At 63.2% G+C, this 55,478-nt stretch carries 56 protein-coding genes and 2 tRNA genes (1 of these 58 running past the window's edge); 34 read left to right on the top strand and 24 right to left on the bottom strand.

Annotation, left to right across the window (positions count from 1 at the left end):
• Window positions 1-96 precede the first annotated feature (96 nt).
• From ASD31_RS09890 to ASD31_RS09900, 3 genes are all read right to left on the bottom strand, one after another.
• Window positions 97-1,005, bottom strand: coding sequence for a c-type cytochrome (locus tag ASD31_RS09890; RefSeq protein WP_056332337.1), 909 nt, complete (start codon window positions 1,003-1,005; stop codon window positions 97-99).
• Between the two features lie 113 nt (window positions 1,006-1,118).
• Window positions 1,119-1,562 carry a c-type cytochrome gene (locus tag ASD31_RS09895; protein ID WP_056332339.1) on the bottom strand — a complete coding sequence of 148 codons (444 nt, stop codon included), beginning with the start codon at window positions 1,560-1,562 and terminating at the stop codon, window positions 1,119-1,121.
• A gap of 128 nt (window positions 1,563-1,690) precedes the next feature.
• The gene (locus ASD31_RS09900; protein ID WP_056332341.1) at window positions 1,691-2,329 is read right to left on the bottom strand and encodes a LysE family translocator; all 639 of its coding nucleotides are present in this window, start codon (window positions 2,327-2,329) and stop codon (window positions 1,691-1,693) included.
• A 149-nt stretch (window positions 2,330-2,478) separates the two neighbouring features.
• Here ASD31_RS09900 and ASD31_RS09905 point away from each other — a divergent pair, with 149 nt between their 5' ends.
• Window positions 2,479-3,177: a helix-turn-helix transcriptional regulator gene (locus ASD31_RS09905; RefSeq protein WP_056332343.1), complete on the top strand. Its 699-nt coding sequence runs from the start codon at window positions 2,479-2,481 to the stop codon at window positions 3,175-3,177.
• Window positions 3,178-3,516: 339 nt separating this feature from the next.
• On the opposite strand, the gene ASD31_RS09910 is transcribed toward ASD31_RS09905, so the two are convergent.
• Window positions 3,517-4,116 carry a superoxide dismutase gene (locus tag ASD31_RS09910; RefSeq protein ID WP_056332345.1) on the bottom strand — a complete coding sequence of 200 codons (600 nt, stop codon included), beginning with the start codon at window positions 4,114-4,116 and terminating at the stop codon, window positions 3,517-3,519.
• A gap of 249 nt (window positions 4,117-4,365) precedes the next feature.
• Between ASD31_RS09910 and ASD31_RS09915 the strand changes: the two genes are divergently transcribed.
• The gene (locus ASD31_RS09915) at window positions 4,366-4,692 is read left to right on the top strand and encodes a hypothetical protein (RefSeq protein WP_056332347.1); all 327 of its coding nucleotides are present in this window, start codon (window positions 4,366-4,368) and stop codon (window positions 4,690-4,692) included.
• Between the two features lie 45 nt (window positions 4,693-4,737).
• On the opposite strand, the gene ASD31_RS09920 is transcribed toward ASD31_RS09915, so the two are convergent.
• On the bottom strand, window positions 4,738-5,625 hold the full coding sequence (locus ASD31_RS09920) for a branched-chain amino acid aminotransferase (RefSeq protein ID WP_056332349.1): 888 nt from the start codon (window positions 5,623-5,625) through the stop codon (window positions 4,738-4,740).
• 298 nt (window positions 5,626-5,923) lie between these two features.
• On the opposite strand from ASD31_RS09920, the gene ASD31_RS09925 reads away from it, so the two are divergent.
• Both ASD31_RS09925 and ASD31_RS09930 read left to right on the top strand, forming a co-directional pair.
• Window positions 5,924-6,964, top strand: a complete 1,041-nt coding sequence (locus ASD31_RS09925) for a zinc-dependent alcohol dehydrogenase family protein (RefSeq protein ID WP_056332352.1) — start codon at window positions 5,924-5,926, stop codon at window positions 6,962-6,964.
• A 172-nt stretch (window positions 6,965-7,136) separates the two neighbouring features.
• A complete protein-coding gene (locus ASD31_RS09930) occupies window positions 7,137-7,787 on the top strand; it encodes a haloacid dehalogenase type II (protein ID WP_056332354.1) in 651 nt (216 codons plus the stop codon).
• A gap of 27 nt (window positions 7,788-7,814) precedes the next feature.
• Here the strand turns inward: ASD31_RS09930 and ASD31_RS09935 are convergent, their stop codons facing one another.
• Window positions 7,815-8,537 carry a gamma-glutamylcyclotransferase gene (locus tag ASD31_RS09935; protein WP_244483803.1) on the bottom strand — a complete coding sequence of 241 codons (723 nt, stop codon included), beginning with the start codon at window positions 8,535-8,537 and terminating at the stop codon, window positions 7,815-7,817.
• A gap of 199 nt (window positions 8,538-8,736) precedes the next feature.
• On the opposite strand from ASD31_RS09935, the gene ASD31_RS09940 reads away from it, so the two are divergent.
• A complete protein-coding gene (locus tag ASD31_RS09940; RefSeq protein WP_056333184.1) occupies window positions 8,737-9,228 on the top strand; it encodes a hypothetical protein in 492 nt (163 codons plus the stop codon).
• Window positions 9,229-9,616: 388 nt separating this feature from the next.
• On the opposite strand, the gene ASD31_RS09945 is transcribed toward ASD31_RS09940, so the two are convergent.
• Entirely contained in the window at window positions 9,617-10,012 is a 396-nt protein-coding gene (locus ASD31_RS09945) for a DUF2780 domain-containing protein (protein ID WP_056332356.1), read from the bottom strand.
• A gap of 283 nt (window positions 10,013-10,295) precedes the next feature.
• On the opposite strand from ASD31_RS09945, the gene ASD31_RS09950 reads away from it, so the two are divergent.
• Both ASD31_RS09950 and ASD31_RS09955 read left to right on the top strand, forming a co-directional pair.
• Window positions 10,296-11,843, top strand: a complete 1,548-nt coding sequence (locus ASD31_RS09950; protein WP_056332357.1) for a helicase HerA-like C-terminal domain-containing protein — start codon at window positions 10,296-10,298, stop codon at window positions 11,841-11,843.
• A gap of 224 nt (window positions 11,844-12,067) precedes the next feature.
• On the top strand, window positions 12,068-12,448 hold the full coding sequence (locus tag ASD31_RS09955) for a YciI family protein (RefSeq protein WP_056332359.1): 381 nt from the start codon (window positions 12,068-12,070) through the stop codon (window positions 12,446-12,448).
• Between the two features lie 132 nt (window positions 12,449-12,580).
• On the opposite strand, the gene ASD31_RS09960 is transcribed toward ASD31_RS09955, so the two are convergent.
• Complete coding sequence (locus ASD31_RS09960) at window positions 12,581-13,105, bottom strand: dihydrofolate reductase family protein (protein ID WP_056333187.1); 525 nt, start codon at window positions 13,103-13,105, stop codon at window positions 12,581-12,583.
• A gap of 47 nt (window positions 13,106-13,152) precedes the next feature.
• On the opposite strand from ASD31_RS09960, the gene ASD31_RS09965 reads away from it, so the two are divergent.
• The 3 genes from ASD31_RS09965 (at window position 13,153) to ASD31_RS09975 (ending at window position 14,817) form a co-directional block, all read left to right on the top strand.
• Window positions 13,153-13,719 carry a TetR/AcrR family transcriptional regulator gene (locus ASD31_RS09965; RefSeq protein ID WP_056332361.1) on the top strand — a complete coding sequence of 189 codons (567 nt, stop codon included), beginning with the start codon at window positions 13,153-13,155 and terminating at the stop codon, window positions 13,717-13,719.
• Between the two features lie 263 nt (window positions 13,720-13,982).
• On the top strand, window positions 13,983-14,339 hold the full coding sequence (locus ASD31_RS09970; protein ID WP_056333189.1) for an ArsR/SmtB family transcription factor: 357 nt from the start codon (window positions 13,983-13,985) through the stop codon (window positions 14,337-14,339).
• Window positions 14,314-14,817: an SRPBCC family protein gene (locus tag ASD31_RS09975; RefSeq protein ID WP_200952172.1), complete on the top strand. Its 504-nt coding sequence runs from the start codon at window positions 14,314-14,316 to the stop codon at window positions 14,815-14,817. The genes ASD31_RS09970 and ASD31_RS09975 overlap by 26 nt, the downstream gene beginning before the upstream one ends.
• Window positions 14,818-15,090: 273 nt before the next feature.
• Here ASD31_RS09975 and ASD31_RS09980 read toward each other — a convergent pair whose 3' ends face one another.
• From ASD31_RS09980 to ASD31_RS09990, 3 genes are all read right to left on the bottom strand, one after another.
• Window positions 15,091-15,312, bottom strand: a complete 222-nt coding sequence (locus ASD31_RS09980) for a DUF4287 domain-containing protein (RefSeq protein WP_056332364.1) — start codon at window positions 15,310-15,312, stop codon at window positions 15,091-15,093.
• Window positions 15,309-15,794, bottom strand: coding sequence for a VOC family protein (locus ASD31_RS09985; protein ID WP_056332366.1), 486 nt, complete (start codon window positions 15,792-15,794; stop codon window positions 15,309-15,311). Before ASD31_RS09985 ends, ASD31_RS09980 begins: the two co-directional genes overlap by 4 nt.
• A 199-nt stretch (window positions 15,795-15,993) precedes the next feature.
• The gene (locus ASD31_RS09990) at window positions 15,994-16,416 is read right to left on the bottom strand and encodes an organic hydroperoxide resistance protein (RefSeq protein WP_056332368.1); all 423 of its coding nucleotides are present in this window, start codon (window positions 16,414-16,416) and stop codon (window positions 15,994-15,996) included.
• Window positions 16,417-16,558: 142 nt separating this feature from the next.
• Here ASD31_RS09990 and ASD31_RS09995 point away from each other — a divergent pair, with 142 nt between their 5' ends.
• The 3 genes from ASD31_RS09995 (at window position 16,559) to ASD31_RS10005 (ending at window position 19,486) form a co-directional block, all read left to right on the top strand.
• A complete protein-coding gene (locus ASD31_RS09995; RefSeq protein ID WP_056333192.1) occupies window positions 16,559-17,077 on the top strand; it encodes a MarR family winged helix-turn-helix transcriptional regulator in 519 nt (172 codons plus the stop codon).
• 85 nt (window positions 17,078-17,162) lie between these two features.
• Window positions 17,163-19,088, top strand: coding sequence for a sensor histidine kinase (locus tag ASD31_RS10000; protein ID WP_156392578.1), 1,926 nt, complete (start codon window positions 17,163-17,165; stop codon window positions 19,086-19,088).
• 2 nt (window positions 19,089-19,090) lie between these two features.
• Entirely contained in the window at window positions 19,091-19,486 is a 396-nt protein-coding gene (locus ASD31_RS10005) for a response regulator (protein ID WP_056332373.1), read from the top strand.
• A 57-nt stretch (window positions 19,487-19,543) separates the two neighbouring features.
• Here ASD31_RS10005 and ASD31_RS10010 read toward each other — a convergent pair whose 3' ends face one another.
• Both ASD31_RS10010 and ASD31_RS10015 read right to left on the bottom strand, forming a co-directional pair.
• Entirely contained in the window at window positions 19,544-20,332 is a 789-nt protein-coding gene (locus ASD31_RS10010; RefSeq protein ID WP_056332375.1) for a L,D-transpeptidase family protein, read from the bottom strand.
• A 203-nt stretch (window positions 20,333-20,535) separates the two neighbouring features.
• On the bottom strand, window positions 20,536-22,827 hold the full coding sequence (locus ASD31_RS10015; protein WP_056332377.1) for an EAL domain-containing protein: 2,292 nt from the start codon (window positions 22,825-22,827) through the stop codon (window positions 20,536-20,538).
• Between the two features lie 241 nt (window positions 22,828-23,068).
• Here ASD31_RS10015 and ASD31_RS10020 point away from each other — a divergent pair, with 241 nt between their 5' ends.
• Both ASD31_RS10020 and ASD31_RS10025 read left to right on the top strand, forming a co-directional pair.
• Window positions 23,069-24,436: a TIGR03808 family TAT-translocated repetitive protein gene (locus ASD31_RS10020; RefSeq protein WP_056332378.1), complete on the top strand. Its 1,368-nt coding sequence runs from the start codon at window positions 23,069-23,071 to the stop codon at window positions 24,434-24,436.
• A gap of 107 nt (window positions 24,437-24,543) precedes the next feature.
• Window positions 24,544-25,209, top strand: a complete 666-nt coding sequence (locus tag ASD31_RS10025) for a glutathione S-transferase family protein (protein ID WP_056332381.1) — start codon at window positions 24,544-24,546, stop codon at window positions 25,207-25,209.
• 29 nt (window positions 25,210-25,238) lie between these two features.
• Here ASD31_RS10025 and ASD31_RS10030 read toward each other — a convergent pair whose 3' ends face one another.
• On the bottom strand, window positions 25,239-26,141 hold the full coding sequence (locus ASD31_RS10030) for a LysR substrate-binding domain-containing protein (protein ID WP_056332382.1): 903 nt from the start codon (window positions 26,139-26,141) through the stop codon (window positions 25,239-25,241).
• Window positions 26,142-26,200: 59 nt separating this feature from the next.
• Between ASD31_RS10030 and ASD31_RS10035 the strand changes: the two genes are divergently transcribed.
• Window positions 26,201-26,434: a hypothetical protein gene (locus tag ASD31_RS10035; RefSeq protein ID WP_244483804.1), complete on the top strand. Its 234-nt coding sequence runs from the start codon at window positions 26,201-26,203 to the stop codon at window positions 26,432-26,434.
• Here the strand turns inward: ASD31_RS10035 and ASD31_RS10040 are convergent, their stop codons facing one another.
• From ASD31_RS10040 to ASD31_RS10055, 4 genes are all read right to left on the bottom strand, one after another.
• On the bottom strand, window positions 26,435-27,055 hold the full coding sequence (locus tag ASD31_RS10040) for a glutathione S-transferase family protein (RefSeq protein WP_056332385.1): 621 nt from the start codon (window positions 27,053-27,055) through the stop codon (window positions 26,435-26,437).
• Window positions 27,056-27,260: 205 nt separating this feature from the next.
• Window positions 27,261-28,268 (bottom strand): asparaginase, encoded by a 1,008-nt coding sequence (locus ASD31_RS10045; RefSeq protein WP_056332386.1) that lies wholly within the window; start codon window positions 28,266-28,268, stop codon window positions 27,261-27,263.
• A 405-nt stretch (window positions 28,269-28,673) separates the two neighbouring features.
• Window positions 28,674-29,672, bottom strand: a complete 999-nt coding sequence (locus ASD31_RS10050) for an NAD(P)H-quinone oxidoreductase (RefSeq protein ID WP_056332388.1) — start codon at window positions 29,670-29,672, stop codon at window positions 28,674-28,676.
• A 105-nt stretch (window positions 29,673-29,777) separates the two neighbouring features.
• Window positions 29,778-31,574: a bifunctional diguanylate cyclase/phosphodiesterase gene (locus ASD31_RS10055; protein WP_056332390.1), complete on the bottom strand. Its 1,797-nt coding sequence runs from the start codon at window positions 31,572-31,574 to the stop codon at window positions 29,778-29,780.
• A gap of 205 nt (window positions 31,575-31,779) precedes the next feature.
• Between ASD31_RS10055 and betI the strand changes: the two genes are divergently transcribed.
• The 8 genes from betI to ASD31_RS10095 all read left to right on the top strand — a co-directional run bounded on the left by betI (window position 31,780) and on the right by ASD31_RS10095 (window position 41,688).
• On the top strand, window positions 31,780-32,382 hold the full coding sequence (gene betI / locus ASD31_RS10060) for a transcriptional regulator BetI (RefSeq protein WP_056332392.1): 603 nt from the start codon (window positions 31,780-31,782) through the stop codon (window positions 32,380-32,382).
• Entirely contained in the window at window positions 32,379-33,902 is a 1,524-nt protein-coding gene (betC, locus tag ASD31_RS10065; RefSeq protein WP_082520499.1) for a choline-sulfatase, read from the top strand. Before betI ends, betC begins: the two co-directional genes overlap by 4 nt.
• Window position 33,903: 1 nt before the next feature.
• Window positions 33,904-35,367, top strand: a complete 1,464-nt coding sequence (betB, locus tag ASD31_RS10070) for a betaine-aldehyde dehydrogenase (RefSeq protein ID WP_056332394.1) — start codon at window positions 33,904-33,906, stop codon at window positions 35,365-35,367.
• A gap of 187 nt (window positions 35,368-35,554) precedes the next feature.
• Window positions 35,555-37,207 carry a choline dehydrogenase gene (gene betA, locus ASD31_RS10075; RefSeq protein ID WP_056332396.1) on the top strand — a complete coding sequence of 551 codons (1,653 nt, stop codon included), beginning with the start codon at window positions 35,555-35,557 and terminating at the stop codon, window positions 37,205-37,207.
• A 181-nt stretch (window positions 37,208-37,388) separates the two neighbouring features.
• A complete protein-coding gene (locus ASD31_RS10080; RefSeq protein ID WP_056332398.1) occupies window positions 37,389-38,162 on the top strand; it encodes a phosphoadenylyl-sulfate reductase in 774 nt (257 codons plus the stop codon).
• A 45-nt stretch (window positions 38,163-38,207) separates the two neighbouring features.
• The gene (cysD, locus tag ASD31_RS10085) at window positions 38,208-39,161 is read left to right on the top strand and encodes a sulfate adenylyltransferase subunit CysD (protein WP_056332400.1); all 954 of its coding nucleotides are present in this window, start codon (window positions 38,208-38,210) and stop codon (window positions 39,159-39,161) included.
• Window positions 39,161-40,669: a sulfate adenylyltransferase subunit CysN gene (cysN, locus tag ASD31_RS10090; protein WP_056332402.1), complete on the top strand. Its 1,509-nt coding sequence runs from the start codon at window positions 39,161-39,163 to the stop codon at window positions 40,667-40,669. Before cysD ends, cysN begins: the two co-directional genes overlap by 1 nt.
• A 308-nt stretch (window positions 40,670-40,977) precedes the next feature.
• Window positions 40,978-41,688, top strand: a complete 711-nt coding sequence (locus tag ASD31_RS10095; protein ID WP_162251149.1) for an acyltransferase — start codon at window positions 40,978-40,980, stop codon at window positions 41,686-41,688.
• 159 nt (window positions 41,689-41,847) lie between these two features.
• Here ASD31_RS10095 and ASD31_RS10100 read toward each other — a convergent pair.
• A tRNA-Pro gene (locus ASD31_RS10100) sits at window positions 41,848-41,924 on the bottom strand.
• A gap of 322 nt (window positions 41,925-42,246) precedes the next feature.
• On the opposite strand from ASD31_RS10100, the gene ASD31_RS10105 reads away from it, so the two are divergent.
• The 3 genes from ASD31_RS10105 (at window position 42,247) to ASD31_RS25400 (ending at window position 43,518) form a co-directional block, all read left to right on the top strand.
• Entirely contained in the window at window positions 42,247-42,654 is a 408-nt protein-coding gene (locus ASD31_RS10105) for a hypothetical protein (RefSeq protein ID WP_056332406.1), read from the top strand.
• Between the two features lie 393 nt (window positions 42,655-43,047).
• A complete protein-coding gene (locus tag ASD31_RS10110) occupies window positions 43,048-43,332 on the top strand; it encodes a hypothetical protein (protein ID WP_056332408.1) in 285 nt (94 codons plus the stop codon).
• A 9-nt stretch (window positions 43,333-43,341) separates the two neighbouring features.
• The gene (locus ASD31_RS25400; protein ID WP_082520500.1) at window positions 43,342-43,518 is read left to right on the top strand and encodes a YegP family protein; all 177 of its coding nucleotides are present in this window, start codon (window positions 43,342-43,344) and stop codon (window positions 43,516-43,518) included.
• Window positions 43,519-43,855: 337 nt separating this feature from the next.
• On the opposite strand, the gene ASD31_RS10115 is transcribed toward ASD31_RS25400, so the two are convergent.
• Window positions 43,856-43,929, bottom strand: a tRNA-Gln gene (locus ASD31_RS10115).
• A 228-nt stretch (window positions 43,930-44,157) separates the two neighbouring features.
• Between ASD31_RS10115 and ASD31_RS10120 the strand changes: the two genes are divergently transcribed.
• Together ASD31_RS10120 and ASD31_RS10125 are read left to right on the top strand one after the other, a co-directional pair.
• Window positions 44,158-44,454, top strand: coding sequence for a cupin domain-containing protein (locus ASD31_RS10120; protein WP_056332410.1), 297 nt, complete (start codon window positions 44,158-44,160; stop codon window positions 44,452-44,454).
• 11 nt (window positions 44,455-44,465) lie between these two features.
• Complete coding sequence (locus ASD31_RS10125; protein ID WP_056332412.1) at window positions 44,466-45,401, top strand: MBL fold metallo-hydrolase; 936 nt, start codon at window positions 44,466-44,468, stop codon at window positions 45,399-45,401.
• A gap of 16 nt (window positions 45,402-45,417) precedes the next feature.
• Here ASD31_RS10125 and ASD31_RS10130 read toward each other — a convergent pair whose 3' ends face one another.
• Window positions 45,418-46,326 (bottom strand): DUF1499 domain-containing protein, encoded by a 909-nt coding sequence (locus tag ASD31_RS10130; RefSeq protein WP_056332414.1) that lies wholly within the window; start codon window positions 46,324-46,326, stop codon window positions 45,418-45,420.
• A 293-nt stretch (window positions 46,327-46,619) separates the two neighbouring features.
• Between ASD31_RS10130 and ASD31_RS10135 the strand changes: the two genes are divergently transcribed.
• From ASD31_RS10135 to ASD31_RS10150, 5 genes are all read left to right on the top strand, one after another.
• Window positions 46,620-46,997: a hypothetical protein gene (locus tag ASD31_RS10135; protein ID WP_056332417.1), complete on the top strand. Its 378-nt coding sequence runs from the start codon at window positions 46,620-46,622 to the stop codon at window positions 46,995-46,997.
• A gap of 37 nt (window positions 46,998-47,034) precedes the next feature.
• Window positions 47,035-47,280: a hypothetical protein gene (locus ASD31_RS10140; RefSeq protein WP_056332419.1), complete on the top strand. Its 246-nt coding sequence runs from the start codon at window positions 47,035-47,037 to the stop codon at window positions 47,278-47,280.
• Between the two features lie 95 nt (window positions 47,281-47,375).
• On the top strand, window positions 47,376-47,510 hold the full coding sequence (locus ASD31_RS26910) for a hypothetical protein (protein ID WP_274534258.1): 135 nt from the start codon (window positions 47,376-47,378) through the stop codon (window positions 47,508-47,510).
• A gap of 4 nt (window positions 47,511-47,514) precedes the next feature.
• Window positions 47,515-47,766 (top strand): type II toxin-antitoxin system Phd/YefM family antitoxin, encoded by a 252-nt coding sequence (locus tag ASD31_RS10145; RefSeq protein WP_056332421.1) that lies wholly within the window; start codon window positions 47,515-47,517, stop codon window positions 47,764-47,766.
• The gene (locus ASD31_RS10150) at window positions 47,763-48,179 is read left to right on the top strand and encodes a type II toxin-antitoxin system VapC family toxin (RefSeq protein ID WP_056332423.1); all 417 of its coding nucleotides are present in this window, start codon (window positions 47,763-47,765) and stop codon (window positions 48,177-48,179) included. Before ASD31_RS10145 ends, ASD31_RS10150 begins: the two co-directional genes overlap by 4 nt.
• 9 nt (window positions 48,180-48,188) lie before the next feature.
• On the opposite strand, the gene ppdK is transcribed toward ASD31_RS10150, so the two are convergent.
• The 3 genes from ppdK to ASD31_RS10165 form a co-directional block, all read right to left on the bottom strand.
• A complete protein-coding gene (gene ppdK / locus ASD31_RS10155; RefSeq protein ID WP_056333198.1) occupies window positions 48,189-50,855 on the bottom strand; it encodes a pyruvate, phosphate dikinase in 2,667 nt (888 codons plus the stop codon).
• Between the two features lie 111 nt (window positions 50,856-50,966).
• Window positions 50,967-52,640, bottom strand: a complete 1,674-nt coding sequence (locus tag ASD31_RS10160; protein WP_244483805.1) for a diguanylate cyclase domain-containing protein — start codon at window positions 52,638-52,640, stop codon at window positions 50,967-50,969.
• Between the two features lie 99 nt (window positions 52,641-52,739).
• Window positions 52,740-55,478 carry the 3' portion of a chromosome segregation SMC family protein gene (locus ASD31_RS10165; protein WP_056332425.1) on the bottom strand. 726 nt of this gene lie beyond the right edge of the window, so the window shows 2,739 of its 3,465 coding nt (coding positions 727-3,465); the start codon falls outside the window, past its right edge; it ends in the stop codon at window positions 52,740-52,742.

Raw genomic sequence — 55,478 nt, forward strand, 5'->3', positions numbered from 1 at the left:
GAGAGTTTACCCCACTCTGTCACTTCGTGACATCTCCCCACAAGGGGGGAGATTGGCCATGCACTCCGTGTGTTCACGAAATGCTGCTCAACGGCCCTACTCCCTTGCCGGCACGGCCTTGAGATAGGCGGCGATGGCCTGGAGGTCGGCGGCGGGCAGTTTGGCGAGATTTTGCTGGACTTCGACCATAGAGCCGCCGACCGTGTCGAAATCCGGGGTGAAGCCGGTCTGGAGGTAGCCGACGATATCGCTCTCGCTCCAGCCGCTGATGCTTCTGGAGCCCGGGGTGATGTTAGGGATGCGGCCCTCGCCTTCCGGATTGGGCGCGCCGGCCAGCCAGAGGTTCGTTTCGAACCCACCGAGCGCATTGCGCGGGGTGTGGCACTCGCCGCAATGGCCGGGGCCTTCGACGAGATACTGGCCGCGGGCGATCTTCGGGTCGGACGTATCCACGGTGACGCGCGACTGGTCGGTGAGGAAGAGCAGCTTCCAGCCGCCGAGCAAGAGGCGAATATTGAAGGGGAACGGCAGCTCATGCGGCGGCGCGACATTGGCGCTTTTCGGCAGGGTCTGCATAAAACCCCAGAGATCGTTGATGTCCTTGCTCGTCAGCCGTGCATAGGAGCCGTAGGGAAAGGACGGATAGAGATGCTCGCCGTTCCTGCCGACGCCGCGGGTCATCGCATTGCCGAATTCGGCAAGCGACCACTCACCCAGCCCTGCCGTTTCGTCGGGCGAGATATTGGGGACGTGGAAGGTGCCGAAGGGGCTGTTGAGCGGCAATCCGCCCGACAGGACAAGCCTCGCCTCGCCTTCCGACTTCGCCGCTGCGTGACAGCTGGTGCAGCCGCCGGCCCAGAATATCTGTTCGCCATTGGCGAGATCGGGCGCGCCGAGCCCTTCCCAGTGGGATGCAGCAAAGGGCTCCGGCCGGGTGACAAACCACGCCGCCGCCGCTGCCGCGCCAAAAAACACCGCCGCCAGTGCCAGGTTTCTGATCCGCATATCCGCTTGCCCCGTTCGCTTGGCTCGCTCTCTTGACGTTGAACGCAAACAGTTTTGGCGCGCCGGGTCAACCCGACGCGCCAAGGTGATGTCTCAACGGGCGGTCCGCCGCCTCATTTCTTGATGCGGTAGTTCTCGTGACAGCTGGCGCAATCCTTGCCGATCACGCCAAGAGCGGCGCCGACCGCAGCCTGGTCGGCGGGCAGTTGTGCAAGCACCGCATCCACGTCCGTCGCAAGCTTGACGGACTTGGCCCTGAAGTCGTCCATGTTTTCCCAGATCTTCGGGCTGGCCTCGGTTTCCAGTCCGGTTTCGGAACCGGCGGGGAACTGGTCGGGGAAGGCCTTGGAATTCTCGCTGATGGTTTGCAGAGATGCGGTGACGACGGCGGCGTCATAGGGTTTCTCGCCCTTGGCGATGGCGGCAAGTGCCCCCGTCGATGCACCGATCTTCTTCATCAGTTCCTGGCGAACCGCCTGTGGCTCATCGGCGGCGGTGACCGCACCGGCGACCAGCCCGGCCAAGGCGATGGCGAGAAATACGGCTTTTGACTTCATCAAGTTCTCCCGATCTGCGGGGACGGCCAAAAGGCTGCGCCCCATTCAATTGCGCCCGCATGATTGCATTTTGCCGGACCGAGGAAAGTAACATTTATTTGACCCCAGCGGCGGGAACGGCCGCCGGTTCACGAGAGCGAGGTCCAGCCCTGCCAGGCGGTGAGCGCGGCAACGGCGATCAGCACCACGCCCACCGTCTTGCTGATGATCGCCGTTGCGCGCGGGCTGGAGACGATGAGGTCGCGGCTGCGCCCGGCAGCAAGGGCCAGGCCGCCATAAACCGCAAGCTGGGTGGCGGCAATCATCGTCGCCATGATCAGAACCTGGATCCAGAGCGCGCCGAAGCGGGGGTTCAGGAACTGCGGATAGACGGCCAGCATGAAGAGATAGGCCTTGGGATTGAGCAGGCTGGTGAGCGCGCCACGGCGAAAACTCGTCCACAGCGACAGGCGCGCGCCGGGTTCGACCGAGGCGATGGCGATGCTGCTGCGGGCGAGCGAAATGCCGATCCAGGCGATATAGCCGGCGCCGAGCAGAAGTAGAAGATTGAAGAGTTCGGGCACCATATGCAGGAGGAAGCCGACGCCGAGCGCCGCATAGAGCGTGTGGAACACGCCGCCCGCCATGATGCCGGCCGTTGCCGTCAGGCCCGAGGCGCGTCCGCCGGTCAGCGAATTGGCCATGACGAAGACCATGTCCATGCCCGGGACGATGATGATGCCGAAAAGCAGGGTGAAGAAGAGCCAGAGGTTTTCCGCATAGGTCATGTCAGTTGTCCATTCGTTGAATTGGGCCGCGCCCTTGAGGCAACGCTTGTTTTTCAAGCGCTTGGGAACATGCTATAGCGACTTCCAACTGACAGGGTTCTGTCAGGAGCCTTCATGGCGGTGACGATTTTTGATGACTGGAGGGCCCCATGCGCAAGGCGTCGCGACTGTTCGAGATCATCCAGATCCTGCGGCTGGCGACGCGGCCGGTGACCGCCGCCGTGATCGCCGAGCGGCTGGAGGTGACGGTGCGCTCGATCTACCGCGATATCGCCGCGCTGCAGGCCATGCGGGTGCCGATCGAGGGCGGGCGCGGCATCGGCTATATTTTGCGGCCGGGCTTCGACCTGCCGCCGCTGATGTTCTCGATCGAGGAGACGGAGGCGATCGTGCTGGCGCTGGCGCTTCTGGAGCGCACCGGCGACGAGGAATTGAAGGAAGCGGCAAGGAGCGTCAACCGCAAGATCGCCGGCGCGGTGCCGGCGCCGCTGCGCCAGTCGCTGCGCTCCAACGCGCTGCATGCCTGGGGCACGATCTCACCGCCGCCGACGGGCCTCGATCTCGCTCTGGTGCGCCGGGCGATCCGCGACGAGCGCAAATTGTCGATCACCTATCGCGATGGCGCCGGCCAGGAAACCGAGCGTAACATCCGCCCGATCGCGCTCATCTATTATTCGGCGACGGCGGTGATCGTCGGCTGGTGCGAGTTGCGGGCGGGACTGCGCAATTTCCGCACCGACCGCATCGAGGCGGGCGGCGCCATCGACGCCTATTTCACCGGAGAGGGGGACAGGCTCAGGGCCGCCTGGATCGCCGGATGGACGTCCAGCCAGGCGGCGGCCGGTTGACAGGGCCAACGGAGTTACGACTGGCCGCGTCGGGCTTCGCCACAAGGGAAACACCCGGAGAGAGGACTTGTCAGACGGCTGACAAACGCTCAAGCTCCTCGTTGGATGAGATCGAGCCTCCGGTTTCCGTCATCCTCGCCCTTGTGGCGGGGATCCGGCGACCCGACATCCGTCGGGTCCAAAGACCTTTCAACCCAAAGACTTGGGCTGGCTGGTTTCCTGTGACAAGCACAGGAATGACGGAGGAAACGGGTATGGCCTGCCAAGCCGCACGTTCTACGAATGAAAACACCCGGCGCAAACTGCACCGGGTGTCGACAAGACGGCAGACGCCAAAGCCTACTTGGCGGCTTCGTAGAGTTCCAGCACGTAATCCCAGTTGATCAGGCTGTCGACGAAGGCTTCGAGATATTTCGGGCGGGCATTGCGGTAGTCGATGTAATAGGAATGCTCCCAGACATCGACGCCGAGGATCGGGCTTGCGCCGTGCACCAGCGGATTTTCACCGTTCGGGGTCTTGGAGATTTCCAGCTTGCCGTTCTTGACCGAAAGCCAGGCCCAGCCGGAGCCGAACTGGCCGGCGCCGGCGGCGAGGAAATCGGCGCGGAACTTGTCATAGCCGCCGAGATCGGACTTGACCGCAGCATCGAGCGCGCCCGGCAGCTGCTTGCCGCCGCCGCCCTTCTTCATCCATTTCCAGAAATGAAGATGGTTGTAGTGCTGGCCGGCATTGTTGAACAGCGGCTGGTTGGTGCCGTAGGACTTCTTGACGATCTCCTCGAGCGACAGATCCGCAAGACCGGCTTCCTCGGCAAGCTTGTTGCCATTGGTGACATAGGCAAGATGATGCTTGTCATGGTGATATTCGAGCGTTTCGCGCGACATATAGGGGGCGAGCGCATCATAGTCGTAAGGCAGGTTCGGCAATTCGAAAGCCATGGTCGGTCTCCTTTTTGAGTGGGCGGGATCCATGAATACGGGTGGATTCATGACGGAAAACGGTGATCGGGAACATAGGCACCGGCAGGCTCGCAGGCAACCGCCACCCTACCAAATTTCGCCACAGGTCTGGAAAATAGTTTCAGTTCCCCTGATCCTCAAAGGACGACAAATGGCCATGATGTCCGGGCAGGCTCTGGCGCTGACGACGCCTGCCGCGGATCGTCGAACAGTGACAAGGAAAACCGGATGCCGTCTTTCAACCGAACCGCCCTCGCCGCCTTTGCAATGGCCAGCCTGATGCCGGTGCTGGCGCTTGCCTCTTCCGACGATGCCTGGGAGGAGATGCGCGCCGACATGACGAAGAAATGCCTGGCGGCGGCGGCCGACAGTATCGAGGCGCCGCGCGCGGTGGTCGATCCCTTCGGCGCGCAGACCTATGGCCTGGCGCTTATCATCGGTCAGCCGAAGGGCGCGGAGAGCACCGTCACCCATATCTGCGTCTACGACAAACGGGCAAAGACGGTGGAGCTTGGCGGCGAACTGACGGAAGAGATGATCAAGGGCGGCGAATGAGCGGTCGGCTCGATGCCCTTCCGCCACCCTCTCTTTCCGGAGAGACTACAGGTCCGAGCCCGAGGAGTGCGCCCAGTCCATGTAGAGGTCCTTGGCCTTGGCTGCGATCGGGCCGGGTTGCAGGTCGCGGTCCTCGAGCCTGGTGACCGGGACGACCTTGGAATAATTGCCCGAGGTGAAGATCTCGTCGGCGCCCTGGAAATCGGACAGTGTCAGGCTGGTCTCGACCACGTCGAAACCGGCGCTGCGCAGGAGCGCGATGACGCGACTGCGGGTGATGCCGGCAAGGAAGGTGCGGTTGGCCGCCGGGGTGAAGACGACGCCGTCCTTGACCATGAAGACATTGGAGGAGCCGGTTTCGGCGATATTGCCGAGCATGTCGCGCACCAGCGCATTGGAGAAGCCCCGCTTGCGCGCCTCGATCAGGATGCGGCCGTTGTTGGGATAGAGGCAGCCGGCCTTGGCGTCGGTCGGCATGCATTCGATCGTCGGGCGGCGGAAGGGGGAAACGGTAAGGGACTGGCCACCTGGCCCCTCGCCCATGGGGGCCTCGAACAGGCAGAGCGCGAACCGGGTCGAATCGGGATCGACGGCGACGACGCTGCCGGGCATGCCATGCTCGCCCCAGTACATCGGCTTGATATAGATCGCCGTCTTGCCATCGAACTTCTTGACGCCTTCCCAGGCAAGGCCGGCAATATCCTGCGCCGTCACCACCGGCTTCAGGCCGAGCGCCAGCGCCGAACGGTTGACGCGCTCGCAGTGCGGGTCGAGATCCGGGGCAATGCCATCGAACCAGCGGGCGCCGTCGAACACGGTGGAGCCGAGCCACATGGCATGCGATGTCGGGCCGATCAGCGGTGGATTGCCGGCAAGCCATTCGCCCTCGACATAGGTGAAGGTGGTGGTGCGCGGGGATGTATCGACGGCCATGACAGTCTCCTTTTCTTCGTCTCCTCCTGCATAGCCTGAAATTCGAAAACAGGGACAGATGGATGCATGAAAAAAAGTCATGGTGGGGGGGTCGAATTTGCGGAAACTTACCCCCCTCTGTCCCTCCGGGACATCTCCCCCACAAGGGGGAGATTGGCCGAGACTATTGTACTTCCCTGACGTGCGACAACGAGGGAAAAGAACGATCTCCCCCCTTGAGGGGGAGATGTCACGAAGTGACAGAGGGGGGTGAAGCCGCCTATGCTGCAGCCGCCTGACGCGAACAAAGGACCGCCCGATGAAAGCCATGTATTACGATGCCTTCGGCAAGACGCCGGAAATTCGCAGCCTGCCGGATCCGAGCCCGAGCGAGGACGGCGTCGTCATCAAGGTGGAGGCGAGCGGACTTTGCCGCAGCGACTGGCATGGCTGGATGGGCCATGATCCCGATATTGCGCTTCCCCATGTCCCCGGCCACGAACTGGCCGGCACGATCACTGCCACCGGCAAGGGGGTGATGCGCTACCGGGTCGGCGATCGGGTGACGGTGCCCTTCGTATCGGGCTGCGGGCGCTGCGGCGAATGCCATTCGGGCAACAGCCAGGTCTGCGCCAGCCAGTTCCAGCCGGGCTTTACCCATTGGGGCTCGTTCGCCGAATATGTCGCCATCGACTTTGCCGAGCAGAACCTCGTCCACCTGCCGGAAAATCTCGACTATGCCACGGCCGCCAGCCTCGGCTGCCGGTTCGCCACCTCGTTTCGCGCCGTGGTCGACCAGGGCCGGGTGCGCGGCGGCGAATGGGTGGCGGTGCATGGCTGCGGCGGCGTCGGTCTGTCGGCCATCATGATCGCAACCGCGCTCGGCGCCAATGTCGTCGCCATCGACATTTCGGAGACAAAACTGTCCTTCGCCCGCGAGATCGGCGCCGTCGCCACCATCGACGGCAGCGTCACTGGCGACGTGGCCGAGGCGGTGCGCGAGATCACCGGCGGCGGCGCGCATCTGTCGATCGATGCGCTCGGCTCGCCGGTCACCTGTTTCAACTCGATCAAAAACCTGCGCCGCCGCGGCCGGCATGTGCAGGTCGGGCTGATGCTGGGCGAACATGCGGCGCCGCAGATCCCGATGGCGCAGGTGATCGGCCACGAACTGGAAATCTACGGCAGCCACGGCATGCAGGCCTGGCGCTACGGCGCGATGATGGCCATGCTCGAAACCGGCAAGCTCGACCCGCAAAAACTGATCGGCCGCCATATCAGCCTGGAGGAGGCCGTGCCGGCGCTGACGACGATGGACACGGCGCAGGATCTGGGAATCAGCGTGATCACGCGGTTTTAGATGAGGGAACCGCGACGAAACCCCTCTCCAGAAGGGATGGGGTCTTTAGATCCAGGAATCATCAGGCGATCGCATAACAGAATGTTGCTGCGATGAAGTTTGCTGATAGGAAAGTGGAGAGCGTTTCGCCTGCGGACGAATGCTTTCGCTTTTAGCGTGACGGGAGGGTTTTATGTCTTATGCGGCCTATGTCTTCGATGCCTATGGCACGCTGTTCGACGTGCATGCGGCGGTGCGCCGGCATGCCGGGGCCATCGGTCCGGACGGGCAGGCCTTTTCCGATCACTGGCGCGCCAAGCAGCTCGAATATTCCTGGATCCGGACGCTGATGGGCGCCTACACGGATTTCTGGACCCTGACCGAGCAGGCGCTCGACCACGCCTTCGCCCGGTTTCCTTCCGCCGACCCCGCGGTCAAGGCCGACCTGCTTGAGGCCTATTGGCATCTCGACTGCTACCCGGAAGTGCCGGGCGTGCTGAAAAACCTGAAGGAGCGCGGCGCCCGCATCGCCATCCTGTCCAACGGCACGCCCGACATGCTGCAATCGGCCGTCAAGAAGGCAGGGCTCGATCTCGTCATCGACGATATATTCTCGGTCGATGCGGTTGGCGCCTTCAAGACGGCGCCTGCCGTCTATGACATGGTGACGACCCGCTACCGGCTCTATCCCGATGCCGTCTCCTTCCAGTCGTCCAACCGCTGGGACGTCGCCGGCGCCACCAAATTCGGTTTTCGCACCGTCTGGGTCAATCGCGGCAACATGCCCGACGAATACCGGGATTTCGGCCCGTCGCTGATCCTGCCCTCGCTCGAAAGCCTCTGACGCCGAACGAGCACTGGCGGGACGCGATCACGCAGATGGCAAGGCAGAGGGCGCATTCAGGCCATGGATCGTCCGGATCTCGGCGGCAACCAGGTGCTGGAGGCGCCAGAGATTGCGGTCGCGAATGCCGAATTCCTCCAGATGCGTGACGGTATTGTAGAGATATTCGGCGCAGGAGCCGAGATGGCCGCAGGCGCGCGCCAGGACCTGGGCGACATCCTCCAGCGGCCGGCGCGACAGGATGCGCTCCCCGGTTCCCCCTACCCAGAAGCCCAGCGCCTTTAGCGGACCGCCTTCGGTTTTCACCGGCAGCCAGCGGATCGAATCGACATTCTCGATAAAGCTTACCTCGCGCCGGAGCATGCGCTCGATCTGGGCGACACGATCGGCCGGCGGCAGGCGATAGACGACGCCGTCGCAGCGGCCGCCGCGCGCCAGCGCCATCATCAGCCCCGGCTGCTCGCGCGATGCGCGCCAGCGGTTGATGGAGAGGCAGAAGGACCGGTGCCAGCCGAATGCGGTCGCCCGCCGGTTGTCGATCGCCTGAAATTCCGGCTTCCAGATCAGCGAGCCATAGGCGAAGACCCAGAGCGGCGCGTCGGGATTTTCCCGGTCCAGCCGTTCGGCCAGCGCCCGGTAGCCATCATCACCGATCGGCGTCCAGCGGCTGTCCGGTCCGGGGTCGGCGATATCGCTGTGGCAGAGCGCCACGAGATCGGAGGTGAGCGACATGGTCTTCTGCTTGGACATTGCCGGCAAGGGTTCCCGCGGATTGCAAATCATTCGACGATCCTTGGCAAAGCGGGCCGGCCAGTCAAGAGACGGGCGTTGCAAATATCCCCCAAAATTGGACGCGCCGGCGGATCCGAATTTCAGCTATCTCTCATATCGTCCGTTCCCGTCGGCGCCGCGACGGGGCCATCCGCTCTCTCTGTCCAAGGGGATTTCCATGAAGACCATCTTCGCCGCCGCCCTCTTCGCCCTGTCGCTGCCGGCCATCTCGGATGCCGCGACGCTGGAGTTTCCGAGCGACGACCCGATCGCCTCGATCACCATTCCCGACGATTGGGAGCCGACGGAAACGGATGCCGGCGTCAATGCCAATTCCGCCGACGACGCCATCTATATTTCCATCGACGTCGCTGACGAGGAAACCTCCGACGACGTGGTGAGCGACGCGGTCACCTTCCTGCAGAAGAGCGGCGTCAAGGTCGATACCGCCACCCAGAAGGAATCGACCGAGACACTGAACGGCATGGAGATGACCAATCTCGACTGGTCGGGCACCGACGACGACGGCGATGTCAGCATCGGGCTTTCCTTCGTCTCGCCCAAGCCGGGCAAGCTGCTGGTCATCACCTATTGGGGCACCAAGGGCATGCAGGAACAGCACGGGCCCGAACTGCAGTCGATCATCACCTCGCTGAAGCCGGCCGAATAACACGGCGGCACACTCACCCGTCAGCGCGGTCTTGCGATGGGCCGCACGAACCGAGGTAAGGCTCCGGCCGCTTCGAGGTTATTGGCAAATGCTCGATGCCTTGTCGGACGAGAGCGAGCTTCTAATCTCCGTCATCCTCGCCCTTGAGGTGGGGATCCAGCGACCCGACGTCCGTGGGGTCAAAAGACTCCTTCGCCCAAAGACTTGGGCGGCTGGATTCCTGTGACAAGCACAGGAATGACGGAGAATTGGAGTGTCGCTTGCCAAGCCGCATGACCTTTGGACAAATGAAGCCTGGCCTTGTCAGCCCGAAACCGCCGAAGCGGGGCTCCTGCGGTTCGGGATGGCCTGCTAGCGCGCCAGCGCTGAGGTCACAGGGTTTCCCGGCTCAGATGAACTGGCTGAGGCCCGGGACCGAGGCGACGACTTCGTCGACCGTTTCCTCGCCGGCCTTTTCCTTGGCATAGCCGATGGTTTCCTTGGCAAGCGCGGTGATTTCGCCCATGCCGAGGCCCTGGCTCATCAGTTGCTGGCCAAGCGCCATGACGCCGCCGCCGGCGCCGACTGCGCTGAGCAGACCGCCGAGCAGGCCACCACCGCTTGCACCCTCGCCGTTGAACTTCGCCACCATTTCGGACGCGCCGGGAATGGCCTCGATCATCCGGGCGACCGGGCCTTCGGCGGCTTCGCGCTGCAGGAAGCCGAGCATCATGCCGATGGCCTTTTCAGCCGTGGCCGGATCGATGCCGACATTTTCGGCAACGCGGGTGACCAGTTCATTCATCACAAATTCTCCTCGTATTTTGACGTGAACGTCAAGGTAAAATATCCAGGATGGAAACTCAAGCGCGGCGGAACGGGATATCCACGGCGGCAGGCCTCCATCGTTTCACGGGCCGCCGCCAATTACAATGCGCGGGTGTCGCGGTTCCGGCTGTCCGTGCAGCGCAATCCCGCTGTTGCCGGTTGCATCCGCTCCTCCTATAACAGCCTTGTGAAACAATGCGATGAGGCAGAGGCGGGGCGCTGATCAAGGCGTCTCGTCGGTGAAACGGAGACAGGCCGACATGATCGAGGACGGGAAACTCTATATCGGCGCCAGCCGCAAGCCGGACGACACGATCAACGGCCCGGAATATCTGGAGCTGAAATTCGGCAACCGCCACGGGCTCGTCACCGGCGCCACCGGCACGGGCAAGACGATCACGCTGCAGATTCTCGCCGAGGGCTTTTCCAACGCCGGCGTGCCGGTGTTCTGTGCCGATGTGAAGGGCGATCTTTCCGGCATCGGCGCAATCGGCGAAGCCAAGGATTTTCTCCTCAAACGCGCCGAACTGATCGGTCTCGACCCCTATGAGTTCCAGGAGTTCCCGGTGATCTTCTGGGATCTCTACGGCGAAAAGGGCCACCGGGTGCGCACCACGCTGTCGGAAATGGGGCCGCTTCTGCTGTCGCGGCTGATGAACGCCACCGATGCGCAGGAAGGCGTCATCAACATCGCCTTCAAGATCGCCGACGAGGGCGGCCTGCCGCTGCTGGACCTCAAGGATTTCCAGGCGATGCTCACCTATATGGGCGAGAACGCCTCGGCACTTTCCAATACCTACGGTTTTATCTCGAAGGCCTCGGTCGGCTCGATCCAGCGCGAATTGCTGATCCTCGAACAGCAGGGCGCCGAAAATTTCTTCGGCGAGCCGGCGCTGAAGATCACCGACATCATGCGCACCACCCGCGACGGCCGCGGCGCCATTTCGGTGCTGGCCGCCGACAAGCTGATGATGAATCCGCGCCTTTATGCCACCTTCCTGCTGTGGCTTCTCTCGGAGCTGTTCGAGGAACTGCCCGAAGTCGGCGATCCTGATAAACCGAAGCTGGTGTTCTTCTTCGACGAGGCGCATCTGCTCTTCAACGATGCGCCGAAGGTGCTGGTCGAGCGCGTCGAGCAGGTGGTGCGGCTGATCCGCTCCAAGGGGGTCGGCGTCTATTTCGTCACCCAGAACCCGCTCGACGTGCCGGAAACGGTTCTCGCCCAGCTCGGCAACCGGGTGCAGCATGCGCTGCGCGCCTATACGCCGCGCGAACAGAAGGCCGTGAAGACCGCCGCCGACACCTTCCGCCCCAATCCGGATTTCGACTGCGCCACCGTGATCACCAATCTGGGCACCGGCGAGGCGCTGGTCTCGACGCTCGAAGGCAAGGGCGCGCCCTCCATGGTCGAGCGCACGCTGATCCGCCCGCCCTCCTCGCGGGTCGGCCCCCTGAGCGAGGCCGAACGCGCCGAAGTGATGAAGATCAGCCCGGTTGCCGGCCTCTACGACGAGGATTTCGACCGGGAATCGGCCTATGAGATTCTGGCCAAGCGCGCCGCAAAGGCAACCGAACAGGCCGAGGAAAGCCGGCAGGCCGAAGAGGAACCCTCCACCACCGGCAATAGCCGCTGGACCCTGCCCGGCTTCGGCGACGATGCGGAAACGAAGCCCGCCAAGCCCAAGGGCCGCTCCGGCTACCAGCGCGAGAGCATCGCCGAAGCCGCGATGAAATCCGTCGCCCGCACCGTCGCCTCCTCGCTCGGCCGGGCACTGGTGCGCGGAATTTTGGGAAGCCTGAAGCGGTAGGGACGCAAGGCCGCGAGCGGAAAGCGAGATCAGGCCCGGAAGAGTGCCGGTCCGGAAGCGGCCATTTGCGCCTTCTCTCTCAGGCGCTGAAAAAATTGCGCGCCAAAAAATGCGCACCAAAAAAATGTACGCCAAAAAATGCACGGCTGTGTCGGTTTCCACCAGTCTCGCCCGTCCTCAGGATGCCCGGCGATGAAGCCGGCCTTCAAACAGGGAGACGGACGATGCGTGTGATGGTTCTCGTGAAGGCAACGGAAGACAGCGAAAAGGGCTTTTTCCCGACGCCCGAGACGATGGAAATGATGGAGGCGATGGGAAGGTTCAACGACGAACTCCAGAAGGCCGGCATCCTGCTTGACGGTGATGGCCTCAAGCCCTCCTCGGCCGGCAAGCGCGTGGCCTTTGACGGCCTTGGCCGCACCGTCATCGACGGGCCCTTCACCGAAACCCGCGAACTGGTTGCCGGCTTCTGGCTCTGGCAGGTCAAGGACATGGATGAGGCGATCGCCTGGGTCAAACGCTGCCCCAACCCCATGCCCGGCCCCAGCGAAATCGAAATCCGGCCGCTTTATGAATTGGCGGATCTGGGGCTGGGGGACGGCTGAGGGTTTGGGGTGCAAAGCTCGCGGCGGTGGCTTGGAGCGATTTCTCGGATGATGGGCCGGCTGCGCCGAAGATGGTGAGTGCTTCCGCTTTGGGGCAATTGCGGTCATTGCGCTCTTATGGCATTGCCCGCATCACATTCGGTAATGGAGCCGCACGCAGCCCTTGTCGAGCGCCGTTGCGCTTATCAGCGTAGGGCTTGCGCGAAAGCCAGTAAGTGGAAAGAGCGGCAGCCCACTGCCGAGTATTTCCGGAATGACATAGATTTCGATTTCGTCAATTGCGCCGCGTTCCATGAACGCCATTTGCAGCTTCCCGCCTCCCAGCATCCAGACGTCTCCATCATCAAGGGCACGTAGTTCCGCAACCAGTGAATCCAGATCGCCGCAAACTTTGAGCGGCCCCTTCGGAGCGTCGATCGGACGGGAGGTGACGACAATGACCCGCTGATCGCCATAGGGCCACGGGGATTGCTCCTTAGCCATGAAGTCATAGGTGCCGCGGCCCATGACCACGGTGCGGATGTGCTTGAGAAAGTGCCGATAATCGTGTTCTCCCAGGTCCATGTCATCATAACCGTAGAGCCAGTCAAGAGAGCCTTCTCCCGAAACGATGAGTCCATCCAGGCTCGCTGCGATATATCCCAGAATTCTTGCCATCAAAGACACTCCTTGATTTATAAACGAATGAATGTTTATAAACATACATGCCAAGATACAAGACGATTTCCGATGAACGGGTACTCGACGATCTGTTCGCGCTGATTCTCCGGACCGGGCCTGACGGCCTTACCTTTTCGCTGTCCGCCAAGGCTTGCGGGCTTTCTCCGGCAACCCTGGTGCAGCGCTATGGCAACCGGCTACAACTCGTCGAGGCCGTCCTGCTCCGTGCCTGGGATCGCCTGCAGGCTGACACGGAAATTGCAGACTCAGAGGAGGCTCTGACGCCGGAGGGAGCTGTAAACCTGCTGATGCGCCTGATGCCTCCTCAAGATACAGAGAGCAACCTTTCCGATGGACTACTTCTGCTAAGGGAAGACATCCGCAACCCCAATCTTCGATCTCGCGGCTCAAAGTGGGGGCATACCCTTGCCCATGCCTTGGGTCGCCGTCTTTCCCGCCATCAACACCAGGCTGAACGGCTTGGATGGCAGATGGCCGCAGTCTGGCAGGGCGCTCATACATGGTGGGCCTTTACCCGACACGATGAGTCGGAGAAGGCTATCAGGCGGATGCTCGAAGAATGGCTAACTCTTGCGCAAATTGATTCTTGACGTCCGCAATGGGCCGAGAACAAAGCTCCGCAACTCCGCGCCAAGGCCGTATCCAACGATAGTTCGAGCAGCAGGCTCCACGCAGGGATGAAGAACCTTCATCCCTGACTGACGCGATCAAACTGCCAACGGACCTACTCGATTCCCTTCTGTCACTGACGCTCCCATATTTTCGGTTGCAGACCCTTCCATCGAAGCGAACGCTTACTAAGGCACATACCTTACTTATATTGACGCCTACCCCCGCCATGTTAGTTAGCCATATGCCTTACCATTCAGCTCCTCTCGATCTCGCCTTTCATGCTCTCAGCGACCCTACCCGCCGCGCGGTTGTCTCGCGGCTGAGCAGGGGCGAAGTGCCGGTCAGCGTCCTGGCGGAACCCTTCGACATGGCGCTTCCTTCCTTCGCCCAGCATCTCAGGGTGCTGGAGGATTGCGGGTTGATTGCCAGCGAGAAGCGCGGGCGCAGCCGCTGGTGCTGGCTCGTGCAGGCGCGGTTCGACGAGGCGGCGGACTGGATGGAAGCGGAGCGCCGACGCTGGACGGATCGTCTGGATCGTCTGGAAGTCTACCTGGACAAAGCAACAGAGGATGATGAAGAGAATGGCACATCTGTTTGAGACATGGTCGATCGACCGGGAAATCGTATTGACCAGACTGCTGAACCATCCGCGCGACAAGGTCTTTGCCGCCTGGATGGATCCCAGGGCGCTGGCCGAGTGGTATGGTCCGGCCGGACTGAGGATCGAGAGCCACGAGGCGGATATTCGCGAGGGCGGGCTCTGGCGGTTCGACATGGTCGGCGTCTTCGAGGGCCGCGAGCAGCGTTTTCCGAACCTCATGCGCTTCCTGGAGATCGTGCCCAACGAGCGGATCGTGATGGACTACGGCACGCCGGACCCCGATGATCCCGATCGCTTCCGCATGACGGTGACCTTCGATGAGCAGTCCGACGGAAAGACGGTGCTGACGCTTCGCCAGCTTCACCCCAGCAGAGAGCGACGCCAGGTGGTCATCAGCTTCGGTGCCGTGGAATACGGGCTGCAGACGCTGGACGGCCTCGCAACCTGGCTGGATGGAGCAATGGCTGGCCAGTAGCTGCCGCTGCCTGCCCGGCATCACGCGCTTCCGATCCATCCATGAAGGGCGGCGGAGGTGGCGGGTCGTCCGCTTTGTACAGGTGGGCGGCTTGGGCGGGCGGGGGCTTGGGCGGGCGGGGGCTTGGGCGGGCGACCCGGTTGCTGCCCGCGCCTCGTCCACGCCCTCTTCTGAAGCGCGTCGCGATCTTTCAGATTCGCTTCCCGCGCTTCAGGTTTTTGATTTGCGCATGTCGGCTTTACTAAACCGCTTCGCACTTTTGCGCGACATGCTTCAGGACCCTGCCTTCTTGTCTGCCGCAAGCGTGTGGGCCACGATGGCATTTGCGTGGCCGTGGCCCATTTTGTGTTCGCTTTTCAGCATGTTCACAAGCTCCATATGCCTGGCGGGAGAATGCTTTCGCACCAGGTCCTGCCATTCGCCAATGGGGCGCCCATAGGCTTTCTCGATCGATGGGAAATAGGAGGCGGGGCCCTTGATCTTCTCGCTCGTCATGGCGCGTCATTTCCTTTACGGGCCGCCTCGATCACGGCGACGTCGATCTTTCTCATCGTCATCATCGCGTCGAAGGCGCGCTTGGCCTGATCGCCACCCGCCGCAAGCGCGTCCATCAGAACGCGCGGCGTGATCTGCCAGGACAATCCCCACTTGTCCTTGCACCAGCCGCATTCGCTTTCCTGGCCGCCATTGCCGACGATGGCATTCCAATAGCGATCCGTTTCCTCCTGGTCCTCGGTGGCGATCTGGAAGGAGAAAGCTTCGCTGTGCTTGAACGTCGGGCCGCCATTCAATCCGACGCAGGCGACGCCCGCCACGGTGAACTCGACGACCAGCACGTCTCCGGCTTCTCCATCCGGATAATTGCCCGGCGCGCGGATGATGGCGCCGACCTTGCTCTCGGGAAAGGTTTGCGCATAGAAGCGGGCGGCCTCCTCCGCGTCCTTGTCGTACCACAGACAAATCGTGTTCTTGGACATTGCCTTCTCCTCCTGGTGCCTGTTTCGCAGATCGACAGCCGACCTGATGAGAGAATGACGCATGGGCCGCCGCCGATCCTACATCGGGGACAAAATTATTATTGCTTCCATCTCCCCAAAGCAAAAAGCCCGGGACGGCGCGGCCCGGGCTTTCGGCATGTTCACGGCGCCGCCATCAGGCGCGCGGTCAGGCGCCCGATCAGGCGACCGAGACGGGGACTTCGGTGGAGGTGCGCAGGGCGTGGCTGTAGGGGCAGACGATATGGGCGGCGGCGACCAGCTTTTCAGCCTGAGCCTTGTCCATGCCGGGAATATGGACCGAGAGCGACACATCGATGCCAAAGCCCTTGCCGTCCTCGCGCGGGCCGACGCCGACGGTGGCGGTGACCTTGGCATCTTCCGGGATCTTGACCTTTTCCTTGCCCGCCACATTTTTCAATGCACCGAGGAAGCAGGCGGAATAGCCGGCGGCAAAGAGCTGCTCGGGATTGGTGCCGGTGGCGCCGTCGCCGCCAAGTTCCTTGGGAACGGTGAGCGTTACGTCGAGAACGCCGTTTTCACTGACGGCGTGGCCGGCGCGGCCGCCGGTTGCGGATGCCTTGGTCGTGTAGAGAATGGGCATGCTGTGTCTCCTTCGGGTTTGGGAACTGCTTTCCGTGGTGTCCCAACCTCAGTATCGCATAATTTAATTGTGCGCAATACAATTTTGCAAATTGCAATATCGCGCCGAAACTGACAGACTTCCCGCCATGGACGATGACCAAATGAGCACTGGACAATCGAGCAATGGCCAATTGAGCATTGGGCCGGGCGACGGAACCGAAGACGGTGACGCGCTGGCGCTTGGCCGGCAATTGTGCTTTGCTGTTTACTCCGCCGCCCATGCGTTCAACCGGGTCTACAAGCCGCTGCTCGAGCGCTTCGGCCTCACCTATCCGCAATATCTGGTGCTGCTTTGCCTGTGGCAGCGCGACCGGCGCACGGTCAAGGGCATCGGCGAGGAGTTGCGGCTGGATTCGGGTACGCTGTCGCCGCTGTTGAAACGGCTGGAAGCGGCCGGTTTCGTCAGCCGCACGCGCGACGCCGGCGACGAGCGGCAGGTCATCATCACGCTGACGCCGAAGGGAACCGGGTTGAAACCGGAGGCCTTCGGCATCCTCACCGAAATCGGCAAAGCCTGCGGCTGCAGCCTGGAGGAGGCCGCCGTGCTGCGAACGGCGCTTGGCGAACTTCATCGCAACCTCGACGAAAACCTGCCGACGCGCAGCGGCGGCCAGAGATAATCTTTCGGTATTGCGTTCTTTCCATCTGCAACCGGCGCGCTAATCTTCTCATGTAGCAAAGCCGATCGCTGGGAGGCCGTACCCGTTGCGTCAGGACATTCTCGCCAGATATTGCGGCATGCTGGCCGGCGCCGCCAGCATCGCCATCGGTGCCGCCGTGATGATCCTCTGGCTCGCCCGGCCGATGGACCTGGCTGAGGCTGCGCCGACCCTGTTTGCCATGCAGTTCAATGCGGCGCTCTGCTTCGTTTTGGCCGGTGCCGCCATCTGCCTGCTGCTTAACGGGGCGCTGCCGCTTTCGGCCGGCCTGTCGGGGCTGGCAGGCCTGCTTGCGGCGGCGACATTGGCCGAGCATCTGCTGCATGTCGATCTCGGCATCGACCGGATGTTCGTTGCGCCCTTCGTCTCGCCTGGAACCGGGCCGGCCGGCCGGATGGCGCCCAATACCGCCCTCTGCTTCCTGCTCCTGTCCGCCTCCGTCGCGCTGACCGCCCTTCTCGGCCGGAGCAGCTCGCCGCTTCGCGTCGTGCTTGCGGGCCTGGTGTTCATGATCTCCACCACCGCGCTGATCGGTTATCTGCTCAGCGTTTCCACGGCGCGGGAATGGCTGCCTTTGGCACGCATGTCGCCGCAATCGGCCTTCTGCTTTGCGACGCTGTCGATCGGCCTCATCCTGGGCGGCATCGTCCGGCTCGGCTACGATCTTTCGACGGTGGCCGCAACGCTCGGGGCCGCCACCTATCTGCTTCTGGTGCTGATGACCTATGTGGAACTCATCCAGCGCGGCGAGGACGGCGGCCTGCCGGCGGAAGGAGCCGATGCGCGCTCGACGCTGCTTGCCATCCTGCTTCTCTCCGGGGCCGTCTATGCCTGCCTGATCGTTTATGCCTTCCGCAATTCGGAACGCTCCCGGCGGATGGCCCTGCAGCTGGCGGAAAGCCAGAAGCGGCTGGAGGCGATCATCCAGACGGCGGTCGACGGCTTCGTCACCATCGACGAGCGCGGCACGATCCTCTCCGCCAACCCCGCCTGCGAAAGGATATTCGGCTATCAGGTCGAGGAGATCATCGGCCGCAACGTCAAATTGCTGATGCCCGCCCCCTACCGGGACGAGCACGACCGGTATCTCGCCAATTACAGGCAAACCGGCGTCGCCAGGATCATCGGCGCCGGTCGCGAGGCGGAGGGACAGCGAAAGGACGGCTCGACCTTTCCGGTGGAGCTGTCGGTATCGAGGATAGACCTCGGCCACCAGGTTCTCTACGGCGGCATCCTGCGCGACATTTCCGAACGCAAGCGCCATGAGCGCGATATTCTCGATGCCAATGCGGAGCTGGAAGAATTTTCCTACCGGACCTCGCATGACCTGCGCTCGCCGATCGCCTCGTCGCTGGGGCTGGTCGCCATTGCCGAGGACATGGTGCGCCGGGAGGTGCCGGCGGCGGAGCTTCAAGGCGTGCTCGCCCGCATCGAGACCAGCTTCCGCAAGCTCGACCATCTGATCCAGAACATCATCTCACTGACGCGCACCAAGATGTTGGACGAGCCGGAAAGCGCGATCGCCGTCGCGGGCGCCGTGCGCGAGACTGTCGAGCGGCTGCGCCATATGGAAGGGGGTGCCGTCTCCACCGTCCATATCGACATTCCCGAGACGATGACCCTGCGCAAGAGGGCGAGCCGCTTCCAGATCATCCTCGACAATCTCCTCTCGAACGCCATCAAATATCACGATCCGGCCGAGGCCATGCCGGAGATTTCCGTTCGTGCCGCCTGCGACCGCGGGCGCTTCGTGCTTACCGTCGCCGACAATGGGCTCGGCATCGCCGCCGCCGACGAGCCGAAGCTTTTCCAGATGTTCAAGCGCTTCCACCCGCAGCGCGCAGAGGGTAGCGGGCTCGGCCTCTATATCCTGCGCAAGAGCGTCGAGCAGCTCGGCGGCACCGTCGCCTATCGGCGTCGGGAAAAGGGAAGCCTTTTCACCGTGACATTGCCGCAGGAGGACAGGAGATGAAGATGCGGTCCATATTGACGGTCGATGACGACGAGAACGACCTGTTCATCTGCACCTATACGATCCAGCGGTTCGATCCCGACATCCGCATCCTCAAGGCTCTGAACGGGCTGGAGGCGCTGAACCTTTTGAAGGAGACGACGCCCGACGCGATCATCCTCGACATCAACATGCCGGTCATGAACGGCTTCGAGTTCCTGGAACATTATACGCGGGAATTCGAGACGCACGCGCCTGTCGTGGCCATGCTGACCAGCTCGCACCATGCCGCCGACCGCGAGCGGGCGCTGCGCTACGATTTCGTCAAGAACTATTTCGAGAAGCCGCTGACACCGGAAAACCTGAAGGCGATGGCGACCTTCCTCGGAGACGAGCGCGACCGGCGGGCAGGCCTGTGAGGCCAACGACCGCTAAGCCTGCCGCGCATCCTGAGGCCGACCCGCGGCATGGCCGGCTCAGATCACCAGGATCGGCGCCTTGTCGCGCACGCGGCCATAGAGGTCGATGACGTCCTGGTTGATCAGGCGCACGCAGCCGGACGAGGTGGCCTTGCCGATCGATTTCCATTCCGGCGTTCCATGCAGGCGATAGAGCGTATCCTCACCATTCTTGAAGATATAAAGGGCGCGCGCGCCGAGCGGATTGGTGAGGCCCGGCGCCATGCCGCCATTGGCGATCGAATATTGTTCCAGATGCGGCTGGCGGGCGACCATCTCGTTCGGCGGTTTCCAGCGCGGCCATTTCTGCTTCCACTGGATCACGCCCCTGCCCGACCAGGCAAAGCCTTCGCGGCCGATGCCGACGCCGTAGCGCATCGCCGAGCCATCCGACAGAATGAGATAGAGGAAGCGGTCGCCGGTATCGACGATGATCGTGCCGGGGCGTTCGCCGAAGGTATTATCGACCTGCTGGCGATAATAGCGCGGATCGATCTCCTGATAGGGAACGGCCGGAATGGCAAAGCCGCCATCGAACACCGGCCCGTAGATATCGGCGTAATAGGCAGATTGCATCGGCAGGCCGGAGGCGACCGGGCCGCCATTGACCGGACCTTCGAGCCCGGCGCCATAGCGCGGATCGGCAACGCGGCCTTCCAGGGCCGGATTGCGGAAATAGGGTGCGGTCTCGGCGCGGAACCGGTCGGTGTTCATCGAGGAGGTGCAACCGGCGAGGCCGGCGGAGGCCATGGCAAGCCCCGACATATTGAGGAACTGCCGGCGGGAAAGGGTCTTGGACAAAGTCATCGAACTCTATTGCAGCGCGGGTTGACATGGAAGGACGAAGGCACGGAAAGCGGTCACGTTGCGCAGAACGTTTCCGCAGCCATGCAGGTTCCCGCCACAAGTATGGCAATTGCGGCTGGATCGGGGCTTTCGTGATGCAACCGGCTCGCCGCTCGCGAAAAGCAGCAGCGGCGATGCAAAAACAGCACAGGGCAAACGATGCTTCAGACGAGGAGATTGACGAGGGCGGCGGCGGCGACCGGGCGGCTGACGAAATAGCCCTGAATGTCGTCGCAGCCGCTCGCCGCTAGGAAATCCACCTGCTCCTGGGTCTCCACGCCCTCGGCGATCACCTGCATCTGCAATTTCTGCGCAAGCGAGATGATCGCGGCGGTGATCGCCCTGTCATCGGCATTGCCGGGAATATCCTGAACGAAGGATCGATCGATCTTCAGGCGCTCGACGGGAAAGCTCTTGAGCGCGCTGAGACTGGAATAGCCGGTGCCGAAATCGTCGATCGCAAGCTTGACGCCAAGCGCCGCAAGCTCGTGCATCGTGGCGATCGCCATGGTGACATCCTGCATGATCAGGCTTTCGGTCAGCTCCAGTTCGAGATAGCGCGCCTCAAGGCCGCTCTCCTCGAGCACTTCGGCCACCCGCGCGACCCAGTTGCGCTCCCGCAACTGCCGGGCCGAGACATTGACACTGATGACGATCGGCGGCAGGCCGGCGTCCTGCCAGGCTTTGTTCTGCCGGCAGGCGGCATTCAACACCCAATCACCAATCGGCACGATCAGCCCGGTCTCCTCGGCCAGCGGAATGAAATCCCCCGGCGGTACCAGGCCGCGTTGCGGATGCTGCCAGCGGATCAGCGATTCGGCGGCGAAGATCCGGCCGGTCTTGAGGCTCATCTGCGGCTGGTAGTGCAGCACGAATTCGTTGCGGGCGAGCGCATCGCGCAGTTCGGCATGGCGCAGCAGCTTTTCACGCGCGCCGGCCGCCATCTCGCTGTTGAAGAGCTGCAGATTGTTGCGGCCCATCTCCTTGGCCCCGTACATGGCCGAATCGGCATTGGCCAGCAGTTCGCCGGCGGTTTCGCCGTGGTCCGGATAGCAGACGACCCCCATCGAGCAGCTGACCTGCAGGCTGCGGCCGGACAGGGTGAGCGGCGCGCCGATCGCCTCGCGGATGTCCTCCAGCCGCGACAGGACGATGTCGCTGTCGGGCGGCAGCCTGTTGAGCAGGATGATGAATTCGTCGCCGCCGACGCGGACGACCATGTCCGACTTGCGCACGCATGCCAGCATCCGTGCCGCCATGATGCGCAGCAACTCGTCGCCGGCGCTGTGGCCGAGGCTGTCATTGATCAGCTTGAAATTGTCGAGATCGAGGAAGGCCAGCGCCACCCACTGCCCCGCCAGCCGCGCCTGCTTGAGGGCGGCGGCGATACGCTCGTCGAACAGAACCCTGTTCGGCAGGCCGGTCAGGGCATCGTGATGGGCCATGAACTGGATGCGCTCCTCCGAGCGCCGCTGCTCGATGGCGATGCCGGCGAGATGGGCGGCCATCGAGGTCAGTTCGTTCTGATCGGCCGTCGGAGAGCCGACAGTGCGGGAATAGAGCGCGAAGGTTCCGAGTACCTCGCCATGATAGGAACGGATCGGCGTCGACCAGCAGGAGCGATATCCGAAGGGCTCGACCAGCGCGCGGTGATCCTCCCACAGCGGATCGGCGAGGATGTCGGTAACGATCACCGGCTCGCCGCGAAAGGCGGCGGTCCCGCAGGAGCCGGCCTTGGGGCCGATGGCGGCGCCATGGATCGCCGCGCAATAGGCATCGTCCAGCCCTGGCGCGGCGCCGGTCAGGAGATGCCTTCGATCCTCAGAAAGCAGAAGAACGGAGCCGATGATGCCGGGCAGCTGCGCCTCGATCATCAGGATCAGCTCCTTGAAGAATTCCGCAAGCGGCGTGCCCTTGGCGATCATCTCCAGCAGGCGGGCCTGGCCGAGCAGCAGGCGTTCGGACCTCTTGCGATCGGTGATATCGCGGGAAACGCCAACAATGCCGATCGTCTTTCCCCGCTTGTCGCGCAGCGGCAGCTTCGAGGTCATCAGCCAGCGTTCCTGCGTGCTGAGGACATTGCGCTCCTCGATACCGAACATCGGCTCGCCGGTCTCGATCACCCGGCGTTCGGCGGCCTGGAAGAGGCGAGCATTTTCCGGCGAGTGGATATCGTGGTCGGACTTGCCGACGATTTCATGCATATGGCGAAAGCCGTTTTCCGTGACGGTCGCCTGGTTGGCGATCAGGAAGCGGCCCTGCAGGTCCTTGGCATAGATGTAATCGGGAATATGGTTCATCATCGCCTCGATCCAGTAATGGCGATCGACGATGTCCGTTTCCGGCGCGAACATGCGGGAGACCTCGGCAGCCAGCCGCTGGCTTGCCTCTATCAGGCTCCGCGTGTCGTCATTGCTGGAAATCTTGGCGCCATTGTCGGAGCGACGGCGGTTCATGTTCCTTGTCAAGCAAAGCCTCCGCCGACGGATATGCGCCGGACCTCTTCTCTTGGTTCCCCTTCCTCTTTCCTACCAGCCAGAAGTTATTCTTCCCTAAAGAGAATAGGTGCAAAATACAGCCGCAGAGCGGTTCGATAGCCGCGCATGTCAACCGATCATCTCGTCTTCGCCCGCAAATGTATCACTTCGCGACATCAAGCAACGGCAGGGTCATACTTGCCGATACGGGGAATTTTTCATGCTGAACCGGCGGCGGCTTCTGTCTTCCATCGCTTCGCTCGGCCTGTGCGCGGCAGCCGGCCGCGGGGCTGCCGCGCCGGCATCCGGGCTGGAAGGCCTGCGCGGGCCTGTCGATCTTTCCGGCCACGGCGTGCGTCCCGATGCGGGCGCGGACCAGAGCAAGGCGCTTGCCCGGCTTTTTGCCGATTGCGCCGAAAGGGGCGTGCCGGTGTTCCTGCCGGCCGGCGATTACCGCCTTTCAAACATCGCCCTGCCGGACAATCTCCAGCTTTCAGGCGTTCCCGGCCGAACCCGGCTCATCCATGCCGGCCAAGGCCCGTTCCTCACCGCCGAAGGGCTGATGCGGCTGCGACTGAGCGGCCTTGTCCTCGAAGGTGACGGCAGGCCGCTTGGCGGCGATGTCGAGGGGCTGGTCAACCTGCGCTTCATTGCCGATCTTGCCATCGAGGACTGTGCCATCACCGGCTCGTCGAAACACGACATCAATGCCGAGCATTGCGGCGGCCGGATCAGTGGCAATGCCATTTCGCAGGCGGCCTTTGCCGGCATTTTCGCGGTGGAGAACGACAGGCTGGCGATCACCGGCAACCGGGTCTTCGACTGCGGCAATGGCGGCATCCTCGTCCATCGCTGGGAGGCCGGCGAAGACGGCACCATGGTCAGCGGCAACCGGGTCTACCGCATTCTTGCGCGCGACGGCGGGACCGGTGAAAACGGCAACGGCATCAACATCTTCCGTGCCGCAAACGTCATGGTCAGCGGCAATCATGTCTCCGACTGCGCTTTTTCGGCGATCCGCGCCAACGGCGCCACCAATGTCCAGATCATCGGCAACCAGTGCCTGCGCTCCGGCGAAACGGCCATCTACAGCGAATTCGGTTTTGAAGGCGCGATGGTTTCCGACAATCTGATCGACGGTGCCGCCAATGGCATCCTGATCGTCAATTTCGACGAGGGCGGCCGGCTTTCCACCGTCAGCGGCAATATCGTCCGCAATCTGAGCCTGAAGGGGCCTTACATCCATGACGGCGCCGGTTTCGGCTTCGGCATTGCAGCGGAAGCCGATACGGTGATCACCGGTAACATTATCGAGAACGCGCCGAAATGGGGGCTGATGCTCGGCTGGGGGCCCTATATGCGCAACCTCGTCGTGACCGGCAATCTGGTGCGGGCGGCGGGCGGTGGTTGCGCCGTCACCGTCGTCGAAGGGGCCGGCACGGCGCTGATCGCTGACAATCTCTTTCACGAGGTCAAGGAAGGCGCCATCCTCGGCTACCGCTGGAACGAGAAGGTGACCGGCGATCTCGTGAAGGACGGGGCAACGGCATTCCCGCATTTGACGCTTGACGGCAACCGAGCGGCCTGAGCCGGGCGCTTCCATCAAAATATTTCATATCTGATATCAGCCCTGCCCGCTTCCGGCATGGCGGCACTTCTCCTAGCCTGCGCCTCATTCGAACCGGAGGAAATTTCATGCTGACGATCTACGGCGTCTACCGCTCGCGTGCTTCGCGCAACTACTGGATGGCGGAAGAGCTGGGCATTCCCTACCAGTCCGTGCCGGTCATCCAGGCGCGCATGGTGAAGGACCCGCTTGCCGCCGATGCGCGGCTCAACACGAAATCCCCGTCCTTCCTCGCCGTCAACCCGATGGGGCTGATCCCGGCGATCGACGATGACGGGCTGGTGCTGACGGAATCGCTTGCCAACAACCTCTACCTCGCCCGCAAACATGGCGGCCCGCTCTGCGGCGCGGATGTTCGGGAGGACGGCCAGATCGCCAACTGGACATTGTGGGTGGCCACCGAGGTGGAGCCGCATTCGGTCAGGATCGTGCTGATTCATGACAAGGGCCTGCAAGACACCGCCGACGGCAGGGCCGACATCAACACTGCGGTCGAGGCGCTGGAAAAGCCGTTCGACCGGCTGGAAGCGCATCTGGGCACGGCCGATTATGTCGTCGCCGACCGCTTCACCGTCGCAGACCTGAACCTTGCCGAGGTCTTCCGCTACGCCATGAGCGAGACCGCGCTGTTCGACCGCCATCCGCGTGTAACCGCCTGGCTTGCGCGCTGCCATGCCCGGCCGGGCTTCAAGGCGATGATGGCCGGCCGGAGCAAGGAGGCGGCGGCCGACTGACTACGCCGGCGCCTCCACGCCCGGCGTCTTCACGAAAAGCCGAGATCTCTCATGGTTTCGGCAATCTCGTCGCGCACCCATTGCTTGAAGGCGAGAACGGTTCCGGTCTCGCGGCGAGAGGGCGGCGTAACGAAATAATGCGCGAAGCCGGTTTTTGCCCGGACCTGATAGGGCATCACCAGCCGGCCATCGGCGATCGACGTGCCGGCCAATGTCTGCCAGGCGAGCATGACGCCCTGTCCGGCGATCGCCGCATCGAGACAGAGCGAGGCATCGTTGAAACTGTGCCGCACAATCATCTGGCTGCCGGCCAGCCCGACTTCGCACAGCCACGTCTCCCAGGTGAACATCGAATGCGCGTCGATGACGGCCGGCACCGACACGATATCTTCCGGCTCGCGTAATTTTTCCGCCATCGCCGGTGAGCACACAGGAAAGACCTGCTGTTCGAGCAGCAGCTCGACCCGGGCGCCCGGCCAATTGCCCCTGCCGACGCGAATGCCGATATCGACATCGGAAGCTTCCAGATTGACGAGGCTGGTGGTGGCATCGATGCGCAGGCGGATATCGGGATGCCGGGCGGCGAAGCGATCAAGCCGGCTGACCAGCCAGCGCGCGGCAAAGACAGGCGCCACCGAGATCGTCAGGATCGTCTCGTCGCGCTTGCGGGCTGTGGCGACGGCCTTGTCGAGCACCTCGAAACCGGCCGTGAGGCGCGGCAGTAAGGTCTCGCCATAGGGCGTCGCGACGAGACCGCGCGGACTGCGCTCGAAGAGCACCCGGCCGAGCTGCTTTTCCGTCTTGATGACTTGCTGGCTGACGGCACCGATCGTGACCCCCAGCTCCTCGGCCGCCGCCTGCAGTGAGCCGTGACGGCCGGCGGCTTCCACCGCGCGCAGACCATTGAGATGAACCGAATTCAGGTCTTTCATATAGATTTTCTATACGCGAGCGTTGGCATTCTCAATTGAAAAGCGCAGAAAACAGTCGGATGATCGCCACATCAACGGAAGATGGTGAGGCCATGACGAAGATTTTCTCCATGCTCGACCAATTACTGCCGCACGCCGCCCATGATGGGGAAGATGCAGCGGAAACCTGGATCAACGATCTCTTGCGCCACCCGGACATTGCCCGGATGGATGCACGCGAACTGGGCGACCTGCCCTTCCCGGGCGACACCTCCCACAGGAGACCGCAGGCTAAAGCCTGCCATGGCTGCTGATCAGCCCGCCGCCGCCGACAGAGCGGCCTTGACCGCCGGGCGCTCCGCCATCCGGTCCCGGTGGGCGAGAACCTTCGGGAAGCGGGCGATATCGACGCCATCGCCTTCCAGCCAGCCAGAGATGGTGAAAAGATAGGGATCGGCGATGGAATAGGTCTCACCCATCACATAGGGGCCGGCGATCATGGTGTTTTCGATCAGTTCGAAGCAATCGCCCATATTGGCCGTGACCTTGGCCGCCATGGCTTCCTGCGCGGCCGGATCATCGGCCCAGCGGCTGGCGCGGCGCTTATGCGCATGGGCGACATGGACGGTGGAGCAGAGATAGGCATTGAAAGCCTGGATGCGGGCGAAATCGAAGGCGTCCTTCGGAATACCGACCGCCGAGCCCGGGAAGCTCTGGCCGATATAGGCGAGGATGGCGGGCGTTTCCGTCAGCACGCCACGGTCTGTGGCGAGCGCCGGCACGCGGCCCTTGGGGTTGAGACGCAGATAGTCCGGCGCACGCTGCCCGCCGGCCTTGAAATCCACCTTCTCCGCCTCGTAGGGCGCGCCCGTTTCCTCAAGCGCGATATGCGAGGCGAGCGAGCAGGTCGCAGGGGCGAAATACAGTTTCAACATGCTGGGTCTCCATCCCTTTGGCAGCACTGGCCCTTTGGCAGCACTGGCCCTTCGGTCCTCTAGCCGGTGCGGACCGGCCTTCGCGCCTGTGATAGCAACCGGGCCGGTTCATGGAAAGCCGGCTTTGCGCCGATCACGCCAAAGTGGTCGCAGCCGGACGCATCCCTCCGAGACCCGGGCCATGTTGCGCAGGCTTTGCCTTGGCTCAGGCGGCGAAGGCGGGCGATACGCTTATATCGCCGACATGAATGCCGTTCCAGTTCTTCATCCCATGATTGGCCTCAGCCATCAGCTTTTCCCGCAGGTCCGGCTCGTCGGCAAAGAAACGGGCGAGCGTAGCGGCGACCATGGCTTCGGCGGCGCGGGTGGCGCCATCCTCGCATTTGAGAGCAATGGCGATGCCCTTTTCCGGAATGGCGGCGCAGAAGACGCCTTCCGCGCCGGTCTTGGCGAAGATGCGGCCGGGGGCGACCTGCATCAGCCGGGTGCAGGCGCGCTTGCTGCCGGCGACATAAAAGGGCTCGGCCATGCAGGCCTCGATCAGCCGCTTCGAAGCCGTGGCGCGGACCGGATCGAGGCCGCGACCGGTGGCCATCCTGGCAAAACCGTGGGCAAGGCCTTTCAGCGGCACCGCATAGGTGGGGATGGAACAGCCGTCGATGCCGCAATTGTCATGGCCGAGAACGGCGCCGGTGAGGCTTTCCATGGCGCCGCGAATTTCGCGCTGGAGGGGATGGTCATAGTCGACATAGCCCGCCACCTCCTCGCCGGCATGGCAGCAGGCGCAGACGAAGCCCGCATGTTTTCCCGAGCAATTGTTGTGGAGCGCCGTCGGATGATCGAGCGTGCGGGCCTGGCCGATAATCGTATCCTGGTTGAACGACCAGTGCGCGCCGCATTCCAGCGCCGAGACATCGCGACCGGCAGCGGCCAGCATTTCCGCCGCCATCGCCACATGTTCCGGCTCGCCATTGTGGGAAGAGCAGGACAGGGCAAGCGCCCGGTTGCCGAAACCATAGGCATCGGCGGCGCCGCTCTCGATCAGCGGCAGGGCCTGCATGGCCTTGCAGGCCGAGCGCGGAAAGACGGCGGTATCGACGTCACCCAGCGAAAACACGGTCTTGCCATCGCCATCGACGGCGATCACGACGCCGCGGTGACGGCTTTCCACCAGATTGCCGCGCGTGGCTTCGACCAGCACCGGATTCGACATTTTTTCCACCCTCGATTGTTTGCTTCCTCGCCCTGTCTCTTAGACCAAGAATCTCGCCGGCAAAACCCCGCGCGAACCGTCTTGCAGGCGTCCTGCTTTTCGGAGGCCGGATCGGACGGCGCGGCGTCAATGGCGCAAAACCGCCAGTTCCCGGAACGCAAAAAGGGCCGCCGGAGGCGACCCTTCATGAGTTTTGGCCAGGTAACAGGCCCGGAGCGTATCAGAGACACGCCCCGCAGGAAGGCTGGTTCAGAACGAGGGCTGCCTCGTCGTCTCCACCACAATTCCCATGCCGGTCACGAGGTTCGAAATCTCATTAGACACTGGATCACCTTCCTTTCGTTTCGTTGATGTTGGCCTAAAGGTAATCCGATTCGGAGACTTTGCAAGAGTGCTAGCCGGATTTCAGAGCGTCAGGACGATCTTGCCGATATGATCGCCGGCTTCCATCAGCCGGTGCGCCTCGGCGACATCAGCAAAGGGAACGACCGCATGCATGACCGGCGCGATGTCGCCATCCTCCAGGAGCGGCCAGACATTATCTTCCAGATCGTCGCGGATGGCTTCCTTTTCCACCGCCGTGCGCGGCCGCATCGCCGAGCCCATGACATGGAGACGTCGGGTGAGAATCGGCTGGATACTCGCCGCCTCGACCTTGGCGCCGCCGAGAAAGGCGATGATCGACAGGCGGCCGTCCTTGGCGAGCGAGGCGATATTGCGCTCGAAATAGGGAGCGCCGACCATGTCGAGAATGACATCGACGCCGCGCCCGCCGGTTTCCTCGAGGATGACCGCCTTGAAATCCTCGTTGCGATAATTGATCGCGCGCCTGGCGCCAAGCGCCAGGCAGGCATCGCATTTCGCCTTGCTGCCGGCGGTGACGAAGACCTCGGCACCGAAGGCGCGGGCAAGCTGGATGGCGGTGGTGCCGATGCCGCTCGATCCGCCGTGGATGAGGATCTTTTCGCCTTCGACCAGATCGGCCATCTGGAAGACATTGGCCCAGACGGTGAAGAAGGTTTCCGGCAGCGCGGCGGCGCGGGCGGCATCGAAACCCTTGGGCCAGGGCATGGCCTGCGTTGCCGGGAGCGTGCAGAATTCGGCATAGCCGCCGCCATTGGCAAGACCGCAGACCTTGTCGCCGACGATGAAGCCTTCGGCGCCCTCACCCATGGCCACCACTTCGCCGGCCACTTCCAGTCCGAGCACCGGGCTCGCGCCCGGCGGCGGCGGATATTTGCCGAGGCGCTGCAATATATCAGGACGATTGATTCCGGCGGCCTCGACCCGGACGAGAATGTCGCCGGGGCCAAGATCCGGCAGCGGCCCGCGGGCGAGAACCATATTTTCCGGCCCGCCGGGCGTGGGCAGATCGACATAGGTCATTTCGGTCGGCAGCGTCACGGGGCTCTCCTTGCATAGATCGTCACCAACTATCTACCGCGCCGGGCCAGAAGGGCAAATGATGGTTTCGCCGGGACGGCACATATCAATCTCACCGCACATAATTCATGCGCCAAACAGGTCGAAGACCAGGCCCTCCTCGCTCTCCTTGGCCTGCAGCTTGACCTCGGCGATCCGGGCGCTGACGGCCTGCGTATCGGAAAACACGAAGCCTTCCGAGAGCGCGAGCACGGCGATGGAGCAGCGCATCAGCGGGAATGTCGCGGTTTCCCCATTGCGGCCATGGCCGGTCATCAGGCCTGCGGCCTGGTGGTCGGGCGAATAGAGCTGGCGCACATCGGCGCGGAATTCCGCCAGCATCCGCCGCAGCACCGCCTCCACTTCCGCATGGGTTGCACCGCTGATGCCGATGAAGAAATCGTCGCCACCGACATGGCCGAGAAACTTCTGCTCGCCGATGAAATGACGGCGCATCAGCGCGGCAAACAGCGAGATGGCGAGATCGCCCTTCTGAAAGCCATAATGATCGTTGAAGGGCTTGAAACTGTCGAAATCGCAATAGCAGAAATAGCGCGCCTCATCGCCGTCGAGAACCGCATCCTGCACATAATCGCGGATGGCGCGGTTTCCCGGCAGGCCGGTCAGCGGGTTCTGGTCCTGCGCGGTCTTCAACTGCTTTTCGCTGATGATCTTCAGCAGCGAGGCGGCCGACAGGATGCCGGCATAACGCATGTTTTCCGTCACGATCACGCAATCGGCGCCGTCCATGCCGGCAAAGATCCGCAACATCTCGTCGGCCGGCGCCTCGAGGTCGGCGATCGGCGCCGGCGTGACGAAATGGGCGATATGGCGCTGGTACATGTGGTTCTTGAGCAGATCGCGGCCGAAGGGATGATAGATCATCTCCTTGACGTGATATTCGTGCAGTACGCCGCGCGGCTCTCCATTGGCGTTGAGGACGGGAAAGAAACTGCGCTGCGGCGAATGGCGGAACAGTTCGAAGACCTCGTCCAGATCACCGTTCTCGCGCAGCGCCGGCACCTGCTCGATCTGCTGGCGGATGAGGATGCCGTCGAGCGAGGTGGAATGACGCCGCGCACCGCCGCTTGCCTCCAGATGCGGATAGACCGGCTGCAGATCGGAAAAATGCACGGTCGGGCGGGCGACGAAATAGCCCTGCACCAGATCGCAACCCAGATCGCGGCAGGTGGAAAACTCCGCCTCCGTCTCGACGCCCTCGGCGATCACCCGGGTTCCGAGCACATGGGCGGTATTGACGGTATGGCGCACGAGATGGCGCTTGCGCGGGCTGGATTCGATCCCGGAAATGAAGTGGCGGTCGATCTTCACATAATCCACCGGCTGGTCGCACAGCAGCTTCAGCCCGTTGAAGCCGACGCCGAAATCGTCGATCGCCAGCTTGAAGCCGGCAAGCCGCAGCCGCTGCACCAGCCCGGCGAAATCCGGCATCTTGCCGCCGTCGAAACGCTCGGACAGTTCGAAGCAGATCGAAGACGGCGGGATGCCGGCGCGCTTGAGATGACTGCCCAGCCTCTCGACCACATCGCCCTCGAGGCCGATCAGCCGGCTGTCGAAATTGACGAACAGGGTGCGCGAGGCAAAATCCGGCAGACTGGCAAAGCCGGCGAAGGCGCGGGTGTTGAGCATATGTTCCAGCGCCAGGAGCTGGCCGGTCGATTCCGCCTTGTCGAGGAGTTCGAGCGGCGAGGCAAAGCCCAGCCGCTCATAGCCGCGCATCAGCGTTTCATAGCCGAACACCGCTCCCGTGGCGATTTCGGCGATGGGCTGGAAGGCATTCTCGATCGCCAGCTTGGCCAGCGTGACGATCTGGTCGTCACCGAAGCGGCGAAGCGATAATATTTCGGCGGAAACGGCGGACATGCAGGGCTCCGGAAGCGACGGGACATCGCGCGAAACATCGTGCCCGAGACCTGAATTTTCCGTTGCCCCAATGTGACATATTGATGAAACTTTCACGACCTCGCGAACCGGCATCTGACGCGCGACCGGGTTGCAGTTTTTTGTTGATTGATGGATCAATCAAAATACATTAGCGTAGCCGGAACAGCAATCGGGAGGATCGTTCGTGCCGAAGGTCGGGATGGAGCCGGTGCGCCGCAAGGCGCTGGTGGACGCGACATTGCGGGCCGTGGGCGACCACGGATCGTTGACCGTCACCATGTCGGAAATCGCCCGGCATGCAGGCGTCTCGGCGGCGCTGGCGCATCATTATTTCGGCTCGAAGGAACAACTGGTCATCGAGACCATTCGCAGCCTGCTGCGCCAGTTGCGGACAGACACGGTCGCCGCGATGGGCGCTGCCGCAACGCCGCGCGAAAAACTGTCGGCAGTGATCCGCGTCAATTTCCAGGCGCACCAGTTCGCCCCGGAAACGGTCGCGGCCTGGCTTGCCTTCTATTCCGAGGCCCAGCGCTCCGAAGAGACCCGCCGCTTGCTGGTGCTCTATGCAAGACGGCTGCGCTCGAACCTGATGGCGAATTTGAGACAACTGTGCCCGGCCGACGACGCCGCGCGGATCGCCGAGGGCGCATCCGCGATGATCGACGGACTTTACCTGCGCCAGGGGCTGAAATCCGCGCCCGTGAGCATCGAGGCCTCGATCGCGCTGACCGAAGATTACCTGACAGCCCATTTGCGGCCCTTTACGGGCCGAGGAGACGAGCGTTGAGCAAACCCAATATTCTCATCATCATGGTCGACCAGTTGAACGGAAAGTTCTTTCCGGACGGTCCGGCGGATTTTCTGCATGCGCCGCACATGAAGGCGCTGGCCAAGCGTTCGGCCCGCTTCCGCAACAATTATACCTCCTCGCCGCTCTGCGCACCGGCCCGTGCATCCTTCATGGCAGGGCAATTGCCGAGCCGCACGCAGGTCTACGACAATGCCGCCGAATTCGCCTCATCGATCCCGACCTATGCGCATCACCTGCGCCGGGCCGGCTACTATACGGCGCTATCTGGCAAGATGCATTTTGTCGGACCGGACCAGTTGCACGGTTTCGAGGAGCGGCTGACGACCGACATCTATCCCGCCGATTTCGGCTGGACGCCGGATTATCGCAAGCCGGGCGAGCGGATCGACTGGTGGTATCACAATCTCGGCTCCGTCACCGGCGCCGGCGTGGCCGAAATCACCAACCAGATGGAATATGACGACGAGGTGGCGTTCCTCGCCAACCAGAAGCTCTACCAGCTTTCGCGCGAACGCGACGACGCGGCCCGCCGCCCCTGGGCCGTGACCGTGTCCTTCACCCATCCGCACGACCCTTACGTGGCGCGGCGGAAATTCTGGGATCTCTACAATGATTGCGACCAGCTTTCGCCCGAGGTCGGCGATATCGCGCTCGCCGACCAGGATCCGCATTCGCAGCGCCTGATCCTTGCCTGCGACTACCAGAACTTCTCGGTGACGGAGGAAGACATCCGCCGCTCGCGCCAGGCCTATTTCGCCAATATTTCCTATCTGGACGAAAAGGTCGGCGAACTGATCGATACGCTGACGCGCACCCGCATGCTCGACGATACGCTGATCCTGTTCTGCTCGGACCATGGCGACATGCTGGGCGAGCGCGGCTTGTGGTTCAAGATGAACTTCTTCGAGGGCTCGGCCCGCGTGCCGCTGATGATCGCCGGTCCCGGCGTCGAACCGGGCCTGCATCTTGCGGCAAGCTCCAATCTCGACGTGACGCCGACGCTCTGCGACCTCGCCGGCATTTCCATGGACGAGATCATGCCCTGGACGGACGGCGAAAGCCTGGTGCCGGTGATCCGGGGCGAGGAGCGGAGCGCGCCGGTGGTGATGGAATATGCCGCCGAGGGCTCACAGGCGCCGCTGGTCTGCATCCGCGAGGGCAAGTGGAAATATATCCATTGCGTGCTCGATCCCGACCAGCTCTACGATCTCGAGGCCGACCCGCTGGAACTCTCCAACCTTGCCGGGGTGCCGGCGCATGCCTCGACGCTCCGAGCCTTCCAGGCGATGCGCGATGCGCGATGGGACATGGAGGCCTTCGATGCCAGCGTGCGCGAAAGCCAGGCGCGGCGCTGGGTGGTCTATGAGGCGCTGCGCAACGGCGCCTATTACCCCTGGGACCACCAGCCGCTGCAAAAGGCCTCCGAGCGCTACATGCGCAACCACATGAATCTCGATAATCTCGAAGAAACCAAACGCTATCCGCGAGGGGAATAGAATGCGCGCCCAACCGAAAGCCTCTCACTTCATCGATGGCGACTATGTCGAGGATGCCGACGGCGCCGCCTTCGACAGCCTCTATCCGGCCACCGGCGAGGTGATCGCCAGGCTGCATGCCGCGACACCCGCCATCGTCGACAGGGCGATCGCGGCGGCAAAACGGGCGCAGCCGGAGTGGGCGGCGATGAGCCCGACGGCGCGCGGCCGTATCCTCAAGCGCGCGGCAGACATCATGCGCGAGCGGAACCGCGAGCTGTCGGAGCTGGAAACACTCGACACCGGCAAGCCGATCCAGGAGACCATCGTCGCCGACCCGACCTCCGGTGCCGATGCCTTCGAATTCTTCGGCGGCGTCGCGGCGGCGGCGCTGAACGGCGAGCATATTCCGCTCGGCGGCGACTTTGCCTTTACCAAGCGCGTGCCGCTCGGCGTCTGCGTCGGCATCGGCGCCTGGAATTATCCGCAGCAGATCGCCTGCTGGAAGGGCGCGCCGGCGCTGGTTGCCGGCAATGCCATGGTGTTCAAGCCGTCTGAGAACACCCCGCTCGGCGCGCTGAAGATCGCCGAAATCCTGCACGAAGCCGGCCTGCCGAAGGGGCTTTACAACGTCATCCAGGGGGATCGTACGACCGGGCCGCTGCTCGTCAACCACAAGGACGTGGCCAAGGTGTCGCTAACGGGCTCGGTGGAGACCGGCCGCAAGGTGGCGGGCGCCGCCGCCGCGAGCCTCAAGCATGTGACCATGGAACTCGGCGGCAAGTCGCCGCTGATCGTCTTCGACGATGCCGACCTCGAAAGCGCCATCGGCGGCGCCATGCTCGGCAATTTCTATTCGACCGGCCAGGTCTGCTCCAACGGCACCCGCGTCTTCGTGCAGAAGGGCATCAAGGAGAAATTCCTTTCGCGGCTGAAGGAGCGTACCGAAAACATCGTGATCGGCGATCCGATGGACGAGGCAACGCAGCTCGGCCCGATGGTCTCCAGGGCGCAGCTCGACAAGGTGTTTTCCTATATCGGACAAGGCAAGGCGGAAGGCGCGACGCTCGTCACCGGCGGCGGTATTCCGAATGCGGTTTCGGCCGCCGGCACCTATATCCAGCCCACCGTCTTTGCCGATGTTACCGACGAGATGACCATTGCCCGCGAGGAGATTTTCGGACCGGTCATGTGCGTGCTCGACTTCGACAGCGAGGACGAGGTGATCGCCCGCGCCAACGCCACCGAATTCGGCCTCTCGGCCGGCGTCTTCACGGCAGACCTCACCCGCGCGCACCGCGTCGTCGACCGGCTGGAGGCGGGTACGCTGTGGATCAACACCTATAACCTTGCCCCCGTGGAAGTGCCGTTCGGCGGCTCCAAACAGTCGGGCTTCGGCCGGGAAAACTCGCTTGCCGCGCTTCAGCACTACACGGAGCTGAAGAGCATCTATGTGGCCATGGGGCCGGTTCAGTCGCCGTATTGAAACAGAGGCCCCTTATCCGGCCTATCGGCCACCTTCTCCCCGTAAACGGGGAGAAGGGACAAGCGGCCAACTCCGTCGTCCCCTCCGCGCCTATGGGGAAAGGGCAAACGTCAAGCTCCGTCGTCCCCTCTCCCCGCCTGCGGGGAGAGGGTTAGGGTGAGGGGCATTTTTATCTGGGAACACCGCCATGCAAAACGCAGATTTCATCATCATCGGCTCCGGCTCGGCAGGATCGGCGCTGGCCTACCGCCTGTCGGAGGACGGGAAGAATACGGTGCTGGTGCTGGAATATGGCGGGTCGGATCTTGGGCCGTTCATCCAGATGCCGGCGGCGCTGGCCTGGCCGATGAGCATGAAGCGCTACAATTGGGGCTATCATTCCGAACCGGAGCCAAACCTCAACAACCGGCGGATCACGGCTCCCCGGGGAAAAGTGATCGGCGGGTCCTCGTCGATCAACGGCATGGTCTATGTGCGCGGCTCGATGGAAGACTTCGACACCTGGGAGGAAATGGGCGCGCGCGGCTGGGCCTATGCGGATGTGCTTCCCTATTTCAAGCGCATGGAGAATTCCGATGGCGGCGAGGACGGCTGGCGGGGTACGGACGGGCCGCTGCATGTCAAGCGCGGCAGCTTCAGGAACCCCCTGTTCCACGCCTTTGTCGAGGCCGGCAAACAGGCGGGTTTCGAACTGACGGACGACTATAACGGCTCCAGGCAGGAAGGTTTCGGCCTGATGGAGCAGACCGTTCACAATGGCAGGCGCTGGTCGGCGGCATCGGCCTATCTGAAGCCGGCGCTGAAGCGGCCGAATGTGCGGCTGCTGCACTGCTATGCCCGGCGCATCGTCATCGAGAACGGCCGCGCCACCGGCGTCGAGATCGAGCGCGGCGGCAAGATCGAGGTGGTCACGGCCACCCGCGAGGTGATCGTTTCGGCCTCGTCGTTCAATTCGCCAAAACTTCTGATGCTGTCGGGCATTGGTCCGGCCGATCACCTGAAGGAGATGGGCATCGAGGTGAAGGCCGACCGGCCGGGCGTCGGCGCCAATCTGCAGGATCATATGGAGTTCTATTTCCAGCAGATTTCGACCAAGCCCGTATCGCTCTATTCCTGGCTGCCCTGGTTCTGGCAGGGCGTGGCGGGCGCCCAGTGGATGTTCACGAAATCCGGGCTCGGCACCTCCAACCAGTTCGAGGCCTGCGCCTTCCTGCGCTCGGCCCCCGGGGTCCGGCAACCGGATATCCAATATCACTTCCTGCCGGTCGCCATTTCCTATGACGGCAAGGCGGCGGCCAAGAGCCATGGCTTCCAGGTGCATGTCGGCTACAATCATTCCAAATCGCGCGGCAACGTCACTCTGCGTTCGCCTGATGCGAAGGCCGACCCGGTCATCCGCTTCAACTATATGAGCCATCCGGAGGACTGGGAGAAATTCCGCCACTGTGTAAGGCTCACCCGCGAAATCTTCGGCCAGCAGGCCTTCGACCAATATCGCGGCCCGGAGATCCAGCCCGGCGAGGCCGTGCAGAGCGACGACCAGATCGACGCCTTCCTGCGCGAGCATCTGGAGAGCGCCTATCACCCCTGCGGCACCTGCCGGATGGGATCGAAGGACGATCCGATGGCGGTGGTCGATCCGGAAACGCGGGTGATCGGCGTCGATGGGCTGCGGGTCGCGGACTCATCGATCTTCCCGCGCGTCACCTACGGCAATCTCAACGGCCCCTCGATCATGACCGGTGAGAAGGCCGCCGACCATATTCTCGGCAAGCAGCCCCTGCCCCGCAGCAACCAGGAGCCCTGGATCAATCCGCGCTGGGAAACCAGCGACCGATAGGTCTGCCCCTCAGTGGTAGTCGTCCTCGCGCTGGTGGCGGGACAGAACTACCAGGTTTTCTTAGTTTAATCCGCTTCGGAGAGATATTTGCTCTGATCCCCTGTCTTTGGAAATCCGTTTTTCTGTTCTTCGCCGCCCATGGCTGCGATAGTCCGGGACAACAGAACCAGGATTTCCTCCCATGACATCCGCATCCCTTGAAGACCGCGCCGAAGCGCTGAACCGCCAACTGCAGGGCCTTGATCTTGCCGGTCGGCTGGCGCTTGTCGCGGCATCGGGCGGCAAGGCCGTCTTCACCACCAGCCTCGGCATCGAAGACCAGGTGATCACCGCCGCGATCGGCACGAACAAGCTCGGCATCGAGGTTTCGACCCTTGAGACCGGCCGTCTGTTCACCGAAACCGTCGCGCTGATCGACCGGACGGAAGAGACCTACGGCCTGATGATCCGGCGCTTTTTCCCGGAACAGGACGATATCGACGCCTATGCCGCCCGCTATGGCATGAACGGCTTCTACGACAGTATCGAGGCCCGTCACGCCTGCTGCGCCGCACGCAAGGTGAAGCCGCTTGCCCGGGCGCTGGAAGGGGCTTCCTACTGGATCACCGGCCTGCGCCGCGGCCAGTCCGGCAACCGGGCCGAGACGCCCTTTGCCGAGGCCGATACGGAGCGCGGTCTGATCAAGATCAATCCGCTCGCCGATTGGGATATCGAGACGATCCGCGCCCATGTCGAGGCGCAAGCGATTCCGGTCAACCCGCTGCATGCGCGCGGCTATCCCTCGATCGGCTGCGAGCCCTGTACCCGCGCCATCAAGCCCGGCGAGCCCGAGCGGGCCGGCCGCTGGTGGTGGGAAAACGACGAGACGCGCGAATGCGGCCTGCATGTGGCCGAAGCCGCCGCCCCGCAAGCCGGCGCCCAATCACCGATCCTGGCCAGCATCATTGCGCGATGAGGCGCTAGACTTGCCGGCCAACCAGACTTCTCCCGGAGACTTGTAATGCCCAGTATCCTTCCGGAAACGGAACTGCACAATCCGCAGACGACAAAGACGCCGCTCGATCCGCATCTGAAGGCGCTCGAGAACGAAGCCATCCATATCTTCCGCGAGGTCGCCGCCGAATTCGACAAGCCGGTGATGCTCTATTCGGTCGGTAAAGACAGCTCCGTCCTCCTGCACCTGGCGCGAAAAGCCTTCTATCCCGGCCGCGTGCCCTTCCCTCTGCTGCACGTCAACACCGGCTGGAAATTCGCCGAGATGATCTCGTTCCGCGACGAGATCATCAAGACATACGATCTCGACCTGATCGAGCACGTCAATCCGCGCGGTGCCGCCGAAAACGTCACCCCCTTCACCCATGGCTCGGCGCTCTATACCGACATCATGAAGACGGAAGGGCTGCGCCAGGCGCTGGATGCCGGCGGCTATGACGCGGCCTTCGGCGGCGCGCGGCGCGACGAGGAAGCAAGCCGCGCCAAGGAACGCATCTATTCCTTCCGCACGCCGGACCATCGCTGGGACCCGCGCAACCAGCGGCCGGAACTCTGGAACCTCTATAACGGCATGATCCGCAAGGGCGAGAGCGTGCGCGCCTTCCCTCTGTCGAACTGGACCGAGGTCGATATCTGGCGCTACATCCAGGCCGAGGACATCCCGATCGTGCCGCTCTATTTCGCCAAATCCAGGCCGGTGGTCGAGCGCGACGGCATGACGATCCTGGCCGAGGATCCGCGGCTCGAACTTCTGCCCGGCGAGATCAAGCGCGACGAGGTCATCCGCTTCCGCACGCTCGGCTGCTTTCCGCTGACCGGCGCCATCCGCTCTGAGGCGACCACGCTCGACGACATCATTTCCGAACTGGAGACCGCGACCGTTTCCGAACGCCAGGGCCGCGCCATCGACCGTGATCAATCCGGCTCGATGGAAAAGAAAAAACGCGAAGGATATTTCTGATGAGTGTTTCCGCAACTGCCCAGATCGGCACTCTCGAAGCAAAGACCGGAACCGTCTCCGCTTTTCCGGCGGTCGAAGGCGCGCGCGCGCTGCGCGACACGCGCCCGCTGCGTCTCATCACCTGCGGCAGCGTCGATGATGGCAAGTCCACCCTGATCGGCCGGCTGCTCTGGGACACCAAAGCGGTGAAGGACGACCAGGCAGCGACGCTCCGGCGCGATTCGGGCCAGCAGAACGATCTCGGCCTGCCCGATTTCGCGCTGCTTCTGGACGGGCTGCAGGCCGAGCGCGAACAGGGCATCACCATCGATGTCGCCTATCGCTATTTCGCCACCGACAAACGCTCCTTCATCGTTGCCGATACGCCCGGCCACGAGCAATATACCCGCAACATGGCGACCGGCGCCTCCACGGCCGATCTCGCCGTGCTGCTCGTCGATGCCCGCGCCGGGCTTCTCGAACAGACCCGCCGGCATGCGACCATCGCCACGCTGATGGGCATCAAGCAGTTCGTGCTCGCCGTCAACAAGATCGACCTGATCGGCTACGACCGCGCCCGCTTCGACCAGATCAGCCATGAATTCCGCGAACTGGCGCTGTCGCTCGGCGTGCGCCAGATCACCGCCATCCCGGTTTCGGCGCTGAAGGGCGAGAATGTCGTCTATGACGGCAGCGCCTCCATGCCCTGGTATGACGGCCCGACGCTGGTGGAGGTGCTCGAACTGGCGACGGTTCGCTCGGCCCAGACGGTCGGCTTCCGCCTGCCGGTGCAGCGTGTTTCGCGTCCCGGCGAAAGCTTTCGCGGTTATCAGGGCACGGTTGCCGGCGGCGCGGTGAAGCCGGGCGATTCGGTCGTCATCCTCCCGTCCGGCATGGTCGCCAATGTCGCGAAGATCGTCACTTTCGATCTGGTGCGCAATGCGGCGGTGGCCGGCGACGCGATCACGCTGGTGCTCGACCGGCAGGTGGACGTGTCGCGCGGCGACATGATCGTTTCCCTCGACAGCCAGCCGCAGACCGGGCTTTCCTTCGATGCGCAGATCGTCGCGCTACAGGCCGACGGCATCCAGCCGGCCAAGCGCTACTGGCTGAAAAGCGGCTCACGCCGCCAGCGCGTCACCATCCAGCCGACGAGCCAACTCGACCTGAAGAGCGGTAAGTGGAACGCGCATCGCGAAACGCTGCCGATGAACGCCATCGGCAAGGTGCATCTCTCCTTCGACGAACAGGCGATGTTCGACGCCTATGAGCAGAACCGCATCACCGGCGCCTTCATCCTGATCGATCCCGACACCAACAATACGGTGGCCGGCGGCATGATCACCGCCAAGCGCTCCTCGCTTTCCGGCATCCATACCGAGGACAACCGGGTGATCCTGTCGCTGCCGGCCGATCTTGCCGACCAGCTGATGGCGACCGAACTGTTCGCCGCTCGCCGCGAGGAAGCCGACATCCGCCGCCTCCCCGCCGGCAAGGCAAACGACGTGCTCGCCGGTATCGACAACTGAGGCGAGCGAAGGCGTCAGGGCCGGTTCCGTACCAGAGGAGAGTTTACCCCCCTCTGTCCCTCCGGGACATCTCCCCCTCAAGGGGGGAGATTGGCCGCGCGCTCAGTGCCTACCTTACGAAAGCCCTCAAGGGAAAAGAATGATCTCCCCCTTGAGGGGGAGATGTCACACAGTGACAGAGGGGGTAAAGCCCCGCGGCACAAGCGGACCGTAACCTGCCTCACGATATTCAAGCACCGCGCACTTGATGCCTTCGCCAGCGACATTGTATGGAGCATGCGAACCGCTGGTCGCAATGCGAGGTTGCCGTGAACAATCCGACAGAATGGCTGGAGTTTTCAGAGAGATTTGCGGTCGATAACGAGATCGTCGGCACGCCGGCCAGAATGAGCGACAGCTGCGCAATCAAATTCAAGGGCAAGGGCAACAGGCTCGTCATCGAGGACGGTGTCGAGTTTGCCCGGGTGACGCTGAAATTCATCGGTGACGGCAATACCATTCTGTTCCGTCGCGGAAGCCGGCCGTCCGGTGTGTTTACCGTGGGCGGCAAAGGCACGATCGAGGTCGGCGAGCGAACCCGCATGAACAAGCCCTGCTGGTTCCAGGCCATCGAAGGCAGAACGATCACCATCGGCGCGGAATGCCTGCTTGCCGATATCCGCGTGCGGACATCCGACGTTCACAGCATCCTCAGCACCATCACCGGGCGACGCCTCAACCTCGCAAGGGACGTGGCCATCGGCGAGCGCGTCTGGATTGCCGAAAAGGCCCATGTCTACAAGGGAGTGACGATTGGAGAGGGCTCGATCATCGGCGCCCATGCGATCGTGGTGAAAGCCATTCCCCCCGACTGTCTCGCCGTCGGCAACCCGGCGCGCGTGGTCAAGGAGAATGTCACATGGGTGAGGAAACTGCTCGGCCCCGAGGGAGATCCCGGCAAGATCAAATCCGCCGTCATTCACGGCGTCACCCTGGGCGCCCAACTCTTGGACAAAGCCCGCCGGGGCCGTTCGTCCTAGAGCGCCGTTTCCCTTAGTTGTAACCCAAGCGTCCGGCGCCTTGAGGTTCCGCCCCACGCAGCCGCCGATCCCGAATGAAAGGCCGTTCACCATCCGCCGAACGGTACGAAGACCACATGGGCGGAGAGTGTCGTATCTTATGGATGTAAGGGAATAAGCTGGTCGGAGTGAGAGGATTCGAACCTCCGACCCCGTCGTCCCGAACGACGTGCGCTACCAGGCTGCGCTACACTCCGTGACCAGCGGCGCTTCTATAGAACAGCATTTTCCTTTCCACAAGCGGCAAAGTGGAAAAATCGCCAGCCGCCTGAAAACAATGGGATAAGCGCTGGCAGGTGGCCGGTCCATGGGCGCTCTCGAAGCCACCGGCCAGGCGCGTCCGGCTGGCACCTTTCAGCAACGCTTGCGAATTTATGCGCGTGCGCACATCCAGAAATCGCCGTGCCGATTTTCTTTCCGCGCATTTAGCGCTAGAGGCAGATGAAAGCTTGGCCGCCCGCTTTTTGCGAGCGGTCGGCAGACCCATTTTCAGAACGAAAACCAAAGGAACGCGTAGAGATGAACTTCCGCCTGTTGACCGTGGCCGGCCTTGCGCTGGCGCTTGCCGGATGCACGACCGTGGGGCCGGCCAGAAACGCCGTCGAAAGCCGCTGGAACGGCCAGCCGGCCGGCACTTTCTTCGCCAAGTTCGGCCCGCCGCAAGCGGATGTCGAAAGCGGCCAGAACACGATCTATTCCTGGAAGGGCGGCTACACCAAGCGCAAGGTTCCGGCGCAATATGCCGAGGGTGTCGACGGCAAGAAGGGCAAGCGGATCGCCCCTGCCCGCACCGAATTCCTCAGCTGCTCGGTCCAGCTCACTGTTTCCTCCGACTATACGATCCGCTCGATCAAGGTTCTCGGCGACCGCAAATCCGCAACCGGCGCAAGCTGGTGCGACGAGTTCCTGGGTGGTGACGCGAAATAGCCGGGGCACTGTAACGACCGGGCAAGCCACTCGCCGGTGAAAACCGGCGGGTGAATCTCTCGCAAATCTCTCTCAGCCTTGATTGACAGTCCTGCTTGAAGACGAGAGGCCGGACCTGCCCGGATGCGCGCAATAGGCGATGATGAACCGACCCCGACAAGCACAGCCGGCAATCAAGGCTGATGCTCCGTCATGTAGAATCACTCCCTACCCCAGAATCAAATGCCTTACGGTCTCCGTTGATCCGGTTTCCAGACCTGCGATACGGAATCTCGCCACATGACACGTCTTGCGGAGTGCGGCTTGCATTGGTCCTCCGACGGATAGTCAATCCTTGACTTGAAAGTCTTCATCTTCTCTGCATGATGGTCTTTGTTGCTAGAGGGGGATTCCATGGAACAAATCTTGATGAACCTTGTCGCTGGGGCCATCGGCGGAAATGCCGCCGGAAAGGCTTCTTCGAATTTCGACATCGGCACAATCGGCAATACGATCGCCGGGGCTGTCGGCGGCGGCGTGTTGGGGCAGATCATAACACTTCTGATTCCCGCTATTACCACCGCTTCGCAGGCTGGCAATCTGAGCCTGGGTGGCATTGTAAGTCAGTTGATCGCGGGTGGTGCAGGCGGCGCGTTGCTGACGATCATCATCGGCGCAATCAAGAATCGCACTGCATAGGAGAAGACAATGGCTCATAAATTTGAAATCTACAAAGACAAGGCTGGCGAGTTCCGTGTTCGCTTCAAATACAATAACGAAGTGATGTTTGCGACCGAGGGCTACGCATCCAAGGCCAGCGCAGAAAATGCCATTGCCTCGATCAAGAAAAACGGCCCGGAAGCGCCGACTGAAGACAATAGCTGATCGGTTATAATGCAAAGGCTCGCCGAAGGTGTTTGGCGAGCCTAAATGACCGGTGCAGCGGCAAGGTCGTCAATCGCTGGCTCTTCCCGTCGAGCTGGCGTTGCGCCAGGACACCGCTGCCAAGCCTAGCTCTCATCCTTCATGCCGAGAGCCTTCACGGGCTCCTTTTCCAGCGATTCCCATAAAAGCGAGCGGCAGATATATTCTCCCGGAGCGGTCTGCTCCACGCCGGAGAAGGCAGCCTATATGTGCCATGCTCCTGTGAAACATCCACAAAGCCGTAGCACCTGAAGTTCCCCGCGCTACCTGAGAAACTGAAAATAAGATGAAAAATATCTGGCTGGGGCGCCTGGATTCGAACCAGGGATGGCGGTACCAAAAACCACTGCCTTACCGCTTGGCTACGCCCCAGCATCCGGCGCGGACAGCGTCCGGCCAAATCGAAAGCCGGTTTAGCAAAGGTGAAAGCGAGCGACAACGGCTAAGTTTGGCTTTGCGCCGATTTTTGTCGGGCAAGGCCTTTGGAATGCGCCTCAGCCTGTGGTCGGCGTGGCATCGAAAAGCCGAGGGACGGATAGCCGAAAGCGTTCCAGTTCTGCAATTTCTGCGCTAGGGTCGAATGACAATCCGGAGACCGCCATGAGCATTTTTCGTGCCCGCCCGCCTGCCAAGCCAACCCTGCTTCTCGATGACGAGATGGTGCGGATCACCCGCTGGGATTTCGAGCCGGGGGCCGATACCGGCCATCATGTGCACGGCATGGGCTATGTCGTCGTGCCGATGACCGACTGCCGGTTTCTTCTTGAAGAGCCGGGCGGCGAGCGGCGGGTGGATATCGCCAAGGGGCAAGCCTATCGGCGCGAGGCCGGCGTCGAGCACAATGTCGTCAATGCCGGCACGGACTTCATGTCGTTCATCGAGATCGAATACAAGTGAAGAGACGGCGCATGAAGGGGACCGGCTCCGATCTCGGTTTCGACCTCGATTTCAAGCCCGCCCACGGCGAACCCGTGCCGGTGGCCGATGGCATCGAGCGCATCACCGTCAACAATCCAGGCCCCTTCACCTTCCACGGCACCAACAGCTATATCGTCGGTGGCAGGTCGGTGGCGGTGATCGATCCGGGGCCGGAGGACGAGGCGCATTTCCAGGCGCTGATGGCGGCGCTCAAGGGCCGCGAGGTCACCCATATCGCCGTCAGCCATACGCATCGCGACCACTCGCCGCTTGCCCGCCGCCTCAAGGCCGCAACCGGCGCGCTGATCGTCGCCGAGGGGCCGCACCGGGCCGCAAGGCCGCTGCATGAAGGCGAGACGAACCCTTTTGCCGAAAGCTCGGACATGGATTTCAGACCCGACATCGCCCTTGCCGATGGCGACCGGGTGGAGGGCGACGGCTGGTCGCTGACGACCATCCTCACACCCGGCCATACCGCCAACCACGCCGCCTTCGGACTTGAAGGGACCGGCATCGTCTTTTCCGCCGATCATGTCATGGCCTGGGCGACGACGATCGTCGCGCCGCCGGACGGATCGATGAGCGACTACATGGCCTCGCTCGAAAGCCTACTTGCCCGCGACGACCGGCTCTACCTGCCCGGCCATGGCGGGCCGGTGGTGGAGCCTTCCGCCTATCTGCGCGGCCTCAGGGCCCATCGGCGCATGCGCGAGCGCGCCGTGCTGGAGCGGGTGCGGGCCGGCGACGCGGCGATCCCCGACATGGTCCGGGCGATCTATGCGACCACCGATCCGCGCCTGCACGGTGCCGCGGCCCTGTCGGTCCTTGCCCATCTCGAAGATCTTCTGGAGCGCGGCCAGGTGGAGACCGACGGCGCGCCCCTGCTCTCCGGCACCTATCGCCTGGCGCCCGGCGGCGCCAGTTAAGACGGGGCAACCGGCATCAGTCCCCGGCGATCCCCAGAAGCTCGGCATCCAGCGCATGCAGGAACCGGTCGGCGAAGCCGGCGCCGAGGCCAAGCTCGTGCGCGCCGTAGCGGGAGGCCACCCGCATGTCGACGAACGTGGTTTCCGCCTCTTCCCTCAGCCGGATCAGCACATCGAAGCGCAGGCCGACGATCAGCGTGCGCCACTCGCCCTGCAGCAGGATATCGGTCGAGCGATGGCCGGGCGGCAGGATGTCCGGTTCGGCACCTGGCCGCGACAGCGGGATCGGCACCTCCTCCGGCGCGCTGTCATTGGGGGCGGAACCGGCGGGCGTGGCCGGGAGATCCGGCAATTCGGCCTGCGCATTCTCGGCGCCTTCCTGCGCGGTGATGGTGATCCCCTGCTTTTCGGCAACGATCTTGACGCCCTCAAAGACCCGGTCGAGCGCGCCGTCATAGCGCCGGCCAGAGAGAGCCGGATAGGCGGCAAGCTGGGCCTTGCGATCCTGCGCCGTTACCGTGCCGGGACGCTCGAGCCAGCCTTGGCTCGCATCGGGCGGCGTGATCCAGGGCGGCGGCGTATCGATATCGGTGCTGACATCATAGATCGCCGGCTGCCGGAAATAGGCGATAAGGGCGGCACCGGCAAAGCCCAGCGGCACGGCCGCATAGAGTAGAGCGACGAAGGAAGCGATGCCGGCCACTGCGGCGACCTGCCAGAACCGGATGAAGCCGATGACCGACAGCACCACGGCAAGGCAGGCAAGGCCTGCAGAAAACACCGCCAGCGCCGCGAAATTGGGCGTGGCGAGCGGGCCGAAGCGGTGGGCAAGCAGAGCCGCAACGAACAGGCCGAAAGCAAAGCGTGCGATCCTGCGCGCCCAGTGGGCCGCGTGCGAGGTCGGACGCTCATACCTGATCATCATCTGACAGAATCAATCCCTGTGGTCCGGCTAAGGTAGCCTTGTTCCTGTTTAGAACAGGATGACGAAAGCTGTGAAGCAGTTTTCGCCAAACGGCGCCGTCGCCAGTTGCCACAGGGCCGCTCCGCCGTCCGCAAACCCGGCAAACCGGGCTGCGCCGCAAATTCGCCATTCTCCCTCATCATGTCTTTTTCACGGGGAAAGCTTAAACACCGGCTCCATGCGGCATTGGACCGGCCAAGTTTATCGACATTCCAGGCGCGGCGACGATCCGGCGACCTGAAAGGAGAGCGAGCATGCTGCCTTCCGTGCAGAAGAGCATAGAGACGTCCCCGCCGACGACCGAGACCGGCCTGACGATGGAACTGCTTGAACTCGAGCTTTCGCTCGACGGCTTCGCCACCGGGCCCAAGAGCTTTGCGGCGCATGTCGCAGCGGCAGCGGCCGAGATCGGCGGCGCCTTCCTGTTCGAACTGCCGGCCTCGGGGCTGGTCGAAAATTGCGACCGTATCGCGGTGTTGCGCATTCCGCGGGAGGGCAATGTGGAAATGGCGACGATCTTTGCCTGTCTCGAAGCCGACGGCACCACCATCCGCATCGAGACGCCGGACGAAAGGACGGCGGATCTCAAGAATTTCGCCGAAGCTTTCGTGGATGTCCTGCAGCGCATCTGATAGACGGGACGCTATCAGCAACGTCACGGGGCCTTACATGCATATCCGGAAAATCCTGTCGCTGGCCGTGCTCGCGATCCTTTGCGGCTGCACCACGATGACGCCGGAAGAGCGTCATGAGAGAGACGAGAAAACCTGCCTCTCCTATGGCTTTCGCCGCAATACCGACGCGCTGGCAACCTGCCTGCAGCGCATCGACCTCGACCGCCGCGCCGAATCGCGCGCCTTTCGCTACGGCAATGATGCGACGGTCTGGGGCCGGCCGGTGATCATCCGCGACTGAGGCTCTCCCGATGTCGAGGAGACCGGGTCGCGAACTGGTGCAGAACGCGGTGACGGATGCGCCCGCATCCAACTCCTTCCGCAAAGGGGGCGCCCTTGAAGAAAGGCCTTCACGGAGTTAAGCTGGCTAAGCTGGCTAAGCTGGCTAAGCTGGCTAAGCTGGCTAAGCTGGCTAAGCTGGCTAAGCTGGCTAAGCTGGCTAAGCTGGCTAAGCTGGTTTCAGGAAGGTAATCCGATGCGTGAAGTAGGAGCATTCGAGGCCAAGAATACACTTGGAAACCTTCTCGACCTGGTCGAGCATGGCGAGGAAGTGGTCATCACCCGTCATGGCAAGCCTGTTGCGCGCATGATCAAGGAAACCGGCAGAAGGGATCGTTCTGCCGAAATCGAGGCCGCGCAGAATATCCGAGCCCTTGCCAAGGACATAGCACTGGGAGGTTTCGACTGGGCGGAATGGAAAGCCTATCGTGACGAGGGGCGCCGGTGAGCATCGTCCTCGATTGCTCGGCGACCCTGGCCTTCCTTCTCGAAGACGAACAAACCCCGGCGATTGGTACCCTATTTGACGAGATCGTTCAAAATGGCGCTGTCGTGCCGATTTTATGGCATCTCGAAGTTGCAAACAGCCTGACCCTCGCCGTGCGTAGAAAACGAATTCCGCCAAGCGTGAGGGATCAGTTGCTGATGCATCTGCAAAAGCTCGATATTGCCACGGACATGGTGACGCATATCCACGCCTGGACGGCAACCATCGGGCTCGCCGATCTGCATGGCCTGACAATCTACGATGCCGCCTATCTGGAACTGGCGCAACGCCGCCGGCTGCCGTTGGCGACCCTGGATAAGGCGTTGGTGGCGGCTGCGCGCCAATCGGGCGTCGCCGTCCTGCCGCAGCCATGAGCCTCCCCCTCACCCCTTTCCGTTGATCGCCGCCTGGGCGGCGGCGAGCCTGGCGATCGGGACGCGGAAGGGCGAGCAGGAGACATAGTCGAGGCCGGTCTGTTCGCAAAAGCGGATCGAGGCGGGGTCGCCGCCGTGCTCGCCGCAGATGCCGAGCTTGAGCCCGTTTTTTGTGCGCCGGCCGCGCTCGGCGGCGATCTGGATCAGCTCGCCGACCCCGTCGAAATCGAGGGAAACGAAGGGATCGCGCTCGATAATGCCTTTCTGGACATAGGTATCGAGAAACTGAGAGGCATCGTCACGCGAAAGGCCGAAGGTGGTCTGGGTCAGGTCGTTCGTGCCGAAAGAGAAGAAATCGGCGCTCTCGGCGATGACATGGGCGCGAAGGGCGGCCCGCGGCAGTTCGATCATCGTGCCCACAAGATATTCGATGCTGATGCCCGCTTCGCCGATGACATCCTTCCCCACGGCATCGATGCGTGCCTTGACATAGTCCAGTTCCGATTTGAGGCCGACCAGCGGCACCATGATTTCCGGCACCACCGCTGCCCCGGTTTCGCGGGCCGCCTCGACCGCCGCCTCGAAAATGGCGCGCGCCTGCATCTCGGCGATCTCCGGATAGGAAATTGCCAGCCGGCAGCCGCGATGGCCGAGCATCGGGTTGAATTCATGGAGGGCATCGACCCGGTGGCGCAGGTCGGAGGGCTTCAGGCCCAAAACGGCGGCGACCTCCTCGATCTCGGCGTCGGTCTTGGGCAGGAATTCGTGCAAGGGCGGATCGAGCAGGCGGATGGTCACCGGCAGGCCCTGCATGATCGAGAACAGCTCAGTGAAATCCGATCGCTGCATCGGCAGCAATTTGGCAAGCGAGGCGCGCCGTCCCGCCTCGTCGGCGGCGAGGATCATTTCGCGCATGACATTGATGCGCTCTCCCTCGAAGAACATATGCTCGGTGCGGCAAAGGCCGATGCCCTCCGCCCCGAAGGAGCGCGCGGCGCGGGCATCGGCGGGCGTCTCGGCATTGGTGCGCACCGTCATGCGCCGGCTCTTGTCCGCCCAGGCCATGATCCTGCCGAAATCGCCGGAAAGCTCCGGCTGCAGCATGGGGATCTCGCCCTTCAGCACCTGGCCGGAGGAACCATCGATGGTGATGACGTCGCCGCGCTTCAGCGTCATGCCGGCGGCGATCAGTTGTTCGTTGCGCGCGTCCACCCGTAGATTGCCGGCACCGGACACGCAAGGGATACCCATGCCGCGCGCCACCACGGCGGCGTGGCTGGTCATGCCGCCGCGCGAGGTGAGGATGCCCTGCGCGGCGTGCATGCCGTGAATATCTTCCGGGCTGGTTTCGACGCGCACCAGAATGACCTTGCGGCCTTCCTTGTCGGCGGCGACCGCCTCTTCCGAAGTGAAGACGATCTCGCCGGTGGCAGCCCCCGGAGAGGCCGGAAGCCCGGAGCCGATGATGTCGCGGCGGGCGCGCGGGTCGATGGTCGGATGCAGCAGCTGGTCGAGCGAGGCGGGATCGATACGGCAGACGGCCTCGTTGCTGGTGATCATGCCGGTTTCGGCCATATCGACGGCGATACGCAGCGCAGCCTTGGCGGTGCGCTTGCCCGAGCGGGTCTGCAACATCCACAATTTGCCGCGCTCGATGGTGAATTCCAGGTCCTGCATATCGCGGTAGTGGCCTTCGAGCCGCTGGCAGATCGCCTGAAATTCCTCGAAGGCCTCCGGCATCAGCTTTTCCAGTGACGGCTTGTCGGAGCCGGAGGCGATGCGCGCCGCCTCGGTGATGTTCTGCGGCGTGCGGATGCCGGCGACCACGTCCTCGCCCTGGGCATTGACGAGGAATTCGCCGTAAAGCTCGTTCTCGCCGGTCGAGGGGTTGCGGGTGAAGGCGACGCCGGTGGCCGAACTATTGCCGAGATTGCCGAACACCATGGCCTGCACATTGACGGCCGTGCCCCAGGCGGCGGGGATATTGTGGAGATGCCGATAGGTGATGGCGCGCGGATTCATCCAACTGGCGAAGACCGCGCCGATGGCGCCCCAGAGCTGGACTTCCGGGTCCTGCGGAAAGGCCTCGCCCAGTTCCTCCTCGATCGCCCGCTTGTAGAGCCCGACCACATGCTGCCACTCAACGGCGGAAAGCTCGGTATCGTTCTCATGGCCAAGCCGGCCCTTTTCATCCTCGAGGATTTCCTCGAAGACTTCGTGATCCAGCCCCATCACCACATCGGCATACATCTGGATGAAGCGGCGATAGCTGTCCCAGGAAAAGCGGGCATCGCCGGCATCGTGGCCGAGCGCCTCCACCGTGCGGTCGTTGAGACCGAGATTGAGCACCGTATCCATCATGCCGGGCATGGAGGCGCGCGCGCCGGAGCGTACCGACAGGAGAAGCGGATGCCGGGTATCGCCGAAGACGCGGCCGGTGATCGCCTCCATCCTTTCGATCCCTGCCCTCACCTGCTGCATGAGCTCGGGCGGAATGACGCGGCCATCGTCGTAATAGCGGCCGCAGGCGTCGGTGATGATGGTAAGCCCGGGCGGGACCGGCAGGCCGAGATTGCACATTTCCGCCAGGTTGGCGCCTTTGCCACCCAGAAGGTTGCGATCATCAGCCTTTCCTTCGGCCTCTCCCGCGCCGAAGGTATAAACCCATTTCGTCATGCCGGTCTCCACCCCGAAATTTCCTGCCGCAGGCTACAGCATCCGCCGGCCCTTGGAAATGCGCCACCAAGCAAATTTTGCTGCGGCGCACAAATTTCGAAATGATCATGTCTACCGCTGCGACAAGGCGCCGATCGCTTGCGGCGCGAGCGTTCCGGCCACCCCGACGGCGGATCGACCCTGCCGCCAGGTGCCCCTGCCGCTGGCCTTTGCCTTGTAGAGCGCCGCATCGGCAGCGCTCATCAGTTCGTCGGGATCGAAACCGTTTTCCGATGCAAGGGCAATGCCGATACTGACGCTGATCGCGATCCGCCGGCCTTCGATGTCGAAAGGCTCGCAGAGCGCCTGGATGCAGCGATCGGCGACGCCGGCAGCAGCGGCCGCAGGCGGATATTGCAGGATGGCGAATTCGTCGCCGCCGAGCCGTGCAACAAGGTCGCCGGAGCGCAGGACCGATCTCAGCCTTGCGGCGACCTGCATGAGCAGCAGATCGCCAGTCGCATGGCCATGGGTGTCGTTGACCGGCTTGAACCCGTCGAGGTCGAGATAATGGACGGCAAGTTCCGCACCTGCGCCTCTTGCCACGTTCGCCGCGGCTTCGAGCGCCTCGAGGAACTGCATGCGGTTCGGCAGGCCCGTGAGCGGATCGTGATGGGCAAGGTGGGTGGCATGGGCTTCGGCACGCACGCGGTCGCTGACATCGGCGATCGTCAGGAGAAGCCGCCGCGACGGCCCTTCGTTGAGGATGCGGACATAGATCAGCACATGATGCTCGCTGCCGTCGGATGCCCTCTGGCGCCAGACGGTCCGGGCCTCGCAATCGCCTTCGAGCCCGCGCAGAAGCACGCCGAGCCGTTCGCCCTCTCCCGCTTCGTGAAAATCGGTGATGCGCTTTTCCAGCAGGCGTTCGGCGGCAAGGCCGTAGAGCGCCATCGCCGCATGATTGGCCGCGACGATATCGAGCGTGACGGCATCGCAGATCATCATCGGCATGGGATTGGCATCGAACAGCAACCGAGAGGCTTCCTCGCGGCGCTTGAGATCGGTGATGTCGACGCGCATGCCGATGGCGCCGCCATCGGGCGTGCGGCGGTCGTCATGGCGCAGCCAGCGGCCATCGCGCAGCAATTGTTCCTGCTGGGAGGCGGGAAGCGCGTGACGCTGCATCCGTTCCTCCACCCAATCGGGCTGGTCGGTCACCATTTCCCGCATGTCGCCGCTGTTGAAACTGATCTCCAGGATTTCGCGGAAGGGAATGCCCACCCGCAAATGGCTGGCGATCTCCGGATAGAGCGCGGCATATTCCTCGTTCCACAGGACATACCGATCCTCGGCATCGAAGACGCAGGCCGCCTGCGGCAGCATGTCGATGATGAAGCCCAGGCGCCGCTCGGCGGCTTCCGACTGGCTGAGCGCCTCCTCGTTCTGCCGCTCGAGTTCGAGGCGCATCAGTTCCAGCGCCTTTTCGTCGATCAGGTCTCGCATGACGACGACCGTCAGGCCGTCGCCGAACCGCGCGAAGGAAAGTTCGACGGGGATGGCGCTGCCATCGCCGCGCCGCAGACTGGTTTCCCGGCGAAAGGATCGGGCGGCGGAGGCCGAGACGGAATGCCAGTCCGGAAGAAGCTGCGTGGCCGGGTTCCTGACGATCCCGGCGCCGGCGCCAGTCATGGCGATGGCGACATGATTTGCGTGGACGATCGTGCCATCCGCATCCACGCAGAGGGATGCGACGGGAATTGCTTCCAGCATCATCAGTGCATCGGCGCCTGTGAAATCCGTCAATTCCATCCTCGAAGGCCGATATGTGCTTGTTCAAGCCGCGATCATGCGCCGAGACCGGTAAGAATCCCTTAAACGCCGGCGAGGCTCAACCGGCGGGGCTTAGCTGGCGTCGCGCATCTGCTCGGCGGTCTGCAGATCGACGGAGACGAGCTGGGACACGCCCTGCTCGGCCATGGTGACGCCGAACAGCCGGTTCATGCGCGCCATGGTGATCGGATTATGGGTGATGATGACGAAGCGCGTCTCGGTGGAGGCGGCCATCTCGTCCATCAGATTGCAATAGCGCTCGACATTGTGATCGTCGAGCGGCGCATCGACCTCGTCGAGAACGCAGATCGGCGCCGGATTGGTGAGGAAGACCGCAAAGATCAGCGCCATCGCCGTCAGCGCCTGCTCGCCGCCGGACAGGAGCGTCATGGTCTGGGGCTTCTTGCCGGGCGGGCGGGCAAGAATTTCGAGGCCGGCATCGAGCGGGTCGTCACTCTCGATCAATTGCAATTCCGCCGTGCCGCCGCCGAACAGATGGGTGAACAGCCGCTGGAACTGGGCATTGACGACATCGAAGGCGGCCAGCAACCGTTCGCGGCCCTCGCGGTTGAGGCTCTGGATCGCGGTGCGCAGCTTGCGGATCGCGTCGATCACATCCTCGCGCTCCTTGAGCATGGCGGAAAGTCTGTCGGAGAGTTCCTTCTGCTCCTCTTCGGCACGCAGATTGACGGCCCCAAGCCTTTCGCGCTCGATCTTCAGGCGCTCCAGTTCACGCTCGATATGGCGCATGTCCGGCAGTTCGGCGTCTGCTTCGAGGACGGCCAGCCGCATAACCTCATGCGGCGCGCAGCCCAGCGCCTCGCGGATGCGGGCCTCGACCTCGATGCGCTTTTCGCGCGCCGAGACCAGTCGCTCCTCGGCGCGGCCGCGTTTCTCGCGCGTCTCGGCCAGTTCGGAAAGGGCGATCGTCGCCAGCCTGTCCGCCTCGCGCTGGCGCATTTCGGCAGCGGCGAGCAAATCGGCCGCCTGCCGCCGCGCCTCCTCAGCCTTCGACAATTCGTTCATCAGCGCACGACGCTTGTCGTCGAATTCGTCAGGTGCGGCGAGCAGCTCCTCGGCTTCTTCGCGCGCTTCGCTTTCGCGATCGCGCAAGGTTTCGATATGCTCGCGGGCGCTGGCGGCCCGTCCATTCCAGGTCTGCCGCTCGGCGGCGATGGCACGCAGGCGGCGCTCGCGGGCCTCGTTTTCGCGGGCCAGGCCATCATTGACGGCGCGGGCTTCCGCGACCTGGGCACGGTGCGTCGCAACGGCAGTCATCTGGCCGTTCAGCCGCTGTTCGAGGCCGGCAAGATCGGGCGCATCCTCCAGCGCCTCGCGGGCGGCCTCCATCTGCTCGCCAAGCTCCTCCAGCTGCAGCGTCAGCTGGCTGCCCGTCTCCGCAAGAACCGCACGGCGGCGCACGAGATCGCCGGACGCCCGCTCGGCCGCTGCCAGCGCATCGCGCGTCTCGGCCAGCCTGCGGACGACCATGCGCTGATGCTCGCGTGAGAGGCGCAGCCGCTCATCCTCGGTGGCAATGCGGCCGGTGGCTGCAGCAAGATCCGCCACTTTCCGTTCAAGCTCTTCGCGGGCATCCGCCTCTTCGCCATCAAGTTCGGCCAGCCGGTTCTTCTGCGCAAGGCGAAGGGCCGCAGCACTTGGCGCATCGGCACCGGTGACATGGCCGTCCCAGCGCCAGACGCTGCCCGCCGGCGTCACCAGCCGCTGGCCGGACCTCAGAAGCGGCAGCAGGCGCTCGGCCATGCGATCGTCATCGACCAGGCCGACCTGCCGCAGGGCGCGCTCCAGCATGGCCGGCGCGCGCACATGACGGGCAAGCGGCACGACACCGCCCGGCAGGGACGGATCGCCCGACCCATCGCCAGGCATCCGCCAATGGGCGGGCGCCGCCGGATCGAGCGGCGATTCCAGGTCCTCGCCAAGGGCGGCGCCGAGCGCCGTCTCGAAACCGCGATCGACTTTCATCTCGTCGACCACCGGCGAGGCGCCGCCCTGGAGTGCCGCGGCCTCCAGCATGCGCCGGATGGTGCGGGCTTCGGTCTCGATGCCGTTCAGCCGGGCGCGGGCCGCATCGACCGGCGCACGCGCCTGCGCTTCGCCCAAACGCGCGGCGTCGAGCGCCTCCTCTATCTCGGCGATGGCGCTTTCGGCCTGTTCCAGCGCCGCTTCGGCGGCCTCCACCTCTTCGCGCTTCTCCTGCGGATCGGGAAGTTCCGCGATCTGCCGGTCGAGCGCCTCGATGTCGCGGTTCTGGTCGGACACCTGCCGGGCAAGGCGGGCCTGTCGATCGGAAAGATCGCGGATGGTTCTTTCCAGCTGGTTGCGAGAGGCCTGCGCCTCGGCGCGCTCGGCGGTCAGCAATCCCAGCTCTCTTTCGCTTCCGGCAAGCGTCTCGCTCGCCTCGGCCAGCCGCTCGGCCGCCTCCTCCGCCCGGTCGCCGGCTTCGGCGAGATGCTCGCGAAGTTCGGCCTCCTCCTCATCCAGCCGCGCAAGAATGCCGGCATTGTCGGCCACCAGGCGCTCCTCGCGGGCGATATCCTCGGCAAGCTGCGACAGGCGACGGCTCAATTCGTCGCGGCGGCGCAGGATGCGTCCGGCATCCTCTTCCAGTTGCGCCTTGGCGATCTGCAGGCGCTGCAGGGCAGCAGCCGCCCGCGCCTCGCCGTCGCGCAGTTCCGGCAGTTTCAGGCTGGCGATGGCCTGCGTCTTCGCCGCTTCCATCTGGCCTTGCGCCTTTTCAGCCACCAGCGAGGTCGCCTGGTTCAACTGGCTTTCGGCCTCGCCTTCTGC

Origin of the sequence: Rhizobium sp. Root482, assembly GCF_001426565.1 — a bacterium.
Taxonomy (GTDB): domain Bacteria; phylum Pseudomonadota; class Alphaproteobacteria; order Rhizobiales; family Rhizobiaceae; genus Pararhizobium.

Bases quoted from the DNA above. Each gene is read 5' to 3' on its own strand.
- ASD31_RS10130 (WP_056332414.1), bottom strand. From the start codon at position 46,326: ATGATGATCAGGTATGAGCGTCCGACCTCGCACGCGGCCCACTGGGCG.
- ASD31_RS10145 (WP_056332421.1), top strand. From the start codon at position 47,515: ATGCGTGAAGTAGGAGCATTCGAGGCCAAGAATACACTTGGAAACCTT.
- cysD (WP_056332400.1), top strand. From the start codon at position 38,208: ATGCCCAGTATCCTTCCGGAAACGGAACTGCACAATCCGCAGACGACA.
- ASD31_RS09930 (WP_056332354.1), top strand. From the start codon at position 7,137: ATGTCTTATGCGGCCTATGTCTTCGATGCCTATGGCACGCTGTTCGAC.
- ASD31_RS10030 (WP_056332382.1), bottom strand. From the start codon at position 26,141: ATGAAAGACCTGAATTCGGTTCATCTCAATGGTCTGCGCGCGGTGGAA.
- ASD31_RS09950 (WP_056332357.1), top strand. From the start codon at position 10,296: ATGATCGAGGACGGGAAACTCTATATCGGCGCCAGCCGCAAGCCGGAC.
- ASD31_RS09975 (WP_200952172.1), top strand. From the start codon at position 14,314: ATGAAGAGAATGGCACATCTGTTTGAGACATGGTCGATCGACCGGGAA.
- ASD31_RS09940 (WP_056333184.1), top strand. From the start codon at position 8,737: ATGAAGACCATCTTCGCCGCCGCCCTCTTCGCCCTGTCGCTGCCGGCC.
- ASD31_RS09960 (WP_056333187.1), bottom strand. From the start codon at position 13,105: ATGGCAAGAATTCTGGGATATATCGCAGCGAGCCTGGATGGACTCATC.
- ASD31_RS09915 (WP_056332347.1), top strand. From the start codon at position 4,366: ATGCCGTCTTTCAACCGAACCGCCCTCGCCGCCTTTGCAATGGCCAGC.
- ASD31_RS09890 (WP_056332337.1), bottom strand. From the start codon at position 1,005: ATGCGGATCAGAAACCTGGCACTGGCGGCGGTGTTTTTTGGCGCGGCA.
- ASD31_RS09935 (WP_244483803.1), bottom strand. From the start codon at position 8,537: ATGTCCAAGCAGAAGACCATGTCGCTCACCTCCGATCTCGTGGCGCTC.
- ASD31_RS10015 (WP_056332377.1), bottom strand. From the start codon at position 22,827: ATGAACCGCCGTCGCTCCGACAATGGCGCCAAGATTTCCAGCAATGAC.
- ASD31_RS10045 (WP_056332386.1), bottom strand. From the start codon at position 28,268: ATGTCGAATCCGGTGCTGGTCGAAGCCACGCGCGGCAATCTGGTGGAA.
- ASD31_RS10105 (WP_056332406.1), top strand. From the start codon at position 42,247: ATGAACTTCCGCCTGTTGACCGTGGCCGGCCTTGCGCTGGCGCTTGCC.
- ASD31_RS09910 (WP_056332345.1), bottom strand. From the start codon at position 4,116: ATGGCTTTCGAATTGCCGAACCTGCCTTACGACTATGATGCGCTCGCC.
- ASD31_RS10120 (WP_056332410.1), top strand. From the start codon at position 44,158: ATGAGCATTTTTCGTGCCCGCCCGCCTGCCAAGCCAACCCTGCTTCTC.
- ASD31_RS10040 (WP_056332385.1), bottom strand. From the start codon at position 27,055: ATGTTGAAACTGTATTTCGCCCCTGCGACCTGCTCGCTCGCCTCGCAT.
- betB (WP_056332394.1), top strand. From the start codon at position 33,904: ATGCGCGCCCAACCGAAAGCCTCTCACTTCATCGATGGCGACTATGTC.
- ASD31_RS09980 (WP_056332364.1), bottom strand. From the start codon at position 15,312: ATGACGAGCGAGAAGATCAAGGGCCCCGCCTCCTATTTCCCATCGATC.
- ASD31_RS10135 (WP_056332417.1), top strand. From the start codon at position 46,620: ATGCTGCCTTCCGTGCAGAAGAGCATAGAGACGTCCCCGCCGACGACC.
- ASD31_RS09945 (WP_056332356.1), bottom strand. From the start codon at position 10,012: ATGAATGAACTGGTCACCCGCGTTGCCGAAAATGTCGGCATCGATCCG.
- ASD31_RS10010 (WP_056332375.1), bottom strand. From the start codon at position 20,332: ATGACTTTGTCCAAGACCCTTTCCCGCCGGCAGTTCCTCAATATGTCG.
- ASD31_RS25400 (WP_082520500.1), top strand. From the start codon at position 43,342: ATGGCTCATAAATTTGAAATCTACAAAGACAAGGCTGGCGAGTTCCGT.
- ASD31_RS09955 (WP_056332359.1), top strand. From the start codon at position 12,068: ATGCGTGTGATGGTTCTCGTGAAGGCAACGGAAGACAGCGAAAAGGGC.
- ASD31_RS10035 (WP_244483804.1), top strand. From the start codon at position 26,201: ATGATCGCCACATCAACGGAAGATGGTGAGGCCATGACGAAGATTTTC.
- ASD31_RS09985 (WP_056332366.1), bottom strand. From the start codon at position 15,794: ATGTCCAAGAACACGATTTGTCTGTGGTACGACAAGGACGCGGAGGAG.
- ASD31_RS09965 (WP_056332361.1), top strand. From the start codon at position 13,153: ATGCCAAGATACAAGACGATTTCCGATGAACGGGTACTCGACGATCTG.
- betA (WP_056332396.1), top strand. From the start codon at position 35,555: ATGCAAAACGCAGATTTCATCATCATCGGCTCCGGCTCGGCAGGATCG.
- ASD31_RS09900 (WP_056332341.1), bottom strand. From the start codon at position 2,329: ATGACCTATGCGGAAAACCTCTGGCTCTTCTTCACCCTGCTTTTCGGC.
- ASD31_RS10055 (WP_056332390.1), bottom strand. From the start codon at position 31,574: ATGTCCGCCGTTTCCGCCGAAATATTATCGCTTCGCCGCTTCGGTGAC.
- ASD31_RS10125 (WP_056332412.1), top strand. From the start codon at position 44,466: ATGAAGGGGACCGGCTCCGATCTCGGTTTCGACCTCGATTTCAAGCCC.
- ASD31_RS10080 (WP_056332398.1), top strand. From the start codon at position 37,389: ATGACATCCGCATCCCTTGAAGACCGCGCCGAAGCGCTGAACCGCCAA.
- ASD31_RS10110 (WP_056332408.1), top strand. From the start codon at position 43,048: ATGGAACAAATCTTGATGAACCTTGTCGCTGGGGCCATCGGCGGAAAT.
- ppdK (WP_056333198.1), bottom strand. From the start codon at position 50,855: ATGACGAAATGGGTTTATACCTTCGGCGCGGGAGAGGCCGAAGGAAAG.
- ASD31_RS09990 (WP_056332368.1), bottom strand. From the start codon at position 16,416: ATGCCCATTCTCTACACGACCAAGGCATCCGCAACCGGCGGCCGCGCC.
- ASD31_RS09925 (WP_056332352.1), top strand. From the start codon at position 5,924: ATGAAAGCCATGTATTACGATGCCTTCGGCAAGACGCCGGAAATTCGC.
- ASD31_RS10025 (WP_056332381.1), top strand. From the start codon at position 24,544: ATGCTGACGATCTACGGCGTCTACCGCTCGCGTGCTTCGCGCAACTAC.
- ASD31_RS09995 (WP_056333192.1), top strand. From the start codon at position 16,559: ATGAGCACTGGACAATCGAGCAATGGCCAATTGAGCATTGGGCCGGGC.
- ASD31_RS10140 (WP_056332419.1), top strand. From the start codon at position 47,035: ATGCATATCCGGAAAATCCTGTCGCTGGCCGTGCTCGCGATCCTTTGC.
- ASD31_RS10020 (WP_056332378.1), top strand. From the start codon at position 23,069: ATGCTGAACCGGCGGCGGCTTCTGTCTTCCATCGCTTCGCTCGGCCTG.
- ASD31_RS09970 (WP_056333189.1), top strand. From the start codon at position 13,983: ATGCCTTACCATTCAGCTCCTCTCGATCTCGCCTTTCATGCTCTCAGC.
- ASD31_RS09920 (WP_056332349.1), bottom strand. From the start codon at position 5,625: ATGGCCGTCGATACATCCCCGCGCACCACCACCTTCACCTATGTCGAG.
- ASD31_RS10005 (WP_056332373.1), top strand. From the start codon at position 19,091: ATGCGGTCCATATTGACGGTCGATGACGACGAGAACGACCTGTTCATC.
- cysN (WP_056332402.1), top strand. From the start codon at position 39,161: ATGAGTGTTTCCGCAACTGCCCAGATCGGCACTCTCGAAGCAAAGACC.
- ASD31_RS09905 (WP_056332343.1), top strand. From the start codon at position 2,479: ATGCGCAAGGCGTCGCGACTGTTCGAGATCATCCAGATCCTGCGGCTG.
- ASD31_RS09895 (WP_056332339.1), bottom strand. From the start codon at position 1,562: ATGAAGTCAAAAGCCGTATTTCTCGCCATCGCCTTGGCCGGGCTGGTC.